The organism is Actinoallomurus iriomotensis (genome assembly GCF_030269445.1).
GTDB lineage: Bacteria > Actinomycetota > Actinomycetes > Streptosporangiales > Streptosporangiaceae > Actinoallomurus > Actinoallomurus iriomotensis.
Genome location: NZ_BSTJ01000010.1, coordinates 288,357 through 342,776, shown reverse-complemented (window position 1 = coordinate 342,776; position 54,420 = coordinate 288,357). Strand labels below are relative to the sequence as shown.

Sequence of the window (54,420 nt, the reverse complement as noted above, 5' to 3'; positions counted from 1 at the left end):
GATCGAGCGGCTGGCGGCGGGACTGCCGCTGGAGCACGCGGTGACCGCCGCGATGCTGCACCACATCGGATAAAGGAGAAATCATTGCGTTATCTACGCGTCGGCGAGCCGGGACGGGAACGACCGGTCGCCTTCGACGGCGAGCGGTACGCCGACCTGTCGGGCGTCACCGCCGACATCGACGGCGCCTTCCTCGCCCGGGGCGGGGTTCGGGACCTCGCGGGCCTGCCGGAGATCGACGTCACCGGCCTGCGCGTCGGCCCGCCGGTCGCGCGGCCGGGCGTGGTGCTGTGCGTGGGGCAGAACTACGCCGCTCACGCCGCGGAGTCGGGCGCCGAGGCGCCGTCGAGCCCGATCGTCTTCTACAAGGCCCCGAACACGGTGGTCGGGCCGTACGACGACGTCCTCATTCCGCGCGGCTCCACCATGACCGACTGGGAGGTCGAACTCGCCGTGGTGATCGGCCGGCGGGCCCGCTACCTCGACTCGCCGGACCAGGCCCTCGACCATGTCGCCGGATACGCGATCGCCAACGACGTCTCCGAGCGGCACTTCCAGCTCACCGAGTCCGGCGGCCAGTGGTCGAAGGGCAAGAGCTGTGAGACGTTCAACCCCCTGGGGCCGTGGCTGGTCACCCCCGACGAGGCGGGACACCCGCAGAGCCTCGGCCTGCGCTCGTGGGTGAACGGCGAACCCCGCCAGGACTCCACCACCGCCGACATGATCTTCAGCGTGGCGTACCTGATCTGGCACCTGTCCCAGTACACCGTCCTCGACCCGGGCGATGTGCTCAACACGGGCACGCCGCAGGGAGTCGCCCTGTCGGGCAGGTTCCCCTATCTGGCCTCCGGCGATGTGATGGAACTCGAGATCGACGGGCTCGGCCGGCAGCGGAACGCGGTGCTGTGATCGAGTTCCGGACGGCGCTTCCGGAGGACCGCGACTCCCTCTACCGCGTCTGGGCGGCCTGTTTCGACGCGCCGCACATCGTGCCGTTGTACGAGAGCGAACCCGGCCGGTACGACCGGACCTTCGTCGCGGCCGGCGACGACGGCGTCCACGCCGTCGTCTACTACGTGCCGCGCCGGATCCGCAACGCCACCGGCGGCGTGGACCTCGTCGGTGGAGTCGCCAACGTGGCGACGCGGCCGGACGCCCGCGGGAGAGGCCACATCAAGCGGCTCCTCTCCATGGCCCTCAACGCCATGGCCTCGGAGGGGTGCGCCTGGTCCCTGCTGTTCACCGGCACCCCCGGCGTCTACGCGAACGCCGGCTGGTCGACCTTTGAACTGCGCCACCCGTCCGGCACCTTGGCCGGGGCCGCGGCGCCCGGCACCCGGACGACGACCAGGCGGGTCGGCCCGGACGCGTGGCCGGCCCTCGCGCCGCTGTACGAGCGGCACAACGCCCGGCGCCCCCTGACCACCGTGCGCGGGTCCGAGGACTGGCGGCTGCGGGTCCCCGTCTGGTACGGCCCTCCGGTGGAGTTGACGGTCACCGAACGCGCCGGCAGGCCGATCGGGTACCTGGCCGCGCGCTGGCACGCCGACGCGGTCGAACTCCTGGAGGTCGCCGGGGACCAGGTGGCGGTGTTCGAGGAGGTCACGGCGCGAGCCGCCCGCCGCGGCGTCAGCCACGGCCGGGCACGCCTGCCGGCCGACGAGGCGACACTCACCGCCCTGCCGCACCTGTTCAGCGACGTGCGCTACACCGCGGACACCACCGGCATGATCCGCCCGATCACCACCGACCCCACCGAGACCGTCCGCGCGCCGACCGCCGTCCACTGGCCGGCCGACTACTTCTGAGAGTTCGAGCCCAGGGCCTGGCCCCCGTCGGCGGCGTCGGGCTCCGGGGAGGACTGCGCCGGGCGGAGCGCGGCGACGAGCACTCCGGCGAACGTCGCGCCGGACAGGCCCAGCACCTCGTCGCCGATGGTGTCGCGGTAGATGCCGATCACCTCGTTGGTGTTCATGATGAACGTCGCGTACTCGGCGAGTTCCCACAGGATCGCCGCGATCGCGCCGAAGCCGGCGCAGGCGAACGCCGCCATCCACCGTGGCAGCACCGGCCCCCGCCGCAGCGCGGTGCCGAACGCGGCGCTCACCAGGGCCCAGTTGGCGAAGTGGCAGAAGTCGTCGAACCAGGTGAGGGTGTCGTAGAGGTTCGCGGCGTTGCCCGCGACGTCGATGACGAACGGGGCGACGACCAGCGCGTCCACGTCCCACGGGTACCGGGCCGAGCCGCGCAGGCGGCGGACGATCAGCCAGATGACGGGGACGAGCACCGCCGCGAGGGGATAGGTCATCGCACGGATGCCCATGGCCTTGGCCGCGAAGCGGTCCCAGTGTGGGTGGGCCAGCGCGAACAGCAGCAGCCCCGCCAGGGCCGCCTTCATCGCGAGGGAGAGAGCGGCCCACCACGTCGTCGCACGGTTCACGGGCGCCATTATCCGGACGACGGCGGACGGCTCGCCATCGCTCAGAGAAGCTCCCCGTCATGGAGCCGGAGCGCACCCGTCCGGCCGTCGCGGGCCGCGATGGCGGCGCCCAGGGCGACCGCCTGGTCCGGGTCGATGGTCGTGTCCGCCACGCCGCCGAGTCGTCGTTCGATCATCCGGCGGACCATCGGCATCCGTGTCGAGCCGCCGACGAGCAGGATGCGGTCGATCCGGGCCCAGCTCACGCCGGCGCGGCCGAGGGCCGCGTCGGCGACGGCCGCGGCCCGCTGCAGGAGGTCCCGGGTCATCCGTTCGAACCGTTCGCGGCTGACCTCCACCGTGTAGCTCCGGTCGGCGCCGGCGATGAACAGCCGCGTCTGGAACGCGCGGCTGAGCGCGTGCTTGGCCTGTTCGCACCGTTCCCGCAGTTCCGCCTGGCGGCGGCCGCCGTCGAGCAGGTCCGGGCCGGCCAGTTTCCGCACCTCCGAGGCCACGTACGCCATGAGCCGGTCGTCGAAGTCGAAGCCGCCCAGCCGGCGGTCGCCGTCGGTGGCGAGGACATGGGATCCGTCGTCGTCGACCGTCATCACGGTCACCTCCAGCGTCCCGCCGCCGAGGTCGTACACCAGCACGGTCCCCTGGGTGACCCCGAAGGCCAGGCCGGCCGCGACGGGCTCGTCGACCAGCCCGGCAACGGTGAGGCCGGCCGCCTCCGCCGCGCTCCTCAACGCCCGCCGCGCGGCCGCTCCGGCGCGGGCGGGCGCCGTGAGCACCACCTCGCCGATCGGCTCGCCGAGCGCCGCCGCGGCGTCCTCGGCGAGCCGCCGCAGGATCAGACCCTGGATCTCCTCGGCGCCGCGTACGCCGCCCTGGGAGTCGGTGAACGTCCAGCCCGCGGCGCCCTCTCGTCGTTTGGCGAGTTCGACGCAGTCGCCGGGGACGTTCTTCGTCGCGTGCTTGGCGGTCTTGCCGATCAGCGCCTCGCCCGCGCCGGACAGGAGGACGACGGAGGGGGTGAGCAGGTCGCCGTCGTGGTTCCACAGCACCTCCGGCCGGCGGCCCGGCCGGGCCGCCGCCACGGCGGAGTACGTGGTCCCCAGGTCGATGCCGATCGCCGGTGCCATCACTCCTCCACGCCCTGGGCCGTACGGACGCCGGACGGCCTCGGGCCCGCGCTGCGCAGCCAGGCCAGTACGGCCAGGACGCGCTTGTGGTCGTCGGGCGACGCCGGGATGTCGAGGGTCTTGAACACCTCGCTGAGGTACGCCTCGACGGTCGGGACGGCCACCTTCATCCGCTCGGCGATCGCCTTGTTCGTACGGCCCTGGGCGAGGAGTTCCAGCGCCTCCCGCTGCCGCGCCGTGAGCAGGGCGATCGGGTCCTGGACGCGGCGGGTCCGCAGCATCTGCTCGGCCAGCGCGCCGTCGATGACCGTCTCCCCCGCGGTGACGCGTGCGAGCGCGTCGACGATCGTCCGCGCGTCCTTGATGCGTTCCTTGCCGAGGTAGCCGATGTGGGTGCCGTCGCCGATGGCGGTGATGCGCCGCAGGTACGCGGGCGTCATGTGCACCGAGAACATCACGATGCCGAGCCGCGGATGGTCCGCGCGCAGCCGTTCGGCGGCGCGCAGGCCGTCGTCGTCCTGCGGCCGGCCGAGGTGGCCGCCGAAGTTGATGTCCACCAGCACCGCGTCGGGCCGGTGGCCGCGGACGTGGACCAGCAGCTCGGCGGTCGTGGCGGCCTCGGCCACCACGTCGACGCCGAGGGCCTGGATGCTCTGCCGGTACAGGTCGCGGAGCATCGGGACGTCGTCCGCGACGATCACACGCATGGGATCCTCGCGACCACGTGAGTGCCCTCGCCGTGCGGGCTGCGGACGTGCAGGCGGCCGCCGTACGCCTCGATGCGGTCGCGCAGCCGTGCCAGCCCGGGCCCCTCGGTGTCGGCCCCGCCGACACCGTCATCCCTGACCTCGGCGATGATGACGCCCCCGGACTGCCGGACGTCCACCTGGAGATGGACGGTGCCGGCGTACTTGTGCGCGTTCGTCAGCGCCTCGCTGACGAAGAAGTAGACGGTCTTCTCCACGGTCGCCGGCAGGCGGTGCTCCGGCGCGGTGAGGTGCACGATCAGGCCGAGGCCGTCGGCGGTCTCCTCGATCGCCGCCGCCAGGCCCGCGTGCGTCAGCGTGTGCGGGTAGACGCCGTGGGCCAGGTCGCGCAGCTCCCGCAGGGCGTTCGCCACGAGCCGGTCGGCGGTCTCCACGAGCGCCGGCACCCGCTCGGGCTCGGCGTGCTCGATCTTGGACAGTGCCACGCGCAGCGCGCACAGGTCCTTTTGCGCCCCGTCGTGCAGGTCGGCCACGATGAGCTGGCGCGCGTCGTAGTCGGCGGTCAGCAGCCGCCGCGACAGCATGAGGTTCTCCATCGCCAGCTTGCTGATGGCCACCGCGGCACCGGCCAGTTCGCCGTCGCCGGCCATGGCGGCGTCGACGACCAGTAAGGCCAGCCGCCGGTCCCCGCGGCCGTGGACCGGGATGGTGCGGCGGTCGCGCGAGGAGGTCGCGACGTCGGCCGGTTCGCCGTCCACCGTCAGGTAGCCGCGGTCGGCCTCGGACCAGATGAGCAGGTCAAGGCCGGGATCGCGCAGATTGTGCCGCAGCAGCTCCCGCAGCAGATGTGTGGTCGGGTACGTGGTGTCGAAGACGGCCATCAGAGACGACAGCCGGGTCAGCCGCCGCTGCGCGAGCGACACCAGGAACGCGATGGGCACGCCCAGCTGGGCCATGCCCTCGATGGCGAACACCTCTTCGTGCGGGCCGGCGAGCGCGGTGATGACGACCACCGGGCCGGAGGCCATCGCCGCGAGGATGCCCGCGGCGGCCACCGGCAGGCGTTCGGCGCGGTGACGCCGGCCGCCGACGCGCAGCCCCCGCAGCATGAACACCAGGAAACCGAGGGCGAGTAGCGCGCAGCCGGCCATCAGCGTGTACTCGAGAGTGTCGTAGAGCCGCCGGTCCGCCCACAGGTTCGGCCACCAGGTCGCGGGCGTGGCATTGGGGATGCCGACCCACGCCGGCCGCGCGACACAGGCCTCGATCGCCGGGAGCCCGATCACCCATACGGCCATGATCACCATGAAGCCGCGCCGGTGCCGTCCCAGTGACGCCGACGGATAGCGCAGCAGGGCCCACGCGGTGAGGGTGATCGGCAGGTACTCGAAGACCTGCGCGTACAACGGGCCCGGGCCCGACGCCCACTCGTCCGCCCATTCCAGTGGTCGCGCGACCCCCGACGCGATCAGGACGTACCCCGTGACCCGCTGTTCCGCATCCCCTGCCAGGAGCGCCCCCGCTCCGATGGCCCCAGCGGATACCAGCAGGTTGACCACGGTCGTGAGTGGGTGCCGGACCCAGAGCCCCCCCTCGGCCACCGCGGGGACGAGCACGGCTGACACCAGCGCCGCCTGGACCGTCACCGATCTCCACCGCGGCGAGCCCGCCGTCCGGACCGACGGGCGAGACCGTGCGGCCGGAGTGGAGGGAGCCGCGGCTGTCATGACACTCCCCTCTGCCAATCCGCCGGCTGACGGTCCCCGGTTGCCAGGCATCAGCTTGCCGTCGGATCCGACCATTAGATACCGGGCTACCCCGGTAGAAGTACCGAGAACTATGCGCTAGCCCCACATAGCACTGCTATTACCCCTGTTCTGGCCGGTTCTCCGCGATCCAGGCGTCGATGGTCTCCCACCAGTCATAGAGCCAGCGCTCCCGATCCTCCTCCGGGATCTCCTCGTGGGAAATCCTCCACCAGCGGGCGCGCAGAGGTTGCTCCATCGGGATGTTCCGCCAGATGTCGCGCGGGGAGAGCAGATCGTCCGCGCCCGTGTGCGCGACGAAGACGACGTCGGCGTGCGGCGCGGCGGCGAGCGCGGCGAGCGTGCCGGTCCCCCGGGGCGGCAGGACGTTCGTCATGCCGCGCGCGCGTTCCGCCGCGGCCCGGCGGCCCCGGCGGCGCAGGCTGCGGATCGCGCGTACGCGGCGGCGTGGGGTGAAGTTGCCGCCCTCGGGGAAGATCAGCAACGCGTCGCGGCCCGCCAGCGCTGCGGCCTGCCGCCCGATCTCGGCCGCCACCCGCCCGCCCGGTTCCTCACGCCCGGTGACGAAGACGTTGGGCAATCGCCCCAGCACCACGTCGACCGCCGGGTCCAGCCGCAGGGCCGCCTTCATGACGATCCGTGGCCGGCGCCCGTACACGTTGAGGAGGAAGTGCACGATCAGGAAGGAGTCGCCCGGCCCGGCGTGCCGGCTCAGCACGATCACCGGCCGGTCCGAGGAGGCGTTCAGCGGTTCCTGGATCTCGATCACCAGGCCCAGCGCGCGCGTCGCGACGCCGTACATCCGGCCGAGGAACCAGCCGCACAGCGCGTAGTGCCGCTCGCGCGCGGTCTCCGGGTCGCCGCCGGCCGGCCACAGCGCGAGGGCGGCGCAGAGCACGACGCACTCCATCGCCAGCCACGACACCGCGATGACCGTCACCCGCGCGACGCGCCGGCGGCCGCGCGAGACGACCAGCCCGAGGAGGAGGAGCGGCGCCCCCACGACGACGGCGACGGCCGTGACCACCACCAGCAGCGGGATGAGGGCCACTCGCCGGACGAACCGCGGGGGGATCACGAGTCCGCGCTCCGCCGCTCAGTCGCCCGCGAGGTACGCGCTGGTCGCGCGGTACGCCCGCTCGATGTTCGCCTCGACCCGCGAGGCGTCGCGGTAACGCAGCTGCGACAGGCCGCCGCCCGCCCCGGTCGTCCCGGTGGGGAGCACGTGGACGGTCACGTCGTCGGGCAGCTCCGCCATCTCCTCGGCGAACCGGTGCCGCCGCGCGATCTCGAAGGCGACCAGGCCCACCTGCCAGGGACGGGCCGGCTTGGTGAGCGGGGTCTCGATGCGGCCGACCTGCAGGACATAGATCGTCCGGGCGCCCTCCCGCAGCGCGCGGCCGATCGGGATGCTGTGCACGAGCCCGCCGTCGTAGAAGTGCTCGTCCCCGATCCGTACCGGCGGAAGGATGCCGGGCACCGCGCACGACGCGAGCACCGCCGGGATCAGCGGCCCGCGGGTGAACCACCGGGCCTCGGCCCGCTCGATGTTGGCCGCCACGCAGTGGAACGGCACCGCCAGGTCCTCGATCCGGTCGGCCGGGATGAGCGCGTCGATCGCGGTGGCCAGGAGGCTGGTGGAGTGCAGGTGAGTGCCGGACCGGATGAGCGTGGACATGCGGCTGATGAACGACCCGGAGAAGACCGAGCCCGCGCCGTCCCCCTGCCACGCCGTGGTCAGCAGGTCGGCCGCGCCCGCCGGGTCGGCGGCCACGAACGCGCCGTTGAACGCGCCCACCGACGTGCCGACGACGAGGTCGGGCCGGATCTCCGCCTCGGCGAGCGCGCGCAGCATGCCCACCTCGTTGGCGCCCAGCAGACCACCGCCACCCAGTACGAACGCGGTTTTGGGATGTTCCACCATCGTCTCCCGTCGAACGACCACGGCTTGCTCCCCTTACCCAATCGGGACGTTCACTCACGGCCTCGCCCGACCCGGCTCGGGCTCACCTGCGCCGGGCCAGTTCGGAGTGGTACTCGCGGCCGATCCGGTCGGCGTTGTCGCGCAGGTGGTCCGTCAGCCGCGTCGGGCAGGTGGCCTCGCCCTCGACCATGACGAGCTCGGTCATCAGCCCGTCGATCTCGTCGCGGGTCAGCACGACGTCCCTGGTCAGCAGCGACAGCCCGCGCACGATCAGGGAGACGACCGCCGGCGGGAGGTGAACGGGACGGAACCGCCGGCCGATCGCGCCGGCGACGGCGGCGACCAGGTCCTCGAAGGCGAACCACTCGGGCCCGACCGCGTCCACCACCGTGTCGGTCTCCTCGGCCCCGAGCCGGACGCACAGCTCCGCGAGGTCCTCGACGTGCACCGGGCGCAGCCGGTACCGCCCGTCGCCCGGGATGCCGAACACGTCGAACCGGCGCAGCAGCCACGCGATGTTGTTGAGCAGGATGTCCGGCCCGCCGAAGATGACGCCGGGCCGGACGATGGCGTACGTCAGGCCGCTCTCCGCGACGAGGTCCTCCACCTCGGCCTTGCCGCGGTAGTAGGCGTAGAACGAGTCGGCGTCCGGGTTGGTGATGCTGAGGTGGACGACGCGCTCGACGCCCGCCCGCGCGGCGGCCCGCAGCAGCGCGGCGGTGTTGGCGACGGCCTCCCGGTGGCTGGTGCCGCCCGGCGCGTACCGCGCCCAGTAGGTGTTGTAGAAGGTGGTGACGCCCGCGAACGCCTCGTCGAGCGCGGCGGGGTCGTCGAAGCGGTAGGGGAACACCGGGATGTCCGCGTCGGGGGGCGCGTGCCCGGTCAGCGTACGGACCGTGTGGCCCGCGCTCTCCAGGCGCCGCCTGAGATAGGTTCCGGTGTATCCGTACGCCCCGGTCACCAGGTCCGTCGGCAGATCCGTCGGCATGAGATCACGCTCTCCTCGCGGTAGGAGCCACACCGATGAAAATCATACATTCGTATGAGTGAACGCCAAGAGGTCACGCGTGCCCGCCTGCTGCGGGCGACGCTGGAGGTGCTCGGCCGCCACGGCGTCGCGCGGACGACCTCACGGGAGATCGCCGCCGCGGCCGGGGTGAACCTCCAGGCGATCACGTACCACTTCGGCTCCAAGGACGCCCTCGTCGCACAGGCCCTGGTCGACGCCGTACGGACGTGGATCGAGCCCGCGCGCACGGCGCTGACCGGTATCGCGGGCGATCCGCTGGGCGGCCTGTTCGCCACGGTCGCGGCGCTGCGGGCGGCGCTCGACGAGGCGCACGAGCACGCGCCCGCCTACCTGGAGGCGCTGGCGACGGCGGCGCGCGACGAGGCGGTCCGCGCCCCGATCGTGGCGATGCTGGCCGAACTGCGGGAGGCGCTCGCCGCGAGCATCCGCGAGCTGCGCGACGCCGGGCTCATCGCCTCCTGGGTGGAGCCGGAGCCGATGGCCGCCCTCATCGTCGCGGCCGGCGACGGCTTCGTGCTGCACACGACACTGGACCCGGACGCACACTCCCCCGGCGCGACGCTGGACCAGGTCACCCGACTGCTGCTGGCCGCGTCGATGCGGTACGAGCCGGAGTGAGGACCCGCCGTGCCGCCACCGTCGAGGCCCGTCGAACGGACCGGCCCGCTCCCCCGTCGACCGGAGAAGCGGGCCCAGTGGTTCGGTCCGATCCGTCCCCCACGGACGCCTTCAGTGGTCGCAGGCGGACCTGATCCGATCGCCGGCGCTCATCAGACTGGTGCCGGTCGTGGGGTACTGCGGTCCGCCCCGGTCGCCGCGGTCCATCGCCGTCAGCTGCTGGCTGAGCTGCTCGAGCGAGGAGGCGGCGTCGTTGGCCGCGCTCTCGACATCGCTGTCGCCGGAGTCCCGCCCTTCCTGCCTTATCGCGGTGGCACTGTTGTAGTAAGTGCGAGCCAGCCCGTTCGGATCATTGTTCTGGGAAATGCCACTCTGGCTCACCTGCGAAATCGTGTCCTGAAGCTTGTCGCAGGCGGCTTTCTTGTCATCGTTGCCGCACGCGGCCGCGGACGTTGCCAGTGTCGCGGCGAGAGCACACGCTCCGGCGATTCGTATCGGTGTTCTTCGCATCGAACTCGACTCCCTTCGGGGGCTGGCGACGAGCTACCGACGCCCGTCGTGATGCCGTGTCAAGATCTTTCGTTCACCTCCTTCGATCTGGAAACATCATGCATCACTCTGCGTGTTCGGCCCATCACTTTCGGGTTAGGTCTCAGAACCGCCGATCCCACGTCCTTCAGAAAGGCCTGACCTGCGGAAATGCGAAATCAACCGAGACGAATACCGCCCGGTCCGGCCTAATGGATCACTCCGCGGCCGCGCGAACACCCCCGGACGCCGGCGGCGGCGCGAGGGGAATAGCGCCGCCGGGCAGGTAGTTTAAGGTTCAACCATCGAGGATAGGAGCGACATGAAGGTGCGGCCAGGAATCGAGGTCCGGCGAGCGGACGAGCGGTTCGCGACGAAGATCTCGTGGCTCGACTCCAAGCACTCGTTCTCCTTCGGACACCACCACGACCCCGCCAACACCCACCACGGGCTGCTGCTGGTCAACAACGACGACATCGTCAAGCCGGGCACCGGGTTCGAGACCCATCCCCACCGCGACATGGAGATCGTCACGTGGGTGCTGCGCGGCGCGCTCGTCCACCAGGACTCCGAGGGGCACAACGGCGTCATCTACCCCGGCCTGGCGCAGCGGATGAGCGCCGGCACGGGCATCCTGCACTCGGAGAAGAACGACCGGCCCGCCGGGCGGCCCGAGCCCACCGAGCCGGTGCACTTCGTCCAGATGTGGGTGGTCCCGGACGAGGCCGGCATCACGCCGGGGTACGAGCAGCTCGAGATCGAGGACGAGCTCCTGCGCGGCGGCCTCGTCACGGTCGCCTCCGGCATGCCCCGCCACGAGGACCGGTCCGCGATCCGCATCAAGAACAAGTACGCGGCGCTGCACGTGGCCCGGCTGGAGGCGGGGCAGAGCGTGGAGGTGCCCGAGGCGCCGTTCGTCCACCTGTTCGTCCCTCGCGGCGGGGTCGCCCTGGAAGGCGCCGGCGACCTGAACGCGGGCGACGCCGCCCGGCTCACCGCGGCCGGCGGCCGGCGCGTCACCGCCACCGAGCCGTCCGAGGTGCTGGTCTGGGAGATGCACGCCACCATCGCCGCCTGACCGGAGCGGCGAGCCGACGAGCGAGCGGAGCGGCCGGTGAGGTACGAGCCGTCCGTGTAGCGAGTGAGGAGGCGAGCGCGACCAGAGAACCCGCGGCGAGCCGACGAGCGAGCGGAGCGGCCGGTGAGGTACGAGCCGTCCGTGTAGCGAGTGAGGAGGCGAGCGCGACCGGCGAATTCGTGCGGCGAGCCGACGAGCGAGCGGAGCGGCCGGTGAGGTACGAGCCGTCCGTGTAGTGAGTGAGGAGGCGAGCGCGACCATCGAGCGCGCGACCGAGCCGGACCCCGCGAGAGGCCCGGCTCCCGTGTGCGTACCGTAGGCGATCACTCACCGTTCGCCTGGGTACGGTGGAACCCTATGGACATCGATCTGAGTGGACGCACCGCCCTTGTCAGTGGATCGACCAAGGGGATCGGCCGGGCCATCGCCGCCCGGCTGGGCCGCGCCGGCGCCGCCGTGGTGGTCAACGGACGGAACGCCGACCAGGTGGCCGCGACCGTACGCGACCTCGCCGGCGACTCGGGCCCGGTGAGGGGCATGGCGGCGGACCTGGCGTCCGCCGAGGGCGCGGCCCGGCTGTTCGACGAGCTGCCCGAGATCGACATCCTCGTCAACAACCTCGGCGTCTTCGCGCCCCGGCCCGTACTGGAGATCGACGACGACGAGTGGCGCCGCTACTTCGAGGTCAACGTCCTGTCCGGCGTACGGCTCACGCGGCACTACCTGCCGAAGATGATCGAGCGCGGCTGGGGGCGCGTGCAGTTCATCGCGAGCGACTCGGCGGTCGTCATCCCGGAGGAGATGGTGCACTACGGCATGACGAAGACGGCGCTGCTGGCGGTGTCACGCGGGTACGCGAAGGCCGCCAAGGGCACGGGCGTCACCGTCAACACCGTCATCGCCGGGCCGACGCACACGGAGGGCGTGGAGGACTTCGTCGCCGAGCTCGTGGGCGCCGACCTGCCGTGGGACGAGGCACAGCGGCGCTTCATGGCCGAGCACCGGCCGAACTCCCTGATCCAGCGCCTCATCGAGCCGGAGGAGATCGCCGACATGGTGGTCTACCTCAGCTCGGAGAACGCCTCGGCGACGACCGGCGGCGCGCTCCGCGTGGACGGCGGCTACGTGGACAGCATCTTGCCCTGACGGCTCACGGCTTGATCTGGGCGCGGTTTTGATCGTCACCAGCGGTGGCAAAAACGCGGGTCCGGGGCTCCACGCGGGCCGGGCGTGCGTGATGACGTCTCTCCGAACACCAGAACTCGGAGGACTCTTCCATGATCAAGAATCTGGCCGGATACGCGTTGACCGGCGCCACGCTCGTGACCGGTGGCGGGCTCGCTCTCGTCGCCGCGCAGGCGCCCGCGTACGCCGATCGCTTCTCCACGGTCTACTCCTGCGACGTCCCGATGCTGGGATCCGGGGCCGTCGTCCTCGACGGCCGGCTCTCCTCGCCGGGCCAGACGGCCGTGACCCGGCCGACCGGCGTCCGCCTGCACCTGTCGCGGCTGGGCGCGGGGGCACCGGTGCCCATCGACGCCTGGAGCGCCTCGGCGTGGATCAACGTCGGCGGCGCGGAGAACAGCGCGTTCCGCGTGACCGGCTCCGGCGGCTACGTGCCGGTGGGCCAGCCGATCCGCGGGGACCTCACCGGCGACTGGACGCCTGCCGTCAGCGGCACCCACGTGCTCACCGTCGGCCGCCTCAAGATCACCGTGACCGGCCCGGCCATCGGCACGGTGACGGCGCGCTGCGTGCCGAACGACCGCCCGGTGGCCGAGACCCTCGCGGTCCTGCCGTCGTACTACCCCGGCTGGAGCGGCCCGATCGTACCGCCGTACGCGGGCTCGGCCCGTCCCGTCGCACCGTACCGGCCCGGCTGGGTCGGTCCGATGGCGTGACGCCGCGCCGGGGTCCGTCTCACGGCTCACGTCCGTAGGACAGGTCCTGGTCGTCCGCGAGGCCGGTGAGCATCCGGTCGATCTCGATGAGGAGCGGTCCGTGGATCAGCCATCCGTCGAGCCGGAACTCATCGGCCCGCAGACGTCCGTGCAGGTGACCGCTGTGTTCGCGCGCCGCGTCCAGGACGGCCGGCAGGTCCGGGGCGCCCGTGTCGAGGCGCCGGCGCCGGTAGGCGCGGACGACCGTGGCGCCGTGGCACAGCATCTCGGCGTACACGGCGAGGAACCCGGGGTCGGGGTCGGGCATGCCCTCCTCGGCGGCGTCGACGAGGGTCCGGCAGATGCCCTGCGTCTGCTTGGCCACGACCTCCAGCGGCAGCAGCACCGCGGACAGGTCCTCGCCCCGCCGGCCGGGCCGCGAACGCGGGTTCATCCGCATGCTCTCCCGGCCCCGCCGGATCGCGGACCACGCGTCCTCCGTACGGGCCCTCAGGTCGTCCGACCGGCGCAGCCAGTCGCGCGCGTCGTTGACGTCCCACTCTCCGGCGAGACCGTCGCCGAGCCGGTCGAGCTGACCGGCGATCTCCTCGGCCACGCCCGTGACCGCCTCGTGGGCGTCGCGCAGGTGCGTCGGAGGCAGGATGAGGGCGTTGACCAGCACCCCGACGGCCATCCCCAGCCCGGTCTCGAGGAGACGCCAGCCCATGGCGTGCGCGCTGGGCTGACCCGAGGTGACCACGAGCACCGCGGTGAGCGGGCCGTAGATCCCCTGGTCGCCGAAGGTCCGCAGGTTGACCAGCGGCATCGTCACGAGCAGCACGACGATGAGGGCCACCGTACGGTCGCCGGCCAGCGCGAATCCGGCGGTCGCCACGACCACCCCGAAGACCACCGCGAACCCCTGTTGCAGGCCCTTGACCACCGAGCGGTACACCGTGGTGTGCACCATGACGAGGGCGACCCACGGGGCGAGGGACGCCAGCGGCGCGTGCAGCACCTCGTACGCGACGAGCCACGCGAGGGCCGCCGCGACCGCGGACTTGGCCGACTGGACGAGCAGGTCGCGCTCACGACTCGGCCCGCGAAGAGCGCGCCGCAGCGACCGGAGCGCGTATCCGGCGTGCCAGCGCAGCCACGCGACCGGGCGTACCACCATGGGGCACGCCTGCCCCGCAAATCGGTCGGCTAACACGCGATCGGTTGATACGCGATGCCTTTCCGGCCGTCGCGCCGATCGTCCGGGCGGTTCCGCGCGTCGAAGAAAGACGTACCGCGGATCAGGGTTTTCCGGCATGTCCGGACGGGTCTTCGCGGAGTACGGTCATAAGTCGGCGCGAAGAGATGAGCTGCGGTGGACGGTCAACGACGTACGGGCGCGGGGACACCACTGCGGCCCGGCGATCCCGAGCAGGTGGGTCCGTACGCGCTCCAGGCGCGGCTCGGCGAGGGCGGCATGGGCGCCGTCTACCTCGGGCGCGGCCCGGACGGACGCCAGGTGGCGATCAAGGTGGTGCGCGCGGAACTGGCGCAGGACCCCGGGTTCCTCACGCGCTTCCAGGACGAGGTGACCAACGCCCGGCGGGTCGCGTCGTTCTGCACCGCCCAGGTGCTCGACCACGGCGAGTCCGGCGGCCGCGCCTACATGGTGACGGAGTACATCGAGGGCGTCTCGCTCAAGGACTACGTCAAGCAGAACGGCGAGCTGTCGCCCGGCATGCTGCACGGCGTGGCGGTCGGGGTGGCCGCCGCCCTGGTCGCCATCCACGCGGCCGGGCTGATCCACCGCGACCTCAAGCCCGCGAACGTCATGCTGTCCTTCTCCGGGCCGCGCGTCATCGACTTCGGCATCTCCCAGGCCCTCGACGCCGCCTCCGGGCTGACGATGACGGGCCAGCTCGTCGGCAGTCCCGGCTGGATGGCGCCGGAACGCATCCTGCGGCAGCAGGTGACGACCGCGGTCGACATCTTCTCGTGGGGATGCCTCGTCGCGTACGCGCGCAACGGCGTCAATCCCTTCGGCACCGGCGACTTCTCGGTCATGTCGGCCCGGCTGGTGCACGGCGACCCGGAGATCGGCGACCTGCCCGCTCCCCTGGACCGGCTCGTACGGGCGGCGCTGGACAAGGACCCGCACAACCGCCCGACCGCACGAGACCTGCTGCTCGCCCTGGTCGGCGGCGAGACCAGCGAGGCGGCGGTGCTGGGCAAGCTGACGGCCTGGCAGCCGCCGATACCGCCGGCGGGTCCCGTCCCCGGTCAGGGCTCGTTCCCGCCGGGACCGCTCTCCGGGCCGCTCCCCGGACCGCCCTCCGGGCCGCCGGAGGGGCCCGGCCACACCGTCGCGGCCGGCTCCGGCATGCCCGGCGGTCCGGGACACACCGTCGCGGTCACGCCGGAGCGTACGGCCCCGACCGCGAACCCGACCCGGCCGATGCCTCCGGACGGCGGGTCCCCGGCCCGGCGGCGTGGCCGGGGCAGGGTGCTCCTGGCCGGTGCGGCGGCGGTCGTCGTCGCGGCGGCGGTGACCGGCTGGCTGCTCACCCGGCACGACGGCGGGAAGCCCACCGGGGCCGCCGGCGGGTCGGGACCGGCGCCGTTGCCGAAGGCCGGCCTGCTCGTGCGCATCGACCGGCAGAGCGGCTGGCCGAGCCGCTGCTACGGCAGCATCGGCAGACTCGTCCCGACCACCCACGTGGCGGCCAAGGTGATCAGCGACGACGACAAGTGCGACATGCTGCCCCGCTGGTCGCCGGACCGGAAGCAGATCGCCTTCACCCGGAACGTCAGCGCCACGGTCAACGAGCTGTGGATCACGAACGCCGACGGCACCGGGACACCCCGGATGATCACGGACATCGTCGACGGCCGCACGCGCAGTGCCTGGTCACCGGACGGCAAGAAGATCGCGATCGTCGCCAAGACGCCGTCGGGACGGCAGATCGCCGTGATCACGATCGCCCACCCGGAGACGCCGCTGCGGCTCACCGGCGACGGCGCCGACAAGGACGACCCGGCCTGGTGCGGAAACCGCGTCGCGTTCTGGAGCAAGAAGAGCGGGACCCAGCAGATCTACACGGTCGACGCGGGTACGGCGGGCGGCTCGTGGACCCAGGTCACCCACGACGACCACGACGTCAACGACCCGTCGTTCTCGCCGGACTGCAGGACGATGGCCTACACCGAGCAGCCGGCCAAGGACGCGCGCCACGTCTGGCTCACCCCCTCCGACGGCACCGGCACGCCGCGCCGGCTGACCTCGACCGCGACCCGCGACATGGACCCGACCTTCTCCCCCGACGGCACCTGGATCGCGACCGCCCGCGGCGAGACGGCGCACCAGAGCATCTGGGCGATCCGCGTCGACGGCACGGGCGCGATGCCCGTCTCCGCCGGCGACCTGGGCATCGCCCACCCCGACTGGTCCTGAGCCACGGCCCGCCGTCCGGCCCGGACGCGGTCTCTACCGGCGCGAACCCCGACCGCGTCGAGGTGGCCGACGCACCGCGTACGTCGTCGACGAGTCCGGCTCCGGCCCCGCGGGCGAAGACCTGTTGACCCGCGTCGGCCCATCGGCTGACCCGCCCGCCGCCCGGAGCCGAGGCCACGCGGCTCAGCCCGTGTCGAACCAGCCCGTGTCGAATCAGTCCGCGTCGAACCAGTCGCGGCCGGCCGCCCAGTGGCGCAGCCAGCCGCCGAACCCGGGTTCGGCGGTGGTGTACCCGAAGGGCCGGCCGAACGGCTGGGCGCCGACGTCGGTGAACTGCCAGACGTGCCCGCGGTGCTCGCCGGTCACGACCAGCCGCCAGTCCATCGCGCAGCCGTCGGTGCCGAGGTGGACGGTGCCGTCCCCCTTCGCCGGCCCGGTCTCCTCGTCCCAGAACCGGGCGGAGGTCAGCGGGAACGGCCGCGCGAGCGTCGCGTCGGCCTCCGGCCCGGTCAGCGCACCGAGACCGGACAGCCCGTACGCGGGCGGGCCCGCCGGGCATCCGTCGGACACGGTGGCGAGGAAGCCGCGGAACGGCGCGGGCAGCTCGATCGCGTGCGCGGCCTCGAAGGCGCGCACCGCGGCCCAGCCCGCCGGCGGCTTCCGGTCCACGTTCGCCAGCACCGCGCGCAGGGCGTCCGGCTCGTCCCGCGGATCGTCGGCTCGCACGTCCGTACCCGACCACAGCACCGACGCCACCGCAACCGGCCGAGTGACTCCTGATGATGCGTCACAGCGCCGGAGGCGGGGGTAGCCGATGGCGGGCTTCTCCTGACAGGAGAGAATTCTCCTGCCAGGAGAACCCCTCGAGAGGAACACCCGCTCCCGCCCGGTCCGACATTTCCGGCCGCTAGTGCTCTGACCGGGAAGGTTCGCCGGGGCGGTGGTCGCTTCGTCAGTCTTGGAGCCAGCCGTGCGTTCTCCTTCTGACCGGCGGTAGCAGTCCCGAAGAAAATGGATTGCCTTGGGGACAGCGCTCACGTTGGCTGGGCAGCATGGTCGAGCTGCGTACCGATCGCCTCGTACTCCGTCGATGGCAAGACTCCGACTTCGAACCGTGGGCGGCGATGAATGCTGATCCTGAGGTCCGGGAGTACTTGGGCGACCTGCTCACCCGTGAACAGAGCGATGCCTCCGTGGCGCGGTTCCAGGCCGAGTTCGACCAGCGGGGCTACGGATGGTGGGCAGTTCAATTGCAGGCCACGGGCGAGTTCATCGGCTTCGCGGGTTTGGACCAGGTGGATGATGGCATGCCGTTCACGGGAGTAGAGATCGGTTGGAGGCTCGCTCGCTCGGCCTGGGGCCAGGGTTACGCCACCGAGGCCGCCTTGGCCGGCCTGGCCTTCGGCTTCGAGACGCTTGAACTTCCCGAGATCCTCGCAGTGACGACTGCTACCAACCTGCGTTCCCAAGCGGTGATGCGCCGGATCGGCATGACCCGAGACCCGGCTGAGGATTTCGAGGACCCCACCGCGCCCGAAGGGCCACTGCGTCCGAACGTGCTGTACCGAATCGCGCGTGGCGTGAGGGTCTGACGCTCTCGGCTCGGTCGCTGGTACCTGCGCACACGGACAGGCTCAGCCACCACACCCCCCAACGGTCGGATCGGACGTCTCAGGACATCCAACCGCTGGAACCGCCGACCCGGCGGACCTTCCCGGTCAAAGCACTAGCCGAGTGTGAGCAGGCCGATCGCGGCGGCGGCGCCGAGGAGGCCGGCGGTCTGTAGCGCGCTCAGCCGCTCGCGCAGGGCGGTGATGCCCAGCAGGACCGGGATCGCCGGGTAGAAGGAGGACAGCACGACCGCCACGACGAGCAGTTCCTCCCGCGTCGCCGCCAGGTAGAACATCAGCGCGGTGGCGGCCATGGCGCCCGTGCCCGCCGCGAGGAGCACCTGGCGTCCACCCGCGCGCCGCGCGGCGGCCCCGGCCGTCACCAGCAGCGGGAGGATGGTGAGCGCCGCGGCCAGGCGTCCCGTGACGACCGGCCAGACACCCGCGCGCGGCGCGGCCTGGGCCAGCGCGACGTACTGCAGGGCGATGCCGGTGCCGGCGAGCAGGCCGTCGAACGCGGACGCGCCCGTGCGCCGTCCGCCGGCCCCTTCGCCACGGGAGACCAGCCACAGCGCGGGCACGGCGACGGCGATGCCGAGCCAGGAGAGCGCCGAGGGGTGGTCGCCGAGCAACGCGACGCCGACCACGGCGGGCAGCGCGACGCCGCTGACCGCGCTGACCGGCACCACCACGCTCATGGCGCCACGGCTGAGGCCCCGGAACAGGAAGAGCATGCCCAGCCCGGTGCCGACTCCGGACAGCGCACCCCAGCCGAGGTCGGACACCGGCACCGCGGTCACCGGGAACGCCGGGGCCGCGGCCAGCGCGAGCACGAGGCCGCCGAGCTGCCCCGCGAGGGCGACGGCGACGAAGCCCGCACGGCGTGAGAGCAGCCCGCCGGCGAAGTCCGACAGCCCGTAACACACCGCCGACGCGAGCGCGAGGAGCGCACCCACGCCCGCTCAGCCCCGCTGGTCGCGCTCGGCCTGACCGACCGGGCACACCGCGTTGTCCGTGCAGGCGCCGCGGTCGCAGAGGCGGCAGAGCAGCTCCGCGTCACCGACCTCCCCGTACGCACGGGCCAGCAGCTTGGCCAGCAGCGCCGCCAGCGTCTCGTGCTCCTCGTCGTCGAGGGCGCCGAGCAGACCGGCGAGCGGGGCGTCGCGCGCGGCCAGCAGGTCGCGTGCCAGCCGTCGCCCGGCCGGCGTGGGCTCCACGGTGACGGCCCGGCCCGCGCCCGGCCGCCGCGTCACCAGGCCGCCGGCCTCCAGAGAGTCGACCATGCGCGCGGCGGCGGACTGGGTGAGGCCGACCCGGCGGCCCAGCTCGGTCACGCCGACGGCGGGCGACCAGAACAGGACCACGAGGGCGGACGCGCCGCTGACGCTCACCCCCGCGGTCCGCGCGGCGCCGGCCAGCGCGAGGTCGGCCACAGCCAGAGCGGTGGCGCCCAGAAGGTTCGCGGTACGCGCTCGATCATGCATGACTCATGCATATCATGCCGCGCCGGGCTCACCGCCCGTACATGAAGGCACGCAAAGCGGGTAGGCGCGATGAACGTCGAGAGGAGCACACGGCATGCCGAGTTTCACGCGGGAAGCGGCGCGTAATCCGTTCATTCTGAAGATCTCGCTGCTGGCCGCCCTCGGCGGACTGCTGTTCGGCTACGACACGGGCGTCATCTCCGGGGCGCTGCTGTACATCAAGAAGGACCTGAACGCCGGCGACCTCGCCCAGTCGTGGATCGTCGCCGGCCTGCTCGTCGGCGCGGTGTTCGGCGCGCTCGCCGGAGGACGCCTGGCGGACCTGATCAGCCGGAGATGGACGCTGCTGGTCAGCGGCGTCGTGTACGTCGGGGCCGCGCTGGCGGCGGCCTTCTCCCAGTCGTCGGGCCAGCTCGTCGCGGCGCGGATGGTGCTGGGCCTGGCCGTGGGCGCGGCGTCGGCCGTGGTGCCGCTCTACATCGCCGAGCACACGCCGCCGAAGATCCGCGGCGGCACCGTGTCGTACAACCAGCTGATGGTCACCGTCGGCATCCTCGTGGCGTACCTCGTCGACTTCGCGCTGCGCGACGTCGGCTCGAACTGGCGCTGGATGTTGGGCCTGGGCGCCCTGCCGGGCGTGTTCCTGGTCCTCGGCATGCTGTTCGTGCCCTACTCCCCGCGCTGGCTGATGCAGCGGGGCCGCCGCGACGAGGCCCGGGACGTGCTGCGCCGCACCCGCGCGGGCGAGGACTACGAGAAGGAGCTCACCGAGATCGAGTCGGTGCTGTCGGAGGAGCGCCGCGCCGGGCTCGGCACGCTGCTGCGGCCGTCGCTGCGCCCGATGCTGGTCATCGGGATCGGCCTCGCCGTCATCCAGCAGGTCGTCGGCGTCAACACGGTCGTGTACTTCTCCCCGACCATCCTCACCTACACCGGACTGCACGCCAACGACGCGATCGCCCAGGCGCTGTCGGTCGGCATCACGAACGTCGTCTTCACCGTCATCGCGGTCCTGCTGCTCGACCGGGTCGGCCGCCGCGCGCTGCTCATCGCCGGCACCATCGGGCTGACCCTCGCGCTCGCGACGCTGGCGGCGTTCTTCGCCTTCCACTGGCAGCACTCCGCGCCGTGGGTGGCGCTGGTCGCCCTCGTGGTCTTCATGGCCTCGTTCGCCGTCGGGCTCGGCCCGGGGTTCTGGCTGATGATCTCCGAGATCTTCCCGCTGGGCGTACGGGGCACGGCGATGGCGGTGTGCAGCGTGTTCAACTGGGCCGCCAACTTCGTCGTCTCCTACTACTTCCTGCAGCTCATCGACGCCATCGGCAAGGCCTGGACGTTCAGCCTGTACGCCGTGATGGGCATCGTCGGAATCGCGTTCTTCGTCACCAAGGTCCCCGAGACCAAGAACCGCACGCTGGAGGAGATCGAACGCGACCTCGGCGCACCCTCGTCGTCATCCTCCACGCGGACGAGCACCCGGCACCGCACTGCCTGAAATGACCGTCGAGCGACAAGGTGCAGCGATACGGTGCTCGACGTTTCTTCCATTCCGCCCAGGGGAGTCCCGAACAGATCAACGGTGACGGATTCCGCGGATCGGTGATGCCCGGCCCCATGGACTCATGGGACCTGTACGAAAGGCTCATAACGAGCGTGTAATTCCGGTTATCTTTGGTTCGCCCGAATACCGGCCACTAAGGATCGTCGTGAGTAACCACGCCGTACGTCTCGGCGCCAGCGTGCTGGCACTGACCTCTGTCTTCGCCATGTCCGCGTGCAAGGACAACGCGAAGACCGACGACGCCGAACCCAGCCCGAAGGCCGACTTGCCGGCGGCGAGTTCCACGCCGTCGGCGCCCGGCACGCCGTCCCCGTCACCCTCGTCGACCGCGGTGCCCAGAACCACTTAGGCCGCGATCGCGCGTTACATCACCTTTCTGCGCGCGGTGAGCCGAAGCGACGTGAAGACGATGTGCGTCATCGGCGGACCGGCCGCCAAGAAGGCCGAGGACGAGGGATTCGGGAAATGCCGGACCACCTTCGCCATCACGCTGAGCATGATCTCCGACGCGCAGTTGAAGGCGCTGCGGACCGCCACCGTCGACAAGTCGAAGGTGACGAGGCGGGCCAACGGAGACGTGGACATCCCGGCGCGCGCCGTGGTCGCCGACGTGAGGTTCACCGCACACGACCTGAGCGATATGACGCTGTCCTACCGGCACGGCAACTGGTTCATCATCGACTGAGGTCGGACAGGTGAGGGCGGGGCTGGCCGACTTTTAGAAAACCGTTCTAGAATCGGCGTCGCATCCATGAGGGGTGCCCAGGCTCCACCGGAGGGGCGACGCATGTCCGCCGACCAGTCCAAGGCGATTCCCCGACCGACACCCGAGACCCGGCCGTTCTGGGACGGCGCCGCAGCCGGTGAGCTGCGGATCCAGCGCTGCGTCGCCTGCGCGCGACACTACTTCTACCCGCGCCCGGTCTGCCCGCACTGCGGCTCGTCCGACGTCGAATGGGTGACGGCCAGCGGGCGGGCCACCCTCTACTCCTACGTCATCAGTCACCGCCCGGCGCCGGGCTTCGCCGGCGACGGTCCGTACGCGATCGCCGTCGTCGAGCTGGAGGAGGGCGTGCGGATGATGACCAACATCGTGCACACCGAGATCACTCCGGAGAACCTCGCGCTGGACATGCCGCTACGCGTGGTGTTCGAGCCGCGCGGCGACGTCCACGTCCCCCTCTTCGAGCCGGCGGGAGAGGCGTCATGACCGCGGTCATCATCGGGGCGGCCGAGACCGACGAGGTGGGGCGGCTGCCGGAGCACTCGGCGTTCCGGCTGCACCTGGAGGGCGCGCGCAACGCGCTCGCCGACGCGGGCCTGACCAAGGACGACGTCGACGGGGTCGCGACGGTCGGCACGCCCGGTCCCGTCCAGGTCGCGCACGCGCTGGGCGTCACCCCGGCCTGGCTCGACGGCACCTCGGTCGGCGGCACGTCGTTCCTGTTCCACGTACGTCACGCGATGGCGGCGATCGAGGCCGGCCTGTGTCACACCGTGCTGGTCACGCACGGCGAGTCCGGGCGGTCGCGGGTCGGCGCGCCGCCGCGCGCGTTCGGGCCCGACTCGCTGCTGGGCCAGTTCGAGCTGCCGTACGGGACGATGGGGCCGGCCACGACCTTCACCGTCACCGCCCTGCGGTACATGAAGGAGACCGGCCTCACCCACGAGCAGCTCGCCTCGGTCGCGGTGGCCCAGCGCCGGTGGTCCAGCCGCAACCCGCGTGCCGCGATGCGCGACCTGGTCACCGTCGACGACGTGCTCGCGTCACGGCTCGTCGCCTACCCCTTCCACCTGCTCGAATGCTGCCTGGTCACGGACGGCGGCGGCGCTCTGGTCGTCACCTCGCGCGAGCGCGCCGAGGCGCTCGGTACCCGCAAGCCGCCCGTGTACGTACTGGGCGCCGGCGAGTCGGCCGAATCGCCGATCATCTCCCAGATGGAGGACTTCACCACGTCGCGGTCGTTCCGCCTGTCGAGCCAGGCGGCGTTCGCCGAGGCGAAGATCACCCACGGCGACGTCGACCACCTGATGATCTACGACGCGTTCGCGCATGTGCCGATCTACGGGCTGGAGGACATGGGCTTCGTCGGGCGGGGCGAGGCGGGCGCCTTCATCGCGGAGGGGCACACCTCCCCCGGCGGCCGGCTGCCGATGAACACCAACGGCGGCGGCCTGTCGTACACCCACACCGGCATGTACGGCATGTTCGCGATGCAGGAGTCGATCCGGCAGCTCCGCGGCGAGGCCGCGGCCCAGGTGCCCGGCGTCGAGGTCGGCGTCGTCCTCGGCAATGGCGGAATGTTCATGTCCGCCGCCACACTGGCGCTCGCGAACCGCCTGCCCTGACACTGATTCCCGGCCTCCGCCCGTGCGGCGGCGGCCGTCCCCCCGGCGCCGCGCCCCGCGGCGCCCCGAGTGAGCGGAGTGGCCCGTGGCAGATCGACGACGGCACCTCGCCGTCGCCTGCGTCGCGCTGGCGACGGCGTTGCCTCTCGTACCGGCGGCGGCGAACGCGTCGCCGGCCGCGCACGCGCGCCTGACCATCACGTCCGTGTCCAACCCCCGGCCGGACCTCGTCAGCGGCGGCCAGGTGCTGATCCGGGTCGTCCCGGCGGGCACCCGGCCGACGACCGTCACCACGAACGGGCACGACGTCACCTCGGCGCTGCGCCGGGAGCCCGACGGCAGCCTCCTCGGCACGGCCGGCGGCCTCCGCGACGGCACGAACACCATCGAGGCACGGCAGGCCGGCGCCCGGGCCACGCTGCGCGTCGTGAACCACCCGATCACCGGGCCGGTCTTCTCCGGCCGGCAGCAGCTCCCGTTCTACTGCGAGACCCAGGCGTTCGGCCTGCCGGCGGCCACCCAGCCGTACTGCTCGGCGCCCACGCAGGTCGGCTACCAGTACCGGACGACCGCCGGGACGTACGCGCCGCTCGCCGATCCCTCCGCGCGGCCCGCCGACCTGGCCACCGCCACGGTCAACGGCGCGAAGGTCCCCTACATCGTGCGGGTCGAGCGCGGCACGATCGACCGCGCGGTGTACGAGATCGCGGCGCTGTACGACGGCACGCCGCCCTCGCCGACCACGCCGGACCGCGGCTGGAACGGCCGGCTCGTCTACACCTTCGGCGGCGGCTGCAACGCCGGCTACCACCAGGGCCGCTCGACCGGCGGCGTGCTGGACGACCTGTTCCTCGGGCAGGGCTACGCCGTCGCCTCCTCCACTCTGAACGTGCTGGACAACAACTGCAGCCCGATCATCTCGGCCGAGGCGGCGATGATGGTCAAGGAGCACTTCGCCGAGACGTACGGGCCGATCGCCCACACCATCGGCTGGGGTGGCTCCGGCGGCGCGATCCAGCAGTACGACATCGCCGAGAGCTACCCGGGCGTCGTGGACGGCATCATCCCCGGTGTCTCCTTCCCCGACCCGCTGACCACGCTCGGGCCGGTGACGGACTGCCGGCTGCTGGACCGCTTCTTCGGCGGTGCGGGGGCCGCGTTCACCGACGCGCAGAAGAAGGCGATCGCCGGGTTCAACGACTTCACCACCTGCCCGTCGTGGGACCAGACGTTCGCCAGCCGCGCCACCGCGACGGACAGCTGCGACTCGGCCATCCCGGTCTCCGCACGCTGGAACGCGGTGACCAACCCGTCCGGCGTCCGGTGCAACGCGGACGAGCAGTTCGCCGACCAGCTCGGCCGCGACCCGCGGACCGGGTTCGTACGCAGCACCCTCGACAACGTCGGCATCCAGTACGGCCTGGCCGCGCTGAAGGCGGGGACGATCACCCCGGCCCAGTTCACCGCGCTCAACACCTCGATCGGCGGCCTCGACCACACCGGCAAACCGGTGGCGGCCCGCACCGAGGCCGACCCGAAGGCACTCGCGGCGGCGTACGCGAACGACATCGTCAACTCCGCGGCGCAGGGCCTGCGGCAGACGCCGATCATCGACCAGCGCACCGACCTCGACCTGGCCGGACCGGGGAACGACATCCACACGACCGAGTGGTCGTTCGTCATGCGGCAGCGCCTGCTGCGGTCGAACGGCACGGCGGCCAACCAGGTCATCATCGAGAGCGACACGACCCCGGCCCAGGTCGCGGCCGCGTCGGCGTACGAGCTGGACGCCATGGACCGCTGGCTCACCGCCATCGACGCCGACCACTCGGGCCGCGACCCGCGGCACAAGGTCCTCGCGGACCGGCCCGCCGACCTGGCCGACGGCTGCTACCTGACCGCCGCGGACCGGATCCGCGAGCCCCTCACCTACCCGTCCGGCGGACAGTGCGGCGCGCGGTACCCGGTGGCCGCCGACACCCGCATGGTGGCCGGGGAACCGCTCGCCATGGACGCCACGAAGTGCGCGCTGAAGCCCCTGGACTTCCGCGACTACCCGGTCACCTTCACCGCGGACGAGCAGCGGCGGCTGCGAGCGACGTTCCGCACGGGCGTCTGCGACTACGACCGCCGGCCCCCGGGATGGCGGAAGCCCGCCGGCACCTGGCTGAGCTACCGCTGAGACCCGGTCCCCCGTGCGGTGCGGCGTTGATACGCGCGCACCGCACGGGCGTGGGCACCAGTGAGGAGTTTCCGCGCCTGCTCCGCGGTCCGCTCCCCGGGGTTGAGGATGGCGACCCACGACTGGGCCGCGTACACCGGATGCGGCATCAGTGTGTCCACGGCGGTGTGATCGACGTCCACCGACCGTGCCGGGTGGCCGAACAGCTCCTCGAACGCGGTGCGGCCGACGGCGATGTTGAGGCGGAAGACGCCGGGGCGGTTCAGGTCCGAGGCGGTGTCGAAGCCGTCGTAGTCCTTGGTGACGATCGTGGCGAAGGGCATCCGGCGGTCGGGGGGCGTGTCGCCGTCGGGGTCGTGGAAGAAGAACGTGTCGCCCCAGGCGATCTCCGGCGCTCCGGTCTCCTCACCGGCGGTCTCGGCGACGACACCGGGCAGAGCCGTCACGAACGCGATGATCTCTTGCTGTGATTCCATACATTCGAGCGTCTCATTGAAACTCCCTGTGAGACTTACGTCGAAAATCCCCAGGAAAACCGCGCCAGACCCTCAATACCGAGACGCGCCGGCGGCCAGGCCCCCGAGGACCAGCTCCAGTTTGGCCGACAGCGCGGGGCCGAGTTCGAACGGTGCCGGCCGGCCGGTGACCTGTGGCAGGGCCCAGCGACTGACGGTGTCGGCGTAGCAGGATGAGAGCACCTCGGCGACCGTGTGGGCCGGTGCCGTCGTGCTGAACTCCGCCCGGTCCTGACCCAGCTGCACGACCGCCCGGAGCGACTCGAAGGTCGGGAACGGCTCGCCGGCGTCACCGATCTCCGTCATCCGGCCCTGGACCAGCACGATCGTCAACGGGACATCGGACTCGCTGAGCCGGCCGAGCACGGCGAACTGCCGCCGGAGCAGCTCCGCCGCGGGCACCGGGGGGCCGTCCCCCTCCGCGGCCGCGTCCGGCAGGGCGGCGGCGAGCCGCTCACCCCGCTCGGCTCGCCAGGCCGCCAGGATCGCCTGCTTGGCGGGGAAGTGGTTGAACAGGGTCCGGCGGGCGATGTCCGCTCGGCCCGCGATGTCGTCCATCGTCGTGTGGGCGTACCCGCGCGCGGAGAACAGCTCCAGCGCGGCCTCCAGGATGCGGCGCCTGGTGCGCTCACGCTGCCGGGCCCTGCGGTCCGCGGCCGGGGGCGCCTGAATATCGCCGGCGACGTTGTCCATCTCCCTCATCATCCCAGGTGATGCCGACCATCGCGGCACAGACTGCACTCTAGTGCAGCAATGCACTAGAGTGCAGTTACCTCCAACGATGAAGGGAATCGCGGTGTCGGCTCACAGCTCGGTCATCGACTTCCACGCGCACTTCGTGCCTGACTTCTACCGGGACGCCGCCGTGAAAGCCGGGTACGGGAACCCGGACGGCATGGCGGGCTTCCCGCACTGGAGCGTGGACGAGGCGCTGGCCATGATGGACCGGTGCGGGGTCGCCGTGGCGGTGGCCTCGGTGTCATCGCCCGGAGTCCATTTCGGCGACGACGCCGCGGCGCGGCACCTGGCCCGCAGCGTCAACGAGTTCAGCGCGACCGTAAGGGACGAGCACCCGGACCGGTTCGCCTTCCTGGCCTCCCTGCCGCTGCCCGACGTCGAGGGCGCACTGGCCGAGATCGACCACGCCTACGACGTGTTGCACGCCGACGGCGTCACGCTGAAGACGAACGCCCGCGGACTGTACCTCGGGGATCCGGCGATGGAGCCGGTTCTGGACGCCCTCGACCAGCGGCGCGCGCTCGTCGTCCTCCACCCGACGTCGCCGCCCGGCTGGGAGGCGGTCTCGCGGGGCTGGGGGCGGCCGATGATCGAGTTCCCGTTCGACACCACGCGGGCCGTCGCCGACCTCCTCCTGCGCGGCGGGCTCATCCGCCATCCGGGCATCCGGATGGTGGTTCCGCACGGCGGCGGTGCCCTCGCGGCGTTCGCCGACCGCATCGACGAGTTCACGCGCATCTTCGCCGTCGCCGACGGCCCCGACGTGGCCGGCCAGCTCCGGAACCTGTACTACGACCTCGCCGGTTTCCCGGTCCCACGGCAACTGCCGTCGCTGCTGGCGATGACCGATCCCTCTCACCTGCTGTACGGAACGGACTGGCCGTGGACGCCCGAGCCGGTCATCGCCGCCGCCACCTCCGGGATCCAGGCGAGCCCGCTCCTCGACCAGGACCAAGTCACCGCGATGATGACGACGAACGGTCTCCCCCTGCTCGACCGATTCGGCGCCGATGAGAGCGCGTCGTCGGATCCCGCGGCATAAGACGTCCGCTCCGTACCGCGATGAGGCCGTCCGCCCGGTTCAGTGGTGGAAGAGCCGGAGCCCGGTCCGTACGAGCGCGATCCCGTGCTCGCGGCAGGCGTCGGCGACCTCGCCGGAGCGGATCGAGCCGCCCGGCTCGGCGATGTACGCCACGCCGTGGCGCCGGGCGTGGTCGACGTTGTCGCGGAAGGGCAGCGCGCCGTCGGAGGCGAACGCCACGCCGGTCAGCCGGCGCGCCCACTCCTCGCGGTCGGCCGCGGTGAGGGCGGTGACCGGCCCGGCCAGCGCCTCGGTCAGCCGTCGTTCCTCGTCGGGGGTCAGGCCGCCCTCGGCGTACCGGATCCGCCAGTTGAGGCGGTCCTGCGCCCGGGTTCCCGGCGCGAAGGCCAGGCCTCGCACCGCCGGATGCCTCCGTAGCCACCAGAGGTCGGTCTTGCGCCCGGCCAGGCGGGTGCAGTCGACGCGCGACTGCTGCCCCGCGCCGACCCCGAGAGTCATGCCGTCGCGCACGTAGCAGACCGCGTTGGACTGGGTGTACCGGAGCACCACGAGCCCGAGCAGGAGGTCCCGCACGGCCGTCTCGGGCTGCGCCGCGTCGCCGGCCGGGTCGAGCAGGTCGCGGGAGATCGGCGCCTCGTCGCGGTCCTGCGTCAGTTGGACGCCGAAGACCTCCCTGGTCTCCCGGGACGGCGGGACGAACGCCTCGGCGGCCTCGAAGACGACGAAGCGGCCCTTCTTCTTGCGGCTCAGGGCGGCCACGGTGCCGGGAGCGTAGCCGGGTGCCACGATGCCGTCGCTGAACACCGGGCCCAGCGCGTCGGCGAGTTCGGCGTCCACCGGGTGCGACACCGCCACGAAGTCGCCGTAGGAGGATCGGGGGTCGGCGTCCCGGGCCCGCAGGTAGGCACTGGTGAGCTCCCCGGGGCGGTCGAGCCCGTACGGCTCCGCGGCGACCTCGTCGAGCGGTCCGGACACGGCCGCCCCGGCCGGCGAGACGTGCTTGAAGGACGCGGCCGCCGGGCGGCCGAGCACCCGGCTCGCCTCCCGGACGAGCTGCCACCCGGACAGCGCGTCGAGCAGGTTGATGTAGGAGGGGGTGCCGTTCAGCGGCCGGAGCGGCGTGCCGCCGTCCCCTGCCGGTACCGCCCGCGCCTCCTGGTGCGGGTTGATCCCGTAACGAAGCTCCACGCCGTGGCCTCCTCAGCGGTCGATGTCGCTGATGGAGGCGCCCAGGCGGTCGGTGCCCGCATCCGTGTCCGGCCGCTCCCCGGTGGTGATCCACCTTCGCCAGTCACGGCCGCCGCCAGCGTACCGATCACGTGCGCCAGGTCACCAGGGCGTCCAGTGCCTCGATGTGGGAGCCGCGGACGAGCAGCGGGTTGATCTCCAGCGACTCCAGGTCGTCGCCCAGCGCGCCGGCGAGGTCCGCGACGCTGGTGATGACCTCGGCGAGTGCGTCCAGGTCGGCCGGTTCGGTGCCCCGCGCGCCCGTCAGGAGCTTCGCGCCGCGCAGCTCGCCGAGCGCGCGGCGGACCTCGGCCGCGTCCACCGGCAGCAGGCGCAGCACCGAGTCCTTCAACACCTCCACCCACACGCCGCCGAGCCCGACCGCCAGCACGAGGCCCCAGGCGGGGTCGCGCACGACGCCGGCCAGCAGTTCGACGCCGCCCTCGCGCTGCGGCTGGACGAGCGTGCCCAAGCCGGACGCGCCGACGGCCGCGAGGATCTCCCGGTGCGCGCGCCGCACGTCATCGGCGGAGCCGAGCCCGAGGCGTACACCGCCGACGTCGCTCTTGTGGCCCAGACCCTCCGCGGCGGCCTTGAGCACGACCGGGTAGCCGAACCGCTCGGCGGCGGCCACGGCCGTCTCCTCGTCCGGCGCGAGTTCGGACGGCACCACGGGCACGCCCGCCTCCGCCAGGAGCGCGGAGGCCCGGTGCTCGGCCCACACACCGGTCCGCTCGCCGCGCACCACGGGAGGCGGCGTCATGGCGCGCGGGCGCACGGCGGCCCGCTCGCGTACGGCCGACCAGCGGACCGCGGCGCCGATGGCCGACATGCCGTGCTCGATGCCGCCGACGACGTGCGGGTACCCGGTGCGCTCCTGGATCGTACGGGCGAAGGAGCCGACGTCGGTCAGCACGTTGCCGACGATGACGACCGGGCGCGGCGACTCCTCGATGATCCGCGTGCTCTTCTCGTACAGGCGGAACACCGGCTCCGGGTCCGGCGGCTCACCGCGCGGCAGGTCGGACAGGAGCATGACGACGTCGATGCCCGGGTCCTCGGCGACGATCCGCAGCGCGCGGGAGAGCAGGGTGCGGTCGACCACGACGTACCCGGTCACGTCGAGCGGGTTCGCCGGGCGGCCGAAGTCCGGCATGATCTCGGTCAGCCGGGCGACGGTCTCCTCCGCGAACGCGGGCAGTGCCAGCCCCTCGTCCTCGGCGCGGTCGGCGATGATCTCCGAGGCGCCGCCCGAGGGTGTGACGACGCCGAGCCGGGGCCCCGGCAGCGGCCCGGACGACGCGAGCAGCCCGGCCGTGATGATCAGGTCCTCCAGCGAGCGGACGCGTATGACGCCGAGCTGCCGGAACGCCGCGTCGATGACGGCGTCGTCGCCGACGAGCGCGCCGGTGTGCGCCTGTGCCGTACGGGAGGCGAGCCCGCTACGGCCGATCTTGAGCGCGACGATCGGCTTGCCCGCCGCCAGCGCGCGGCGCGCCACCCGGGCGAACTCCTCCGGCCGGCGGATCGACTCGAGGAAGAGCGCGATGACGCGGGTCGCCGGGTCGTCCACGAGGTGGTCGATGACGTCGGTGACCGAGACCACGGCCTCGTTGCCCATGGAGGTGAGCAGGCTGAGGCCGATGCCGCGGGCCTGGCTGAAGGCGAGCACGGAGCTGGCCAGCGCGCCGCTCTGCAATACGACGCCGACCGAGCCGCGCAGCAGCGGCGGCGGGATCGGCAGGCCGTACGGGGTGATGCCCGCCTCGGAGCGAGCGCGACCATCAGAGGTGTTGATGTAGCCGTTGCCGTTCGGCCCGAGCACCGTGAGGTTGTTCGCCCGGGAGAGCGCGGTGAGCTCCTCCTCGCGCTTGCGCCCCTCCGCCCCGGTCTCGCCGAAGCCCGCGGTGAGCACGACGTAGTGGCGGATGCCGAGCCGCGCCCCTTCCTTGAGCACGTCGAGCACGACCGAAGTCGGCACCATGACATAGACGAGGTCGACGCGTTCGGGCAGGTCGCTCAGGCTGCGGTACGCCCGCTCGCCGTGCACGACCTCGGTACGCGGGTTGACGAGGTAGACGGGACCGGGGAAGCCGTGCCGCCGCAGGTTGGCGAAGGTCGCCACCGACCAGCCCGACTTGTCGGTGGCGCCCACCATGGCGATCGAGCCGGGCGCGAACAGACCTCGTACGCCCTCGCCGGCCGTCATTCGCCGATGCCGCCGAGGCGAACGTGCCCCTTCAGGAGGTTGCGCGCGATCGTCCGGCGCTGGATCTCGTCGGTGCCCTCGTAGATGCGCAGCAGCCGCAGCTCGCGGTACCAGCGTTCGATCGGCAGCTCCTTGGTGTACCCCATGCCGCCGTGGATCTGCAGGACGCGGTCGACGACCTTGTTGGCCATCTCCGCGCCGTTGAGCTTGGCGATCGAGGAGGCGTGCCGGGCGTCGAGGCCGTTCTGGACGCGCCAGGCGGCGTACAGCGTGAGCCACTTGGTGGCCTCGATCTCCACCTGCGAGTCGGCGATCTGCCACTGGATGGCCTGGTACTCCCCGATCAGGTGGCCCATCGACTTGCGCATGCCGGCGTAGTCGATCGCCATCTGCAGGAGGCGCTCGGCCGACCCGATGGCCCGCGCCGGGATCATGAAGCGGCCGTTCCTGATCCACTGCATGGCCAGTTCGAAGCCCTTGCCCACCTCGCCGAGCACGTTGTCGTGCGGCACGCGTACGTCGTCGAAGACCAGGGAGGCCGGGCCCCACTCGCCCATCGTCGCGATCGGCTCGGACTTCCAGCCCATGTCACGGTCGACGAGGAAGCAGGTGACACCCGCGTCGGGGACGACCGCGAAGACCATGACGAAGTCGGCCTCGTTGCCGTTCGTGATGAAGGTCTTCTCGCCGTTGATGACCCAGTCGCCGCTCGCGTCCTTGACCGCGCGGGTGGTGATGTTGCGGGCGTCGGAGCCCGCGCCGGGCTCGGTGATGGCGAAGCAGGACCGCCGCTCCCCCTCGATCGTCGGGATCAGGTAGCGCTGCTTCTGCTCCTCGGTGCCGGCGTAGAGGATGTTGTCCGCGCTGCCGCCGAAGGTGAAGGGCACGAACGTACGGCCGGTCTCGATCGCGAGGATCGCCGACATGAGCGCGCCCGCGTTCAGGCCGCCGTACTCCTCGGGGGTGTTGATCCCCCAGAAGCCGGCCTTCTTGGCCTTGCGCTGCAGCTCCTTGATCACGTCGGGGGCGAGGCCGGGGCGGCCGGCGCGCTCGTTGCGCAGCACCTCGTCCTCCAGGGGCATGACCTCTTTGCTGACGAAGCTGCGGACGGTGTCGCGGATCTGCCGCTCCTCGTCGCTGAGCGAAAAGTCCACCATCGGACGCCCCTCCACCTGGAAAACATTTCTAGAACGAGACTCTAAAACCAGCCTGCCCGCCGCCCCGGAAGGTGTCAAGACCGCAGGAGAGGACCTGTTCGGGCCGATTTTGGAATACGGTTCCGTAACCTGGGAGGGACGACACGAGGTGTGTGATGGCACGCAAGACGAACAGCCGCCCGAGCGCGAACGCCTGGCGGTGGAGCCGTACCGCCGAGACCCGCCGGGGCATGCTGGCGGCGGCCCGCGAGGTGTTCACCGAACGCGGCTTCGCCGATGCGAGCGTGGCCGACGTGGTCGAGCGCGCCGGGTCCAGCGTCGGCAGCCTCTACCACCACTTCGGAGGCAAGGCCGAGCTGTTCCTCGCGCTGTGGGAGGACCACCAGGCCGCCCATGAGGCGGCCGCGTCGGCCGCCGTCGCGGCCCTGCGCGAGGCGGGCGAGACGAACCCGCTGGAGCTGTTCATCGCCGGGGCGCGGGCGTTCCTGGACGGCTCGTGGCAGCGGCGCGACCTGGTGCGCCTGCTGATGGACGGCGACGGGCCGCCGGGCTTCGAACTGATGCGCCGCACCCGCAACCGCGAGTGGGTACGGCAGAACGCCGTGCTGCTGGGCGCCGGCACCGACCCCGTGGACCGCGTCACGGTGACCGTGCTGACCACGGTCATCGGGGAGACCGCCCGCGAGGTCGCCGCCTGCGAGACCAAGGCGGAGGCCGACACGGTGGCCGCCGCCGCCATCCGCCTGATCCGCCGCCTGGACCCGCTGACGCAGGACGACTGACTCCGCGGCGGGGCGACCGCCTCGGCGCTCACTCCGGATCCGGCAGGTCCATGGCCGCGAGCCTGGCCGGGTCGACCACGATCGCGATGCCGGTGATCCGGCCGTCGGCGACGGTGAACGCGGTGACCGAGAGCGGGGTGCCGTCCTCGCGCCAGGCCACGAGGCCGGGCAGGCCGTCGACGAGTACGGCGCGCCCCCGCACGGCCGCGCCGGCGGACAGCCGCGCACCGGCGGCGACCTCGGTCGCGCCGAGGGTGACGACCGCACCGCCGGGGGTGTCGACGGTCAGCCTCACGTCGGGATCGAGCACGCGCAGCAACCCCTCGAAGTCGCCCCGGCGAGCCGCCGCCAGGAAGGCCTGGACCACCTCTCGCTGCTCCCGTCCGACGGCCGTCGGCCGCTCGGTCGCCCGCACCTTCCTGCGGGCACGGCTGGCGAGCATCTTGGTGGCGTCGGTGGACCTGCCGAGGATCCGGCCGATCTCGTCGAACGGCACCGCGAACAGGTCGTGCAGCACGAACGCCAGCCGCTCGCTCGGCCCGAGCGACTCGAGGACGACGAGGAGCGCGAGCCCGACCGAGTCGGCGAGCGCCACGTCGTCCTCTGGCGCGAGGCCGTCGTCGACCGTCACCACGAGTTCGGGCAGCCGGTCGTCGTAGGGCGCCTCGGGGTGGGCCTGGCGCGCTCGCAGGACGTCGAGGCTGATCCGGCCGACCACCGTGGTCAGCCAGCCCGCGAGGTTGTGGATGGTCTCCGAGTCCTGGCGGGACAGCCGCAGCCAGGCCTCCTGAACCACGTCATCGGCGTCGGCGTGCGAGCCGAGCAGACGGTGGGCGACCGCGTGCAGCCGGTCGCGCTGGGCCTCGAACGCCTCGGCCACCGGGTCCGCCGGGCTGATGTCGGACATGTTGTTACCTTCCTCGGAGCTGCTCCGTCATGGGTGATGACGGGCCCGGAGGGGCCGAGGTAACCGATGAAGGAGCATGACCGATGGAAGCACGCATGAAGAGCTCGCCGAATCCCGACGTGTTCACCGCGATCCAGCACCTCCACAAGGCGATCGGCGCCGGTGGCGTCGACCCGCTCGTGCTCGAGCTGGTCCACCTGCGGGCCAGCCAGATCAACGGCTGCAGCCCGTGCACGTTCGCCGGGGTCGCGTCGGCGAAGAAGCACGGAGAGACCGAGGAGCGGCTGCACAGCGTGGTCGCGTGGCGCGAGACGCCGTTCTTCACCGAGGCGGAGCGGGCGGCGCTCGCGCTGGCCGAGGCGGCGACCCGGATCCAGGACGGCGCGCCGGGCGTGACCGACGAGATCTGGGACGCCGCCGTCGCCCACTTCGACCAGAAGCAACTGTCCGCGATCATCCTGAACATCGCACTGACCAACTTCTTCAACAGGGTCAACCACACGATCCGGGAGCAGGCCGGCAAGACCTGGTGAGCCGGGCGGGTCCCGGGCGGCAGATCCGGAAAGGAGGGGACATCCGTTGAGGCGCGGGCCGGCCGCCTCACTCCCGTTGGTGGTGCGTGAGCAGTTGAGCGAGCAGGCGGGTCAAGGTCTGTCTGTCCTCGGCCGGAAGCGGTCCGAGTAGGTCGTCCTGCACCTTGTCGAGCGCTCGGTCCATACGTCGCAGTTGCCGATCACCGGCCGTGGTGAGGCTCACGATGTTGCGCCGTCGGTCATCCGGATCCGGCGTCCGCTCGACGAAGCCCTGCTCGGCCAGTTCGTTGATCGCTGCCACCACGTCGCTGCGGTCCATGCTGCACCGGCGACCGAGCTCGGCCTGGCTGGCCACTCCGAACTCGTCCAGCGCGGCCAGGATCCGGTAGTGGTACCCACGCGCGCCCACCCCGCCGAAGCCGTCGGACGCCAGCCGGTGGGCGTGCACCGCCACCTGGGTGAGCAGCCAACTCGGCTTCGCGCTCAGGCGCGCGGGTGTCGCTTCCACGACAGCCACCCTACATCGTTGGCGCCGCCAACGAATCTCTGTATAGTTGGCGACGCCAATGTTGGACCAACCAACGAAAAGAGTCGCCATGTCCACGGATACTCCGGTCGCCGACCGGATCGAGATCGCCGACCTGTTCACCCGCTTCGCGCGCCTGCTGGACGAGGGGCATTGGGAGGATCTGGACACCGTCTTCACCGACGATGTGGCGGTGCACTCGCCGCGCGGGGGCGAACTCCGCGGCATCGGCGAGGTCCTCGGCTTCATGCGACAGGCCGAGGTCGAGGGACAGCACACCCAGCACACGACCACCGACCTCTTGGTGGACGTCGACGGCGACCAGGCGGCCGCCTCGGCGAACTCGATCGTGTACTACTACCGCGACGGCCAGGCACCCCACTTCACCGGCGGCCTGCGACAGGACTACACCGCGGTACGGACGCCGGCGGGCTGGCGAATCCGCGAGGTGCGGATCATGCCCGCCTGGACACGCGAGAACTGACAGCGGTCGGACAGCGCTCGGGAATCGGTTCGGTTCAGAGCCGCGAACCCGGGAGGTAGCCGACGTGCGGGCGGAACTCGCCGGTGATCCGGGCCTCGGTCAGTGACCTCAGGAACTCCTCCGGGCCGTCGAAGTCGGGCAGCTCCGCGTACGCCGCGCCGATGCCCTGCGGGTCGTGGGCGTCCGAGCCGGCCGCCGCCGGCAGGCCGTGCTCGGCGGCGAACCTCGCGGCCCGGCGGTTGTCCTCCTCGTCGGCGGTCTTGGCGTTGAACACCTCGACCACGTCCAGCGTGCCCATCGCGTGCAGTTCGGACAGGCCTGCGGCGCCCAGGCTCGTCCGTGCCGCGTCGAACGGGTGCGGGGCGTACACGAGGCCGCCCTGCGCGCGGATCCGCCGTACCGCGTCCTCCAGCGGCAGCACGTACGGGACGCGCTCGGTGAGGAACAGGCCGATGATCTCGCCCGCGTACGTGCGGATCTCCTCGCCGACGATGACGCGGGCGCCGATCGCGCGGGACAGCGCCTCGTGCGCGCCGGCAAGGGTGTGGTGGTCGGTCACGCAGACGACGTCGAGCCGCTCCTCCCGCACGCGTTCGGCGAGGCGGTCCACGGTCGTCACGGCGTCGCCGGAGTGGACGGTGTGCAGGTGGCAGTCCACCCGCACCCGTCGTCCGCTCACCGGAAGCTCGCCCGGCCCCGGTCGATGACGACCGTTCCGTCCTCCTTCGCGGTACGGAACAGGACGGTCGTCCCCTCGGCCCAGATCGACGTGATCAGCGACTCCCCCGGCATCACCGGGCTGCTGAACCGGCCCGACATCGCGGCGAACCGCGCCGGGTCCGAGCCGGCCATGGTGTGCAGCAGCGCGCGGCCGGCGACGCCGTACGTGCACAGGCCGTGCAGGATCGGGCGGTCGAACCCGGCGCGCGCGGCGAACGCCGGGTCGGAGTGCAGGGGGTTGCGGTCGCCGGACAGCCGGTAGAGCAGGGCCTGCTCGGGCCGGGTCCGGTACGTGACCTCGTGGTCCGGCGCGCGGTCCGGGAGCCTCCACTCGTCGCGTGGGCCCCGGTCGCCGCCGAAGCCGCCCTCGCCGCGGATGAACACCGAGCCCCGCGAGGTGATCATCCGCTCGCCGGTCTCCGGGTCGACCGCGGTGGACTCCGTGACGACGAGCGCGCCCGAGCCCTTGTCGTAGATGCCGGTCACCTTGGCGGTGGCCCGCAGCGAGCCCTCGGCGGGCAGCGGCCGGTGCAGTTCGAAGGCCTGTTCGGCGTGGACGAGCATCGCGGGGTCGAAGTCGCCGATCCGGCGGGCGCCGGGCACCTGGGCGAGCAGCACCGCGTACGTCGGCAGCACCCGCTGCGGCGTGCCCGCGGTGTTCTCGGTGGTGAAGGCCAGTTCGCTCAGCGGGTCGTCGACGCCCGCGCCGACGCCCACCGCGTACAGCAGCGCGTCCTTGGAGGTCCAGGAGCGGTCGAGCGGCGCGGACTCGACGCCGATCGCGCCGTGGTCGAGCGGCACGGTCAGCTCTCCGGCGTACGGCCGTCGGGCATGACGTTCGGCGCGGCCTTCTCGACCAGGCCGGGGATGACCTCGCCCAGCTCGGCCGGATCCCAGCGCGCGCCCTTGTCGGCGCCGGGACCGGCGCGCCAGCCCTCGGCGACGCTGATCATGCCGCCGCGGACGTTGAACACCCGGCCGGTGATGCCGCGCGCCTGGTCGGAGCCGAGCCAGACCACGAGCGGGGCGATGTTGTCGGCGGCTCGCGGGTCGAAGTCCTGCGGCCCGTCGCCGCCCTGCCAGCGCACGAGGTTCTCGGTCATGCGGGTGAGCGCGGCCGGGGCGACCGCGTTCACGGTCACGCCGTAGCGGCCGAGCTCGCGGGCGGCGATCACGGTCAGCCCGGCGATGCCGGCCTTGGCCGCGCCGTAGTTGCCCTGGCCGGCGTTGCCGTAGATGCCCGAGGAGGACGTGGTGTTGATGATCGCGGCGTCGACCGGCTCGCCGGCCTTGGACCGGGCCCGCCAGTACGCGCCGGCGTGCCGCAGCGGCGCGAACGTGCCGCGCAGGTGCACCCGGATGACGTCGTCCCACTCCTCGGCCGTCATGTTGACCAGCATCCGGTCGCGCAGGATGCCGGCGTTGTTCACCAGGACGTGCAGGTCTCCGTAGGTCTCCACGGCCGTCTCGATCAGCCGCTTGGCGCCCTCGAAGTCGGCGATGTCCTCTCCGTTGACGATCGCCTCGCCGCCGGCCGCCCGGATCTCGTCCACGACCTCACCGGCCGGGCCCGCCGATGAGCCGCTCCCGTCCACCTCCGCCCCGAGGTCGTTGACGACCACCTTGGCACCCTGCCGGGCGAACTCCAGCGCGTGCCCGCGGCCGATGCCGCGCGCCGCGCCGGTCACGATGACCACGCGCCCTTCGACGATCCCCATTGGCCTGACCGCTCCACTCAACGCGTTTTTAGAATGACCTTCTAGAAAAGTCTCCGGTGGGTTAGCGTACCTGTCAACCCGTGGGAGATCCGTTCCCGGCTCCGACGAAAGGACCCGCGCATGGGCGTACTCGACGGCAAGGTCGCGATCGTCACCGGGGCGAGCCGCGGCATCGGCGCGGCCATCGCGCGGCGGTTCGCCGCGGAGGGCGCGACGGTCGCCGTCACCGCTCGTACCGTCGATCCCGCCCGGACGCGCCTGCCCGGCACGATCAACGAGACGGTGGCGCACATCGAGGCCGCGGGCGGCCGGGCCCGCGCGTACGCCGCCGACCTGTCCGACCCGGCCGCGCGCGTGTCGCTGGTCCGCGCCGTCACCGACGACCTCGGCCCGGCCGATGTCCTGGTGAACAACGCCGCCGTCACCTACTTCACGCCGGTCGCCGACTTCACCGACCGCCGGTACGCGCTGATGTTCGAGGTGCAGGTGACGGCGCCGTTCCACCTCGCGCGGCTCGTCCTGCCCGAGATGCGCGCACGAGGGCGCGGCTGGATCCTCAACATCTCCTCGCTGGCCTCGCGCCATCCCGCGCTCGAGCGGAACCATCTCCCCGGCGGGACGGTGTACGGGATGTGCAAGGCGGCGCTCGAACGGTTCACCACGGGTCTGGCCGCCGAGGTCCACGGGGACGGGATCGCGGTCAACTCCCTGGCGCCGAACCGCGTCGTGCCCACCCCGGGCACGCTGTTCCACGGCCTCACCACCGAGGACGACCCGAACGCGGAGCCGCCCAAGGTCATGGCCGAGGCCGCCCTGGCGCTGTGCGGCGGCACGGACCTGAGCGGCCGCGTCGCCCTGTCCCAGGACCTGCTCGCCGAACTCGCGGAACGGTGATGCGCGACCTCCGTTACCCACGTTGTCATTGATGTTGCAGTTTTTGGGGATGCGTCACCTTTAGGGTTGCTTTGTGGCGAGTGAACAGCACGCAGGGAACCCTCTCGCAAGCCGGGCCGCACGGCACGCGCGCCGGTCGAGCGGTCGCGGCCGGCTACGCGCGGCCGTTCACGCGCGACTGGAGGAGATGCGGTTCCGCCACGGCGTCCTCCTGATGATCACGGTCGCGGCCGTGCTCGTCGCGGCGATCGCCGGCCTCACGCTGGCACTGACCGGCGGCTCGGCCGGGAAGAGCCCGGGCGCCGGCGAGCCGCCCATGGCCGAGTCGTCCTCGACGTCGCCCGCCTCCGGCCCGGCGGGTGCGACGCCCGGGCCGCGCGGGTCGGCGCGACGCCCGCACACCTCGTCATCGACGATGCTGGGCTCCTCCAGCCCGCGGCCCGAGGTCCGCCCCAGCGTGTCCGCCGCGCCGAGCGACACGCCCGCCGGGCGGCCGACGGGCGACCCGCGGACGAGGTACCCGCACTGGAAACGCAGCAACCCGCCGCCCTGGTGGCACCGCCACTGAGCCCTCCGCCGCCCTTACCGGCGGCGCCGTTCACCCGACCAGCGACTCCACGCCGTCGAGGATGCAGCGCAGGCCGAAGTCAAACGCCCGGTCCCGGCCGTCCGGGTCGGACATGGCCGCGGCCAGCGCGGGAAACCGGTCTTCGCGGCCGGTCAGCAGCGCGCCCATGGCGTCGCCCATCGCCTGCTCGGAATCGCCGGCAGGCACCGCCGCGGCCTGTCGCGCGATCATCCGCACATGCCCGGTGAGAGTGGCGGCCACGTCGAGCATCTGTGAGCCGGCCAGTCCCGTACCGGTCAGCGCGGCGACGGCCTGTTCGAGCCGGCCGAGTTCGTTGGGGCCGATCGCGCGCGCCCCGACGGTCGCCTCGAGCGCCCAGGGGTGCGCCGAGAACCGGTCGAACATCCGCCGTGCCCACGTGTCGAGCTTCGACCGCCAGCCGCCGGTCAGTGGCGGCGGCTCGCCAGAGCCGGACGTGGACGCGGCAGTACAACGTGCCCGGGCGGATGATCAGCGTCGCCGCCGACCGGCGCGATCCGGAGCGGGCGAGCGTCTTCGCGGTCTTCGCGTCGCCGCGGCTCGACTACGACCGGCGCGACCTCGAACAGCAGAAGAAGCTCATCGCCGACGCCTTCACCGGCATGCGCTGGCACGTGCCGTACCTGCTCACCGGCCTGCGCCAGGCGCCCGAGGTGTACTTCGGCTCGATCAGCCGGGTTCGCGTCCCCGCCTGGTCGTCCGGCCGCGCGGCGCTGCTGGGCGACGCCGCCTGGGGACTGACGCTCGGCGGGATGGGCGGCGGCACCGGCATCGTCGGCGCGTACGTGCCGGCCGGCCAGCTCGCCTCCGCCGGCGGCGACCACCGGGCCGGCTTCGCCGCGTACGAGGAGCGGATGCGGCCCTACGCGGACCGCTGGCAGCGCGGCGCCGATCCGGGCCGGTTCCTCGCGCCCGCCGGCGCCCTGGGCCTCCGCTCCCGGAACGCGCTGTTCGGCACCCGCCTGTTCCAGCGGCTGCTGATCAGCAGCACCACGTCGATCGCCACGGACGCCGGCCTGCCGGAGTACGCCTCGGCGTAGGCGGCTCGCGAGGGCCTCACGGAAGACGTCTCCGTGAGGCCCGGTCGTCTCGGCCCCCGTTACCGCATGGCGGTGGCCGTACGGGTACGGCCGCCGCGTCGCATGCCCATCATCCCGACGGTCGCCAGGCCGAGGGCGGTGGCGATGAAACCGATCGCGACGTTGTTGGCGACGATGCCCGCGCGGGCGCCGTGCCCGGCGGAGACCACCCACGGCGAGATGATCATCCAGATCCCGATCGGGACGAGCAGCCAGCCGAGGCCGAGGGCCCGCTCCGGGAGCATCGCGAGGCCCAGGCCGATCACGCTGATCGCGATGCCCAGGATGAGGTTGTTCACCGTGTTGGTGTTGCCCCGGTGGAAGTGAATGACCCACGGTGAGATGGCCAGGTAAAGACCGGTCAGCATGACGAGGCCTTCGAGCATCTCCATCCGGCGGCCCTCGGTCAGCCGTGCGTAGCGTTCGCGCATCTCGGCTGCGTCGGGGTGCCCTGCCATCCCCGAAGAATGGCGAGAGATACCAGCCATTCCGATCGCCTTCTTTCGGAAAGAGGATGAGTCCCCCTGATTCATCCTCCGCCATTATCTCTCGTACTCCCTCCCCCGCATCAGTGGGGTGACCAGGTCATACGCGGCGACGCCCGGCAGGCCGGTCCCCCAGGGTCTGCTCGACCGCCGCGCGTACGACGGCGGTCAGATCGCCCGTGCTCTCGTACGTGCGGCGTTGCCGGGTCGCGCCGTTGCCGCGCTCCAGGAGCCGGCCGGTCAGGTCGAGCACCGCCCGGTGATCGCCCAGATCGGTCAGCGCCGGCGTCACGTGGTCGAGCAGCGCCCGCACCGCCTCCTCCGCCGGGACGGGGCGGAGGCTCACCGGGTGCACCAGGTGCCCCTCCAGCCCCGAGCGGCTCGCCCGCCAGGAGGCCATGTGGAGCAGTTCCGTCCGCACCGGCCGGGGCGGGTCGCCGGCCCGCCATTCGCGGGCGGCGGTCTCGACCAGCGCGCGTACGAGCGCGGCCAGCAGGACCGCGTCGTCGGCCGCCGTGCACACGTCCGCGATCCGGATCTCCACCGTCGGATAGTGCCGTGACAGCCGGGCGTCGAAGTAGACCATGCCCTCGTCCAGCAGCACGCCGCTGTCGATCATGGCCTGGACGGTCTCGTGGTAGACCTTCGGCGTGCCGAACGGCTCGGCCGGGCCCGCGGACGGCCAGCGTCCCCAGACCTGGTGCCGGTAGCTGGCGTACCCGCTGTCGCGCCCCTGCCAGAACGGGGAGTTGGCGGTCATCGCGAGCAGCACCGGCAGCCACGGGCGGATCCGGTCCAGGACCCCGACGCCCTCGTCCTCCGACTCCACCCGTACGTGGACGTGGCAGCCGCAGGTGAGCTGTTCCTGCGCGGTGAGGGCGTACTCCTCGGCCATCCGCAGGTAACGCTCCTTCGGCATGGTCGACGGGCTCACCGGCAGCGGCGAGGTGGCCAGCGCGACGACCTGGCAGTTCTCGCGCTCGGCGGCGTCCGCGGCGGCCCGGCGCCGGGCGCGCAGCTGGCCGGCCAGCGCCTCGAGCGTCTCGCAGGGGGCGGTGTCGGTCTCAACCTGCTGGCGTTGCAGTTCCGCCTCTGGCGCGTCTTCGGCCCCGCCGGTGACGGCATCGGCGAGCGCGACCGCCGCGCCGCTGCCGGGATCGACGAGCAGCATCTCCTCCTCGACACCGAAACTACGCACCGTGAACCTCCAAGCTTACGAACGTGACGACCGGGCCCTCTCCGGGATCAGCTCCCGGAGAGGCCCACCTACCCCGTTCGTGCCCTGAATATAGAGATATGGCCCACACCCCCCGCCCCGAGGACGAGCAGTGTCCGGATCCTCCGGTGTGCCCATCCGAGGATCTCCCCGCAGAGCCGCGCGTCGACCACTCGACAGAGTCGGTCCATGCCGTCGAACCGCCCGAGACCGCCCGTACGGAGCGGATGGAGGGCGCGCTCACCGGCGCGCTGCGGCCCGCCCCCGTGGTGCCGCGCTGGATCGGCTGGCTGGTCATCGGCGTCGGCCTGCTCATGCTGCCGTGGGTCGCCGGGCTCGTCTTCATCCTGCCGACGCGGCACGAGGCGGCGCACTACGGCGCGTCGTGGATCGGGTTCGACCTCGCGCTGTGCGCCATGCTCATCCGCACCGGCTGGCTGGCGCAGAAGGGACGCGAGCACATCGAGCTGAGCGCCGCGATGACCGGCACCCTGCTGCTGGTCGACGCCTGGTTCGACGTGGTGACGGCGGACAGCCACCGCGAGCTGGCGATCGCCCTGCTCCTCGCCTTCTGCGCCGAACTGCCGCTGGCGGCCTTCTGCCTGTGGATCGCCGGCCGTGTGGAGTTCCGCCGGCAACGACGCGCCGAGGCGATGTCACGCCTGGTACGGCAGTGGTCGGCGCGCCTCTCGTCCGAGCGGCGCACCCCACCGGTCGAAGAACCCGAGAGATAACCCCCCCGATCAGACCGTCGTCCGGGAGGGCTCCAGCACCTCGCGGAGGCGGGCGGCGTACGCGCTGGGGTGGGACAGGTCGCCGTTGTGGCCGCCGGGGAACTCCGCGGGTTCGGCGCCGAGCGCCTTCGCCGGTTCCTCGGCGCACCCGCGGCCGAACACGGCGCCCGGGGTGGTGCGGCCGACCGCGGGCACGACGCGCACGCCCGTTCCCAGTGCGGACCGCGGGTCGAACGTGTCGGCGAGAAGCGCGTCGAAGTCGTGCTCCACGAAGTGCCGGAAGTCGGCGGCGCGCTCGGGCGTCATCGGGTGCGGAGTGAGGCCGGGCTCGGTCTCGCGGGCGGGGTCGATGCCGAGGACGTGGGCGATCTCCGCGAGCGCCGCGGCCATGCCCTTCTCCCGCGGACCCGCTGGAGGTGGGCGAGCTCCTCCTCGTGCCGTGCGCGTTCGGCGGCCGGCAGCAGCGCGGGGGCGACGGGCTCTCGTACGCGACGAGCGCGGCCAGCCGCCCGGGATGCTCGGCGGCCCAGGTGGAGGCCGATCAGGGCGCCGAAGCCGCACCCGAGCATGAACGCGGGCTCGTCGGTGACGGCGGCGAGCAGGCGGTGGGCGTCGTCCACGTGGGCGGCCATGGTCACCGGACGGCGGGGGTCGTCGACGGTGCCGCGCGCCAGTCCCCTGCGGTCGTAGGTCACCACGGTGTAAGCGTCGGCGAGCCGCCTCGGCGACCAGGCCATCGGCACGGCGCTCGGCACGGACGACCCGGAACGCGTCGCCGAGGTCGTGAACGCGCTCCGGCTGCTCGCCGACCGCCTGTCCCCCACGGCCCACTGAGACGGAAACCGGGCGGCGAGATCGGCGTGTTCGGCGCCACCGTCGCTCGCCCCGGCCTGGTCGCCCCCGCCTTCACGCGGCGTCACCCCATCGGATGCCCTGTGTGCGGCACCGCTCACCTGGCCCCGGGCGGGGGCTACGCGGGCTCGGCCGGACGGCGGGCGGCCTCCGGGAGGGTGCGGATCACGCTGCGCAGGTGGGCGCGGGCGGCGGCCTCGGCGGCCTCCGCGTCGTGGGCGCGGATCGCGTCGATGATGGCCAGGTGCTCCGGCAGGGAGACGGTCGGACGGCCGGGGTGCATCGCCAGGCGGAACTGGTGGCGGACGTTCTGGGCGCGCAGGCGTTCGAGGACGGTCGCGGCGGTGTGCTGGCCGCTGATCTCGCGGACGCGGCGGTGGAGGCGCTCGTTCAGGCGGGAGTAGCCGAGCACGTCGCCCGACGCGACGGCCTCGCGCATGTTCTCGCCGATCCGCTCCAGCTCCTCCGACTCGGCCTCGGTGATCCGGGTGGCGGCCTTCGCGGCGCACAGGCCTTCCAGCACCATGCGCACCTCGGAGATCTCGATCGCCTCTTCGAGGCGTACGGCGCGGACGCGGGCGCCGCGGTTCTGCACCCGCTCGACCAGTCCCTCGTTGGTCAGTTCGAGCAGCGCCGCGCGGACCCTGGCGCGGCTGGCGGCGAAGCGCTCCGACAGGTCCGCCTCGACCAGGCGCTGATTCGGGACGAACTCGCCGGTGAGGATGGCCTCCCGGATGCCGGCCACCACGGCCCGATCGCTGCCGTTGCCCTCCCCCACACGGTCCCCCTGACCACCGAGATTGTCACCAATTTCGTCGGTCCAACTCTAGTCATGAGCGGACCCGCTCCGAGCGGCGGCGGCCCTCTCACTCCCCGGAACGATGCGTGTCGTCAAGTCGATTCCGCGGAAACCGCGCGCCCGCCATCGGTTTCGGCGTGGAGCGCGCCCCTGCGGCGAGGCGCCGAACCGGTGAACGCGCCGCTGACGTGGGACGAGTCGCGTCCGGTCCGCACGCCTGGCCCGTACGGGATCCGCGAACCCGTGTCCCGCCGTGCACCACGAGTTCCCGGACGGTCCCTGAGAGTTCGCCAAGTCCGGTTCGCCGGGGCGACATGAGTAGGTAAGGTCGGCGACGCCAGTTCGGTCCTGGAGCCGCCAGGACCGGTGAACCGGACCAGCGAAGTAGATCCTGATGAGCACCCCCCAGTCATCGGCGTTCCAGCCGCTCCCGCGGTCTCAGGCCGCCCTGCCGGCGCCGTCGTCACTCGCGGAGCCGGCCGCCGCGGAGCCCGCCCGCAAGCCGCGGCAGCGCGACCCGTTCTTCGACAACGCCAAGTTCTTCGCGATCCTGCTCGTCGTCGCGGGCCACATCATCCAGAACCTCCGCGACATCCACTTCGCGCACGCGCTCTACCTGTTCGTCTACACCTTCCACATGCCGGTGTTCATCGTCATCACCGGCTACTTCACGCGGCGTTTCACCTTCGCGGGCGGGAAGGCGCGCAAGCTGCTCACCAACGTGGCCGTGCCCTATTTCGTCTTCGAGACGGCGTACTCCACGTACCACTGGGCGGTCGGGCACGCGAAGTTCGAGCTCAGCCTGCTCGACCCGTACTACCTCACCTGGTTCCTGATGGCGCTGTTCGCGTGGCGGCTGTCCACGCCGGTCTGGCAGCAGATCCGCTTCCCCATCCTGGTCGCCGTCGTGATCAGCCTGCTGTCGGGGATGAGCCAGCTGCCCGGCACCCTGGAGATGAATCGCGTCTTCGGACTGGTGCCCTTCTACGTCCTGGGCCTGTTCCTCAAGCCGGAGCACTTCGAGACCCTCAAGAAGGGCTGGGCCGCCGTCCTCGGCGCGCTGACCATGGTCGGCGGGTTCGCCGTCACGTACCTGTTCGTCGACCGGCACATGGCGACCGAGTGGGTGTACTGGCGCAGCGGCAACCCGACGCTCCACGTGAACAACCTCGTCGGGACGGGCATGCGGCTCGGCCTTCTCGTGGCGGCGACCGTGCTGGTCCTGGCGTTCCTGTCGCTGGTACCGCGGCGGCAGCACTGGTTCACCTCGCTCGGGTCGGCCACGCTGTACGCCTACCTGCTCCACGGCTTCGCCACCAAGCTCGCGGACTACTACGGCTGGTACCACTTCGCCTTCCTGCACACGGTGCTGGGCGTCCTGGCGGCCGGGGCGGCGGGTGCGCTGCTCGCGACGCTGCTGTGCACGCCGCCGGTGCGCTGGCTCATGCGCTGGGCACTCGAACCCAACATGGCCTGGGCGTTCACCGCTCTGCGCCGGCCGAAGAACTACCTGTACTCCGGCCGCCGTCGGCGACGCGCGCAGGCCGAGCCGGAACACGCCGGCTGACCGCACACGCCTCGGCGTGCCATTGTCCGAATAAATCGGATGACCATTTCCGATGGGGCGTCCTATCGTTCTTCATGAGCCGCCCCGGCAGGGTCAGGAGCGAGTGGCCTTCCGGAACCGGTGCAATCGGAACAGTCATCCTTTGATAACAGGTCTCCCATCCGAAAACTCGTCCTTCACATCGGGCCTGTTACGGGGCGGCTCCTTCGCGAGAACAGTGGGAGAACGTCATGGCACGCACGCGGGAAATCGTCATCAAGTCCACTCACCGCGGCCTCCGCTACGAGGACGGCCGGCTGACCGACGTGCTCGAGGCCGGGCGCTACGAGGTGCCGGACGCCGAGCGCCGCCGCAGGAACAGCCCGGTCGTGGAGATCGTGCTGGTCGACATGCGCGAGCGTGAGCTGCTGCTCAAGGGGCAGGAGATCCTGACCTCCGACAAGGTCGCGGTCCGGGTCAGCATCATCACCCAGTATCGCGTCGTCGACCCGGCCGCCGCGCTGGAAAAGGTCGAGTCGTACGCCGACCGCCTTTACAGCGATGTGCAGCTGGCCGCCCGGCGTTCGCTCGCGTCGATGACGCTGGAGGGAATTCTCACCAATCGCAACCGGCTCAGCGAGGACATTCTCGGCGACGTCCAGGAGGCGGCTTCCGGCTACGGCATCGCCATTCTCCGAGCGGACGTCAAGGATCTCGTGTTCCCGGGGAACCTGCAGGAGATCATGAACCGCGTGCTCGCGACCGAGCGCCTCAGCGAGGCACAGCTCGTCGAGGCCCGCACCAAGGCCGAGCGGGAGGCGATCGAGGCGCGGGCGAAGGCCGAGACCGAGCGGATCACCGCCCGGTCCCGGCGCGAGACCGAGCTGGTCAAGGCGGAGGGCCGCGCGGAGACCCAGCGCCTGCAGGCCGAGTCCGACGCGGAGGCCCTGCGGCTGCACGCCGAGGCCGCCGGGGCGTACGCCGATCACCCGGTCCTGCTGCGGGTGCGGGAGCTGGAGACCCTCGCGCGTCTGGCCACCAACGCCGAGGCCCGGCTGTACATCGGCTTCGACAAGCACGCCGAGCTCCAGCGCGCGGAGTGACCGCGTGCGGCTCGCCGCTTCCCGGCGTCACGGCCCGGCCGGGGGGCTTGACCTGGCGTCCCGCCGACCGGGAAGGTGAGCGGATGAGCGGTACGGGCGAGACGCGGGACGGGGTGTCCCTGACGAACCTCGACCAGCCGCTGTTCGAGGGCGCGGACGCCACGAAGCGCGACCTGGTCGACTATCTCGACGCGGTGCGTGACCGGATCCTCCCCGCGCTGCACGGCCGGCCACTCTCGGTGGTCCGCGTGCTGCGCGGTCAGGACCCGTTCATGCAGAAGAACGTGCCCAAGTACGCGCCGCCGTGGGTCGACACGGTCACGCTGTGGGCCGAGACGTCCCGGCGCAAGGTGTCCTACGCGCTGTGCGACGACCGCCGTACGCTGCTGTGGTTCGCCAACCAGCGGGCGGTGGAGTACCACCCGGCGCTGATCCGGGCCGGCGACCGGGCGCACGCCACCCACCTGGTGCTCGACATCGACCCGCCGGACGGTGGCGCGTTCGCCGAGGCCGCCGGTGCCGCGCGGCTCGTACGCCGGGTGCTGGCGGACGTGGGCATGGCGGGCGTCGTGAAGACCAGCGGCGCGAAGGGCCTCCACGTGTTCGTGCCGATCACGGAGGCGCCGCACGAGGAGGTGGCCGCCGCGACCCGTGCGGTCGCGGCGCGGGCGGAGCGCCTCGATCCCGGCCTCGCCACCACCGCCTTCATCCGCGAGGACCGCGCGGGCAAGGTGTTCCTGGACTCGACCCGGTCCGGCGGCGCGACGACGGTGGTGGCCACCTACAGCCCGCGCGTACGGCCGGGCGTGCCGGTGTCCTGCCCCCTGTCGTGGGACGACCTGGACGCGGTGACGCCCGCCGACTTCACCATCCGTACGGTGCCGGCTCTGGTCGCGGACCGGGATCCGTGGGCGGAGGAGATGCCCGAGCCCCGGCCGCTGGACGCGGGCCTGGTCGAGGAGGGCCGTACGATCCCGGTCGCCCGTGTCCAGGCGATGCACGAGGGCAAACGCCGGGCCCGCGCCCGCCGTGCCCAGGAGGAGTCGTGACGATCTTCGATGACCTGACCGCCGAGCAGGATCGGCTGGAGGGCCTCCTCGCCGGCCTGGACGAGGCGCAGTGGACCTCGCCGTCCGGCGCCGGAGGATGGACCGTCGCGGACGTCGTGCTCCACCTCGCCCAGTCCGAGGAGGGAGTGACGGCCACGGCGGCCGGCGCGGGCGCGGCGATCCGCCCGGCGGACGGGCTGTCGGTGGACGAGTCGATGGACCGCCTCGTACGCGCGGAGCGCACGTCGCCGGAGCAGGTGTTCCGGCGGTGGCGCGAGGCGCGGCGCGCCGCGGTCGCCGCGCTGCGGTCGGCCGACCCCGGGCGGCCTCTCCTGTGGGTCGAGGCGCCGCTGAAACCGGCCACGCTGGCGACCACCCGGCTGGCCGAGCACTGGGCGCACGGCCTCGACATCGCCGGGCCGCTGGGCCTGGCCTTCCCCGACACCGAGCGGCTGCGTCACGTCGCGTGGCTGGCCCACCGCACGCTGCCGTACGCCCTGGCGCTGACCGGAGCCGGCGAGCACCCGGTGTCGTGCGCGCTGACCGCCCCGGACGGCACGACCGTGTGGCGGTACGGCCCGGACGACGCGGAGTCGGCCATCACCGGGCCCGCCGGGGCGTTCTGCCGCGTCGCGGCCCAGCGGCTGAGCCCGGCCGAGTCCGGCCTGCGCACCACCGGCCCGTACGGCGCGACGGCCCTGGAAGTCCTGCGCACCTACGCCGCGTAGCCGCACGTTCCGCTCCTGTCCTGCCGAATCGAGCGGCCATACGACGGGGCCGCTACGCTCTGGTCGATGACGGATCTTGCGCCGATGACGGATGACGAGTTGGCCGACGCGGTCCGCGACGAACTCACCGCTGCCGGGCTGACGGTGCTCGGTCCGGAGCAGGATCGCGGTGGCGTCCGCGTCGTCGTGGGTGACGGCGTGTGGGTTTCCTGGAAATGCGGTGCGGAGCTGTCGGCGGCGGCCATGGCCGTGCTCCGACGAGGCGCCTACCGCCAGGACCGCTCGCAGACGCACATCTCGCTGGCCTACCAGGGCACGGTGACGGAGGCGATGACCGGAGCGATCGCGGCGATCCTGACCGCGACGGGCTTTGAGGTCCAGGACGACGCCGACGACTATCACCACCCGATGGACCTGCTGGTCGGACCGCGCCGGGCGGTACCCCACTGGCGCGACCCCATCGACCCGGCACTCGACGGCGCCTCCGGCTTCATGCCCGGCGTCCGCGTCCGCGTGCGCTCCGGCGAGTTCGCCGGGGCCGAGTTGACGGTGAGCAGCACCGGCGTCGACCTGCGAACGCGCGCGGTCATCGGCTACCGGCTCGAGCACCCGAGCGGTGACGGCTTCCTCGACGTGCCGCCCGACGCCGTAGAGTTCGCCGCCGACGACTTTCCGGCTCCGAGATCGTCCCACGCACCGGCGTGAGGAGTGCACCGGGCGACCGGCACGCCGCTGATCAGGAAGTCCGGGTCGTTTCCGTTCACGGCGGTCGTCTCAGCCTCGACCACCGCTGGGGGCAGACGGTGCGTCCCGGAGGATCAGGGCGAGCTCGTCGGGTGCCTCCAGGGGGATGAGGTGCCCGCTGCCGGGGATCACGCTTAGGTCCGCGCGGCGCAGGTAGGGCAGCAGATTGTCGCGGAGCACCCCCGCCGGCTCCACGCGGTCGTGTTCACCGGCGACGACGAGGACGGGCACGTCGATGTCGCGGGCCTCGCGGGTGATGTCCTGGGCGATCCCGTGCAGCGGCCACTCGATGCGGGCCGCGGGAGCGCCGGCGCGAGAGTCGGCCAGGATCTGGGCCCTGAGATCGTCGCTCAGCGGTGTGGCGGTCAGGACGGTGTCACGGGCCGCGGCGGTGGTCTCGTCGGAGTCGTAGGCGTGCGACAGCGCTTCCCGGTATTCGGGGGTGACGACGGCGGCGGGCCGGGCCGGTCCGGGCCCGACGAGGACGAGCCCGGCGAGCCCCGCCGGACGCGCGGCGGCCACGAGTTGGGCCACCTTGCCGCCCATGGAGTGCCCGACGAGCACGTAATCGGTCACCCCGGCGTCGGCGATGACGGCGCGCGTGTCGCGGGCGAGCTGCTCCAGGGTGTACGGGCCGGGCAACGCGCGGGAGCGTCCCCACCCGCGGGCCTCGATGCTCAGCGTGCCGCGTCCGGGCAGCCGGTCGATCACCGGTCGCCAGGTGCGCGCCGCCCCTCCCCAATAGTGAAGAAATACCAGTGTCAGCCCCTCCCCCGGGCGGTGGTCATAGACGGGAAGGCCGGTTGCGATGGCGGCGGTCATGAGAACTCCCTGCTCATAGCGGATTGTGTCGTCATCCACTCAAGCGCGCGCCCCCGCCCGGCGCATCGTCACGGCCGGACACGGCATGGTGAAAAATGGACACGTGGCCACGATCCGGCAGCTCACCTACCAGCCTCCGCGGGAGGCTTCGGCACCCGTGGAGACGATGTCCTTCGCCCGGTTGCGGCGGCTGAACGACGGCTCGACCCAGCGCGGCGACTTCCACGTGCTCGCGGTGGTCCGCCGCGGCCGGGGACGGGTCTCGATCGACTTCTCCGCTCACCCGCTGGCGCCGAGAGACGTGGTGTGGATCCGGCCCGGCGTGGTGCACCGCTGGGACGACCTCGGGGACCTCGCCGGCGATCTGGTCCTGTTCGTGCCGACCGCGCCGGTCACGCCCGGCAGCCGGGCCCTGGCCGCCGACCCGGGCGTTTCGGCGTGCTGGGCCGCCGCCGACGCGGTGTGGCCGTTGGTCACGGCCGCGCTCGGGCATCTCCGTCTCGAGGCCGGCGCCACCGAGGACGCCCGGACCGGAGAACTCCCCGGCCTGCTCCTGTCCGCGCTGCTGCTCCGGCTCGACCCGCCCGCCGGCGCCGGCCGGCCCGGCAACGCCGTCTTCCACCGCTTCCGCGACGCCGTGGAGGAGGACTTCCGCGTTCATCATGACGTCGCCCACTACGGACGCAGACTCGGATACTCGCCGCGGACGCTGTCGCGCGGCGTCCGGGCGGCGACCGGCCGTACCGCCAAGGACTACCTGTGCGAGCGGCTCCTCCTGGAGGCCAAGCGGCTGCTGGCCCACGATCGCCTGAGCCCGGCCCGATGCGGACGGCGGCTGGGCTTCGCCGACGCCTCGAACTTCTCGGCCTTCTTCCTCCGCGAGGCCGGCGTACGTCCCGGCGCGTGGCAGTCGGCGAACCTCATCGGTCAGCGCTAGTCAGTCCGGGAGGAGAGGCACGGTCTGGCCCTCGTCGCGGCCCAGCAGCACGCCACGGGTGAGGGCCGACGAGCCGAAGCGGTCGCGGACCTCGTCGACCGTATCGTCGAGCGCCGCCGGCGCGAAGTGGTCGAGCGGCAGGGAGAGCTGGACCGCCCGGTCGTCGTACAGGTCACCCACGGCCACGCCGAGCAAGGTCAGCCCGCGCTCGGCGACGAGGTCGCCCGCGGCCGACAGGAGGGCACGGGCGGCCGACAGGACGGCGTCGGTCTCGGCGGTCGGCTGGGGCAGTGTGTGGCCGCGGGTCGCGCGGGTGAAGTCGTCGAATCTCAGCCGCAGCGTCACCGTACGGCACATCCGCTGCGCCGCGCGCAGACGGCGGCACACCCGATCGACCAGGCCGGCCAGGATCGCGGCGAGATCAGCCCGGTCGCCGCGGCCCAGGGCCCGCTGCGCACCCATCGAGCGGCGCCGGACCCCCGTACGCACCGGGCGCGGGTCGCGGCCACGGGCCAGCGCGTGCAGGTGACGGCCGGAGGAGGGGCCCAGCATGGCGACCAGAAGGCTCTCCGGCAGGGCGGCCACGTCGCCGACCGTCGTGATGCCCCGGCGGCCGAGCTTGCCCGCGGTCACCGGGCCGACACCCCACAGCCGGCGGACCGGCAGCGGATGGAGGAACTCACACTCGCCGTCCGGCGGGACCACCAGCAGCCCGTCCGGCTTGGCCACACCGCTCGCCACCTTGGCGAGGAACTTGGTGCGCGCCACCCCGACGGTGATCGGCAGACCGACCTCCTCGGCGATCTCGCGCCGCAGGCGTACGGCGATGTCGACCGGTGAGCCGGAGATCCGGCGCAGGCCGGCGACGTCGAGGAACGCCTCGTCGATCGAGAGTCCTTCCACCAGCGGCGTCGTGTGCCGGAACACCGAGAACACGGCCTCGCTCGCCGCGCTGTAGGCCCGCATCCTCGGCTCCACCACGACCGCCTGCGGGCACAGCCGCCGCGCCTGGTGTCCGCTCATCGCGGTACGGACGCCGTAGGCCTTGGCCTCGTAGCTGGCCGCGAGCACGACGCCCGTTCCGACGATCACGGGCCGGGACCGCAGGCGGGGATCGTCGCGCTGCTCGACCGACGCGTAGAAGGCGTCCAGGTCGGCGTGCAGGATCGCAGCCTCAGTCGACACGAACATATGTTCGCATACCCCACCCCCACCTGCGAAGACCGGAACACCTCACGTTCCGACGACGTTAGTTGACACGTCATATATCTGGCCCTAACTTAGTTGATTGTTGAACTACCGAGCACGGAGATCAGGAGATGACCATGGGACAGCTCGCCGGAAAGACCGTCGTCGTCACGGGCGGCACCAGCGGCATCGGGCTCGCCGCGGCCCGCCGTTTCCAGGAGGAGGGCGCCAACGTCATCATCACCGGGCGCCGGAAGGAGGCGCTGGAGGAAGCCGTCACCGCCATCGGCGGGTCGGTGACCGCGGTGCAGGCCGACAGCTCCGACCTGGCGGACCTGGACCGCCTCTACGCGACCGTCGCGGACCGGGGACTGCGCGTCGATGTCCTGTTCGCCAACGCCGGCGGCGGCGAGTTCGCCACCCTCGAACAGGTCACCGAGGAGCACTTCGACACCACGTTCGGCACCAATGTCAAGGGCGTGCTGTTCACCGTCCAGAAGGCGCTGCCGCTGCTCAACGACGGAGCTTCGGTGATCCTCACCGGCTCGACCGCGGCGACGGTCGGCGACGAGGCGTTCGGTGTCTACGGCGCCTCCAAGGCGGCCGTACGGTCCTTCTCGCGCACCTGGGCGAACGAGCTCAAGGGCCGCGGCATCCGCGTCAACACCATCGTCCCCGGGCCGATCGAGACGCCCGGCCTCAACGGGCTCGCCCCCGACGATGAGCAGGCCGCACAGCTGCGGGACCACCTGGCGAGCACCGTGCCCCTGGGCCGAATGGGCCGGGCGGAGGAAGTGGCCTCCGTCGCCGTCTCTCTCGCCTCGGCCGAGAGCAGCTTCATCACCGGCACCGAGATCTACGTCGACGGCGGCGCCAACCAGGTCTGAACCGACCCCGCACGCATCAGAGAGGACACGACCATGCACATCGGGCGAACCGGCATCTGGAGCCCTGAACTGCGCGACCCGGGTCAGGCCGAGGAGGCCGCGGCCGAGCTGGACCGGCAGGGCTGGGGCGCGCTGTGGATCCCCGGACTCGGCGGCGGTGACATCCTCGGCGACGCCGAGCGGCTACTGCGCGCCACCGACGACGCCGTCGTCGCCACCGGGGTGTTCAGCATCTGGCGGCACCCGGCCGACGAGATGGCCGCCGGACACGCGCGGCTGCGGAAGACGTACGGCCACCGGCTGCTGTTCGGCCTCGGCGTCAGCGACGCCGAGGCCGCTCGCGCGGCCGGCGGGACGTACCGGCCGCTGGCCGCGATGAACGCCTATCTCGACCGCTTCGACCAGGCCCCGGAGCCGGTCCCGCCCGGCGAGCGGATCGTCGCGGCGATGGGTCCCAAGCTGG

The 54,420-nt window shown here is 72.1% G+C and carries 60 protein-coding genes and 1 riboswitch (2 of these 61 running past the window's edge); of the genes, 31 read left to right on the top strand and 29 right to left on the bottom strand.

Annotated features, from left to right (window positions below; translation table 11 throughout):
* The 3 genes in view from QSK37_RS36605 to QSK37_RS36595 are tightly spaced (at most 11 nt apart) and all read left to right on the top strand, a layout consistent with a single transcriptional unit that may run on beyond the window.
* On the top strand, positions 1-73 hold the 3' end of the coding sequence (locus tag QSK37_RS36605) for a hydroxyacid dehydrogenase (RefSeq protein ID WP_285630104.1). The gene continues 899 nt to the left of window position 1, outside the view; 73 of the gene's 972 nt are visible here — the last part of the coding sequence; its start codon lies beyond the left edge, outside the window; the stop codon is at positions 71-73.
* An 11-nt stretch (positions 74-84) separates the two neighbouring features.
* On the top strand, positions 85-909 hold the full coding sequence (locus tag QSK37_RS36600) for a fumarylacetoacetate hydrolase family protein (protein ID WP_285630102.1): 825 nt from the start codon (positions 85-87) through the stop codon (positions 907-909).
* Complete coding sequence (locus tag QSK37_RS36595; protein WP_285630100.1) at positions 906-1,808, top strand: GNAT family N-acetyltransferase; 903 nt, start codon at positions 906-908, stop codon at positions 1,806-1,808. The genes QSK37_RS36600 and QSK37_RS36595 overlap by 4 nt, the downstream gene beginning before the upstream one ends.
* On the opposite strand, the gene QSK37_RS36590 is transcribed toward QSK37_RS36595, so the two are convergent.
* The 7 genes from QSK37_RS36590 to QSK37_RS36560 all read right to left on the bottom strand — a co-directional run bounded on the left by QSK37_RS36590 (position 1,799) and on the right by QSK37_RS36560 (position 8,949).
* Positions 1,799-2,440: a DUF2238 domain-containing protein gene (locus QSK37_RS36590; RefSeq protein WP_285630098.1), complete on the bottom strand. Its 642-nt coding sequence runs from the start codon at positions 2,438-2,440 to the stop codon at positions 1,799-1,801. The two genes, QSK37_RS36595 and QSK37_RS36590, sit on opposite strands and share 10 nt — an antisense overlap.
* A 41-nt stretch (positions 2,441-2,481) precedes the next feature.
* A complete protein-coding gene (locus tag QSK37_RS36585) occupies positions 2,482-3,564 on the bottom strand; it encodes an Hsp70 family protein (RefSeq protein WP_285630097.1) in 1,083 nt (360 codons plus the stop codon).
* A complete protein-coding gene (locus tag QSK37_RS36580; protein ID WP_285630095.1) occupies positions 3,564-4,271 on the bottom strand; it encodes a response regulator in 708 nt (235 codons plus the stop codon). Before QSK37_RS36580 ends, QSK37_RS36585 begins: the two co-directional genes overlap by 1 nt.
* Entirely contained in the window at positions 4,262-5,917 is a 1,656-nt protein-coding gene (locus QSK37_RS36575; RefSeq protein WP_285630092.1) for a sensor histidine kinase, read from the bottom strand. Before QSK37_RS36575 ends, QSK37_RS36580 begins: the two co-directional genes overlap by 10 nt.
* Positions 5,918-6,137: 220 nt before the next feature.
* Positions 6,138-7,115, bottom strand: a complete 978-nt coding sequence (locus tag QSK37_RS36570; protein WP_285630090.1) for a 1-acyl-sn-glycerol-3-phosphate acyltransferase — start codon at positions 7,113-7,115, stop codon at positions 6,138-6,140.
* Between the two features lie 18 nt (positions 7,116-7,133).
* Positions 7,134-7,982 carry a patatin-like phospholipase family protein gene (locus tag QSK37_RS36565; RefSeq protein ID WP_285630087.1) on the bottom strand — a complete coding sequence of 283 codons (849 nt, stop codon included), beginning with the start codon at positions 7,980-7,982 and terminating at the stop codon, positions 7,134-7,136.
* A 61-nt stretch (positions 7,983-8,043) separates the two neighbouring features.
* Positions 8,044-8,949, bottom strand: a complete 906-nt coding sequence (locus tag QSK37_RS36560; RefSeq protein WP_285630085.1) for an SDR family oxidoreductase — start codon at positions 8,947-8,949, stop codon at positions 8,044-8,046.
* Between the two features lie 54 nt (positions 8,950-9,003).
* Here QSK37_RS36560 and QSK37_RS36555 point away from each other — a divergent pair, with 54 nt between their 5' ends.
* The gene (locus tag QSK37_RS36555; RefSeq protein ID WP_285630083.1) at positions 9,004-9,609 is read left to right on the top strand and encodes a TetR/AcrR family transcriptional regulator; all 606 of its coding nucleotides are present in this window, start codon (positions 9,004-9,006) and stop codon (positions 9,607-9,609) included.
* 111 nt (positions 9,610-9,720) lie between these two features.
* Here QSK37_RS36555 and QSK37_RS36550 read toward each other — a convergent pair whose 3' ends face one another.
* Positions 9,721-10,119 (bottom strand): hypothetical protein, encoded by a 399-nt coding sequence (locus tag QSK37_RS36550; RefSeq protein ID WP_285572823.1) that lies wholly within the window; start codon positions 10,117-10,119, stop codon positions 9,721-9,723.
* 340 nt (positions 10,120-10,459) lie between these two features.
* On the opposite strand from QSK37_RS36550, the gene QSK37_RS36545 reads away from it, so the two are divergent.
* From QSK37_RS36545 to QSK37_RS36535, 3 genes are all read left to right on the top strand, one after another.
* Positions 10,460-11,215, top strand: a complete 756-nt coding sequence (locus QSK37_RS36545; protein WP_285630081.1) for a pirin family protein — start codon at positions 10,460-10,462, stop codon at positions 11,213-11,215.
* 357 nt (positions 11,216-11,572) lie between these two features.
* Positions 11,573-12,361, top strand: a complete 789-nt coding sequence (locus QSK37_RS36540) for an SDR family NAD(P)-dependent oxidoreductase (protein ID WP_285630079.1) — start codon at positions 11,573-11,575, stop codon at positions 12,359-12,361.
* Between the two features lie 131 nt (positions 12,362-12,492).
* Positions 12,493-13,116 (top strand): hypothetical protein, encoded by a 624-nt coding sequence (locus QSK37_RS36535; protein WP_285630077.1) that lies wholly within the window; start codon positions 12,493-12,495, stop codon positions 13,114-13,116.
* Positions 13,117-13,135: 19 nt separating this feature from the next.
* On the opposite strand, the gene QSK37_RS36530 is transcribed toward QSK37_RS36535, so the two are convergent.
* Entirely contained in the window at positions 13,136-14,272 is a 1,137-nt protein-coding gene (locus QSK37_RS36530) for an FUSC family protein (protein WP_285630076.1), read from the bottom strand.
* A 195-nt stretch (positions 14,273-14,467) separates the two neighbouring features.
* Here QSK37_RS36530 and QSK37_RS36525 point away from each other — a divergent pair, with 195 nt between their 5' ends.
* Positions 14,468-16,543, top strand: a complete 2,076-nt coding sequence (locus QSK37_RS36525) for a protein kinase domain-containing protein (RefSeq protein ID WP_285630074.1) — start codon at positions 14,468-14,470, stop codon at positions 16,541-16,543.
* Positions 16,544-16,756: 213 nt separating this feature from the next.
* On the opposite strand, the gene QSK37_RS36520 is transcribed toward QSK37_RS36525, so the two are convergent.
* Positions 16,757-17,269 carry a hypothetical protein gene (locus QSK37_RS36520; RefSeq protein WP_285630072.1) on the bottom strand — a complete coding sequence of 171 codons (513 nt, stop codon included), beginning with the start codon at positions 17,267-17,269 and terminating at the stop codon, positions 16,757-16,759.
* Between the two features lie 326 nt (positions 17,270-17,595).
* Between QSK37_RS36520 and QSK37_RS36515 the strand changes: the two genes are divergently transcribed.
* Positions 17,596-18,135, top strand: coding sequence for a GNAT family N-acetyltransferase (locus QSK37_RS36515; protein ID WP_285630070.1), 540 nt, complete (start codon positions 17,596-17,598; stop codon positions 18,133-18,135).
* A gap of 134 nt (positions 18,136-18,269) precedes the next feature.
* Here QSK37_RS36515 and QSK37_RS36510 read toward each other — a convergent pair whose 3' ends face one another.
* Positions 18,270-19,109, bottom strand: coding sequence for a DMT family transporter (locus tag QSK37_RS36510; RefSeq protein WP_285630068.1), 840 nt, complete (start codon positions 19,107-19,109; stop codon positions 18,270-18,272).
* Between the two features lie 6 nt (positions 19,110-19,115).
* Positions 19,116-19,637: a MarR family winged helix-turn-helix transcriptional regulator gene (locus tag QSK37_RS36505; protein ID WP_285630066.1), complete on the bottom strand. Its 522-nt coding sequence runs from the start codon at positions 19,635-19,637 to the stop codon at positions 19,116-19,118.
* Positions 19,638-19,731: 94 nt separating this feature from the next.
* Here QSK37_RS36505 and QSK37_RS36500 point away from each other — a divergent pair, with 94 nt between their 5' ends.
* From QSK37_RS36500 to QSK37_RS36475, 6 genes are all read left to right on the top strand, one after another.
* The gene (locus QSK37_RS36500; protein WP_285630064.1) at positions 19,732-21,132 is read left to right on the top strand and encodes a sugar porter family MFS transporter; all 1,401 of its coding nucleotides are present in this window, start codon (positions 19,732-19,734) and stop codon (positions 21,130-21,132) included.
* A gap of 211 nt (positions 21,133-21,343) precedes the next feature.
* Positions 21,344-21,547 carry a hypothetical protein gene (locus tag QSK37_RS36495; RefSeq protein WP_285630062.1) on the top strand — a complete coding sequence of 68 codons (204 nt, stop codon included), beginning with the start codon at positions 21,344-21,346 and terminating at the stop codon, positions 21,545-21,547.
* A gap of 36 nt (positions 21,548-21,583) precedes the next feature.
* A complete protein-coding gene (locus tag QSK37_RS36490; RefSeq protein WP_285630060.1) occupies positions 21,584-21,883 on the top strand; it encodes a hypothetical protein in 300 nt (99 codons plus the stop codon).
* A gap of 102 nt (positions 21,884-21,985) precedes the next feature.
* Positions 21,986-22,408, top strand: coding sequence for a Zn-ribbon domain-containing OB-fold protein (locus QSK37_RS36485; RefSeq protein ID WP_285630058.1), 423 nt, complete (start codon positions 21,986-21,988; stop codon positions 22,406-22,408).
* Entirely contained in the window at positions 22,405-23,547 is a 1,143-nt protein-coding gene (locus tag QSK37_RS36480) for a thiolase C-terminal domain-containing protein (protein WP_285630056.1), read from the top strand. The genes QSK37_RS36485 and QSK37_RS36480 overlap by 4 nt, the downstream gene beginning before the upstream one ends.
* An 85-nt stretch (positions 23,548-23,632) precedes the next feature.
* Positions 23,633-25,729 (top strand): DUF6351 family protein, encoded by a 2,097-nt coding sequence (locus QSK37_RS36475; RefSeq protein WP_285630054.1) that lies wholly within the window; start codon positions 23,633-23,635, stop codon positions 25,727-25,729.
* Here the strand turns inward: QSK37_RS36475 and QSK37_RS36470 are convergent.
* Both QSK37_RS36470 and QSK37_RS36465 read right to left on the bottom strand, forming a co-directional pair.
* Entirely contained in the window at positions 25,720-26,205 is a 486-nt protein-coding gene (locus QSK37_RS36470) for a DUF6194 family protein (protein ID WP_285630053.1), read from the bottom strand. The two genes, QSK37_RS36475 and QSK37_RS36470, sit on opposite strands and share 10 nt — an antisense overlap.
* A 72-nt stretch (positions 26,206-26,277) precedes the next feature.
* Positions 26,278-26,937 (bottom strand): TetR/AcrR family transcriptional regulator, encoded by a 660-nt coding sequence (locus QSK37_RS36465; protein WP_285630051.1) that lies wholly within the window; start codon positions 26,935-26,937, stop codon positions 26,278-26,280.
* Between the two features lie 88 nt (positions 26,938-27,025).
* Here QSK37_RS36465 and QSK37_RS36460 point away from each other — a divergent pair, with 88 nt between their 5' ends.
* Positions 27,026-28,024 carry an amidohydrolase family protein gene (locus QSK37_RS36460; protein WP_285630049.1) on the top strand — a complete coding sequence of 333 codons (999 nt, stop codon included), beginning with the start codon at positions 27,026-27,028 and terminating at the stop codon, positions 28,022-28,024.
* 39 nt (positions 28,025-28,063) lie between these two features.
* On the opposite strand, the gene QSK37_RS36455 is transcribed toward QSK37_RS36460, so the two are convergent.
* From QSK37_RS36455 to QSK37_RS36445, 3 genes are all read right to left on the bottom strand, one after another.
* Positions 28,064-29,212, bottom strand: a complete 1,149-nt coding sequence (locus QSK37_RS36455) for a phosphoribosylaminoimidazolecarboxamide formyltransferase (protein ID WP_285630047.1) — start codon at positions 29,210-29,212, stop codon at positions 28,064-28,066.
* Between the two features lie 32 nt (positions 29,213-29,244).
* Positions 29,245-29,329, bottom strand: a riboswitch (ZMP/ZTP riboswitch).
* A gap of 10 nt (positions 29,330-29,339) precedes the next feature.
* On the bottom strand, positions 29,340-31,460 hold the full coding sequence (locus QSK37_RS36450) for an acetate--CoA ligase family protein (protein WP_285630045.1): 2,121 nt from the start codon (positions 31,458-31,460) through the stop codon (positions 29,340-29,342).
* A complete protein-coding gene (locus tag QSK37_RS36445; RefSeq protein ID WP_285630043.1) occupies positions 31,457-32,617 on the bottom strand; it encodes an acyl-CoA dehydrogenase family protein in 1,161 nt (386 codons plus the stop codon). Before QSK37_RS36445 ends, QSK37_RS36450 begins: the two co-directional genes overlap by 4 nt.
* A gap of 155 nt (positions 32,618-32,772) precedes the next feature.
* Here QSK37_RS36445 and QSK37_RS36440 point away from each other — a divergent pair, with 155 nt between their 5' ends.
* The gene (locus QSK37_RS36440; protein ID WP_285585114.1) at positions 32,773-33,399 is read left to right on the top strand and encodes a TetR/AcrR family transcriptional regulator; all 627 of its coding nucleotides are present in this window, start codon (positions 32,773-32,775) and stop codon (positions 33,397-33,399) included.
* Between the two features lie 28 nt (positions 33,400-33,427).
* On the opposite strand, the gene QSK37_RS36435 is transcribed toward QSK37_RS36440, so the two are convergent.
* A complete protein-coding gene (locus QSK37_RS36435) occupies positions 33,428-34,306 on the bottom strand; it encodes a sigma-70 family RNA polymerase sigma factor (RefSeq protein WP_285630041.1) in 879 nt (292 codons plus the stop codon).
* An 83-nt stretch (positions 34,307-34,389) separates the two neighbouring features.
* Between QSK37_RS36435 and QSK37_RS36430 the strand changes: the two genes are divergently transcribed.
* Positions 34,390-34,839 carry a carboxymuconolactone decarboxylase family protein gene (locus QSK37_RS36430; protein ID WP_285630039.1) on the top strand — a complete coding sequence of 150 codons (450 nt, stop codon included), beginning with the start codon at positions 34,390-34,392 and terminating at the stop codon, positions 34,837-34,839.
* Between the two features lie 67 nt (positions 34,840-34,906).
* Here the strand turns inward: QSK37_RS36430 and QSK37_RS36425 are convergent, their stop codons facing one another.
* Positions 34,907-35,347: a MarR family winged helix-turn-helix transcriptional regulator gene (locus QSK37_RS36425; RefSeq protein WP_285630037.1), complete on the bottom strand. Its 441-nt coding sequence runs from the start codon at positions 35,345-35,347 to the stop codon at positions 34,907-34,909.
* Between the two features lie 88 nt (positions 35,348-35,435).
* Between QSK37_RS36425 and QSK37_RS36420 the strand changes: the two genes are divergently transcribed.
* Positions 35,436-35,849 (top strand): nuclear transport factor 2 family protein, encoded by a 414-nt coding sequence (locus QSK37_RS36420; protein ID WP_285630035.1) that lies wholly within the window; start codon positions 35,436-35,438, stop codon positions 35,847-35,849.
* Positions 35,850-35,883: 34 nt separating this feature from the next.
* Here QSK37_RS36420 and QSK37_RS36415 read toward each other — a convergent pair whose 3' ends face one another.
* The 3 genes from QSK37_RS36415 to QSK37_RS36405 are packed head-to-tail and all read right to left on the bottom strand — an operon-like array spanning position 35,884 to position 38,287.
* The gene (locus tag QSK37_RS36415) at positions 35,884-36,528 is read right to left on the bottom strand and encodes a PHP domain-containing protein (RefSeq protein ID WP_285630033.1); all 645 of its coding nucleotides are present in this window, start codon (positions 36,526-36,528) and stop codon (positions 35,884-35,886) included.
* Positions 36,525-37,370 (bottom strand): MaoC/PaaZ C-terminal domain-containing protein, encoded by an 846-nt coding sequence (locus QSK37_RS36410; protein ID WP_285630031.1) that lies wholly within the window; start codon positions 37,368-37,370, stop codon positions 36,525-36,527. Before QSK37_RS36410 ends, QSK37_RS36415 begins: the two co-directional genes overlap by 4 nt.
* Before the next feature lie 2 nt (positions 37,371-37,372).
* Positions 37,373-38,287 (bottom strand): SDR family oxidoreductase, encoded by a 915-nt coding sequence (locus QSK37_RS36405; RefSeq protein WP_285630029.1) that lies wholly within the window; start codon positions 38,285-38,287, stop codon positions 37,373-37,375.
* Between the two features lie 120 nt (positions 38,288-38,407).
* Between QSK37_RS36405 and QSK37_RS36400 the strand changes: the two genes are divergently transcribed.
* Together QSK37_RS36400 and QSK37_RS36395 are read left to right on the top strand one after the other, a co-directional pair.
* On the top strand, positions 38,408-39,181 hold the full coding sequence (locus QSK37_RS36400; protein WP_285630027.1) for an SDR family NAD(P)-dependent oxidoreductase: 774 nt from the start codon (positions 38,408-38,410) through the stop codon (positions 39,179-39,181).
* Between the two features lie 187 nt (positions 39,182-39,368).
* The gene (locus tag QSK37_RS36395; RefSeq protein ID WP_285630025.1) at positions 39,369-39,749 is read left to right on the top strand and encodes a hypothetical protein; all 381 of its coding nucleotides are present in this window, start codon (positions 39,369-39,371) and stop codon (positions 39,747-39,749) included.
* 30 nt (positions 39,750-39,779) lie between these two features.
* Here QSK37_RS36395 and QSK37_RS36390 read toward each other — a convergent pair whose 3' ends face one another.
* Positions 39,780-40,154: a TetR/AcrR family transcriptional regulator C-terminal domain-containing protein gene (locus QSK37_RS36390; protein ID WP_432705634.1), complete on the bottom strand. Its 375-nt coding sequence runs from the start codon at positions 40,152-40,154 to the stop codon at positions 39,780-39,782.
* A 44-nt stretch (positions 40,155-40,198) separates the two neighbouring features.
* On the opposite strand from QSK37_RS36390, the gene QSK37_RS36385 reads away from it, so the two are divergent.
* Positions 40,199-40,828, top strand: a complete 630-nt coding sequence (locus QSK37_RS36385; protein ID WP_285630023.1) for a Rossmann-fold NAD(P)-binding domain-containing protein — start codon at positions 40,199-40,201, stop codon at positions 40,826-40,828.
* A 59-nt stretch (positions 40,829-40,887) separates the two neighbouring features.
* On the opposite strand, the gene QSK37_RS36380 is transcribed toward QSK37_RS36385, so the two are convergent.
* Entirely contained in the window at positions 40,888-41,325 is a 438-nt protein-coding gene (locus QSK37_RS36380; RefSeq protein ID WP_285630021.1) for an SPW repeat protein, read from the bottom strand.
* Positions 41,326-41,452: 127 nt separating this feature from the next.
* Positions 41,453-42,550 carry a glutamate--cysteine ligase gene (locus tag QSK37_RS36375; RefSeq protein ID WP_285630019.1) on the bottom strand — a complete coding sequence of 366 codons (1,098 nt, stop codon included), beginning with the start codon at positions 42,548-42,550 and terminating at the stop codon, positions 41,453-41,455.
* A gap of 98 nt (positions 42,551-42,648) precedes the next feature.
* Between QSK37_RS36375 and QSK37_RS36370 the strand changes: the two genes are divergently transcribed.
* Positions 42,649-43,302: a hypothetical protein gene (locus QSK37_RS36370; protein WP_285630017.1), complete on the top strand. Its 654-nt coding sequence runs from the start codon at positions 42,649-42,651 to the stop codon at positions 43,300-43,302.
* Between the two features lie 9 nt (positions 43,303-43,311).
* On the opposite strand, the gene QSK37_RS36365 is transcribed toward QSK37_RS36370, so the two are convergent.
* Together QSK37_RS36365 and QSK37_RS36360 are read right to left on the bottom strand one after the other, a co-directional pair.
* Positions 43,312-43,692, bottom strand: a complete 381-nt coding sequence (locus QSK37_RS36365; protein WP_285630015.1) for a hypothetical protein — start codon at positions 43,690-43,692, stop codon at positions 43,312-43,314.
* A 580-nt stretch (positions 43,693-44,272) separates the two neighbouring features.
* Complete coding sequence (locus QSK37_RS36360) at positions 44,273-44,932, bottom strand: GntR family transcriptional regulator (protein ID WP_285630013.1); 660 nt, start codon at positions 44,930-44,932, stop codon at positions 44,273-44,275.
* Between the two features lie 415 nt (positions 44,933-45,347).
* On the opposite strand from QSK37_RS36360, the gene QSK37_RS36355 reads away from it, so the two are divergent.
* The 5 genes from QSK37_RS36355 to QSK37_RS36335 all read left to right on the top strand — a co-directional run bounded on the left by QSK37_RS36355 (position 45,348) and on the right by QSK37_RS36335 (position 50,084).
* The gene (locus QSK37_RS36355; RefSeq protein ID WP_285630010.1) at positions 45,348-46,520 is read left to right on the top strand and encodes an acyltransferase family protein; all 1,173 of its coding nucleotides are present in this window, start codon (positions 45,348-45,350) and stop codon (positions 46,518-46,520) included.
* Between the two features lie 230 nt (positions 46,521-46,750).
* Positions 46,751-47,602 carry a slipin family protein gene (locus tag QSK37_RS36350; RefSeq protein ID WP_285630008.1) on the top strand — a complete coding sequence of 284 codons (852 nt, stop codon included), beginning with the start codon at positions 46,751-46,753 and terminating at the stop codon, positions 47,600-47,602.
* Positions 47,603-47,685: 83 nt separating this feature from the next.
* Positions 47,686-48,651, top strand: a complete 966-nt coding sequence (locus QSK37_RS36345) for a DNA polymerase domain-containing protein (protein WP_285630006.1) — start codon at positions 47,686-47,688, stop codon at positions 48,649-48,651.
* Positions 48,648-49,379, top strand: coding sequence for a maleylpyruvate isomerase family mycothiol-dependent enzyme (locus tag QSK37_RS36340; RefSeq protein ID WP_285630004.1), 732 nt, complete (start codon positions 48,648-48,650; stop codon positions 49,377-49,379). Before QSK37_RS36345 ends, QSK37_RS36340 begins: the two co-directional genes overlap by 4 nt.
* 66 nt (positions 49,380-49,445) lie before the next feature.
* Entirely contained in the window at positions 49,446-50,084 is a 639-nt protein-coding gene (locus QSK37_RS36335) for a hypothetical protein (RefSeq protein WP_285630002.1), read from the top strand.
* Positions 50,085-50,153: 69 nt separating this feature from the next.
* Here the strand turns inward: QSK37_RS36335 and QSK37_RS36330 are convergent, their stop codons facing one another.
* A complete protein-coding gene (locus tag QSK37_RS36330; RefSeq protein WP_285630000.1) occupies positions 50,154-50,945 on the bottom strand; it encodes an alpha/beta fold hydrolase in 792 nt (263 codons plus the stop codon).
* 103 nt (positions 50,946-51,048) lie between these two features.
* Here QSK37_RS36330 and QSK37_RS36325 point away from each other — a divergent pair, with 103 nt between their 5' ends.
* Entirely contained in the window at positions 51,049-51,882 is an 834-nt protein-coding gene (locus QSK37_RS36325; RefSeq protein ID WP_285629998.1) for a helix-turn-helix domain-containing protein, read from the top strand.
* Here QSK37_RS36325 and dinB read toward each other — a convergent pair whose 3' ends face one another.
* Entirely contained in the window at positions 51,883-53,067 is a 1,185-nt protein-coding gene (gene dinB, locus QSK37_RS36320; protein WP_285629996.1) for a DNA polymerase IV, read from the bottom strand.
* 134 nt (positions 53,068-53,201) lie between these two features.
* Between dinB and QSK37_RS36315 the strand changes: the two genes are divergently transcribed.
* Positions 53,202-53,957, top strand: coding sequence for an SDR family oxidoreductase (locus tag QSK37_RS36315; protein WP_432705633.1), 756 nt, complete (start codon positions 53,202-53,204; stop codon positions 53,955-53,957).
* A gap of 33 nt (positions 53,958-53,990) precedes the next feature.
* Positions 53,991-54,420 carry the 5' end (the start) of a TIGR03620 family F420-dependent LLM class oxidoreductase gene (locus QSK37_RS36310; protein ID WP_285629994.1) on the top strand. It continues 449 nt past the right edge of the window, so 430 of the gene's 879 nt are visible here — the first part of the coding sequence; its start codon is at positions 53,991-53,993; its stop codon lies beyond the right edge, outside the window.

What these genes read in the sequence shown, in the direction of transcription:
- QSK37_RS36345 (WP_285630006.1), top strand. Translation starts at nt 47,686, where the DNA reads ATGAGCGGTACGGGCGAGACGCGGGACGGGGTGTCCCTGACGAACCTC.
- QSK37_RS36555 (WP_285630083.1), top strand. Translation starts at nt 9,004, where the DNA reads ATGAGTGAACGCCAAGAGGTCACGCGTGCCCGCCTGCTGCGGGCGACG.
- QSK37_RS36515 (WP_285630070.1), top strand. Translation starts at nt 17,596, where the DNA reads ATGGTCGAGCTGCGTACCGATCGCCTCGTACTCCGTCGATGGCAAGAC.
- QSK37_RS36395 (WP_285630025.1), top strand. Translation starts at nt 39,369, where the DNA reads ATGCGGTTCCGCCACGGCGTCCTCCTGATGATCACGGTCGCGGCCGTG.
- QSK37_RS36445 (WP_285630043.1), bottom strand. Translation starts at nt 32,617, where the DNA reads ATGGTGGACTTTTCGCTCAGCGACGAGGAGCGGCAGATCCGCGACACC.
- QSK37_RS36405 (WP_285630029.1), bottom strand. Translation starts at nt 38,287, where the DNA reads ATGGGGATCGTCGAAGGGCGCGTGGTCATCGTGACCGGCGCGGCGCGC.
- QSK37_RS36380 (WP_285630021.1), bottom strand. Translation starts at nt 41,325, where the DNA reads ATGGCAGGGCACCCCGACGCAGCCGAGATGCGCGAACGCTACGCACGG.
- QSK37_RS36550 (WP_285572823.1), bottom strand. Translation starts at nt 10,119, where the DNA reads ATGCGAAGAACACCGATACGAATCGCCGGAGCGTGTGCTCTCGCCGCG.
- QSK37_RS36420 (WP_285630035.1), top strand. Translation starts at nt 35,436, where the DNA reads ATGTCCACGGATACTCCGGTCGCCGACCGGATCGAGATCGCCGACCTG.
- QSK37_RS36440 (WP_285585114.1), top strand. Translation starts at nt 32,773, where the DNA reads ATGGCACGCAAGACGAACAGCCGCCCGAGCGCGAACGCCTGGCGGTGG.
- QSK37_RS36585 (WP_285630097.1), bottom strand. Translation starts at nt 3,564, where the DNA reads ATGGCACCGGCGATCGGCATCGACCTGGGGACCACGTACTCCGCCGTG.
- QSK37_RS36315 (WP_432705633.1), top strand. Translation starts at nt 53,202, where the DNA reads ATGACCATGGGACAGCTCGCCGGAAAGACCGTCGTCGTCACGGGCGGC.
- QSK37_RS36540 (WP_285630079.1), top strand. Translation starts at nt 11,573, where the DNA reads ATGGACATCGATCTGAGTGGACGCACCGCCCTTGTCAGTGGATCGACC.
- QSK37_RS36535 (WP_285630077.1), top strand. Translation starts at nt 12,493, where the DNA reads ATGATCAAGAATCTGGCCGGATACGCGTTGACCGGCGCCACGCTCGTG.
- QSK37_RS36365 (WP_285630015.1), bottom strand. Translation starts at nt 43,692, where the DNA reads ATGGCCGCGGCGCTCGCGGAGATCGCCCACGTCCTCGGCATCGACCCC.
- QSK37_RS36545 (WP_285630081.1), top strand. Translation starts at nt 10,460, where the DNA reads ATGAAGGTGCGGCCAGGAATCGAGGTCCGGCGAGCGGACGAGCGGTTC.
- QSK37_RS36485 (WP_285630058.1), top strand. Translation starts at nt 21,986, where the DNA reads ATGTCCGCCGACCAGTCCAAGGCGATTCCCCGACCGACACCCGAGACC.
- QSK37_RS36435 (WP_285630041.1), bottom strand. Translation starts at nt 34,306, where the DNA reads ATGTCCGACATCAGCCCGGCGGACCCGGTGGCCGAGGCGTTCGAGGCC.
- QSK37_RS36390 (WP_432705634.1), bottom strand. Translation starts at nt 40,154, where the DNA reads ATGTTCGACCGGTTCTCGGCGCACCCCTGGGCGCTCGAGGCGACCGTC.
- QSK37_RS36505 (WP_285630066.1), bottom strand. Translation starts at nt 19,637, where the DNA reads ATGCATGATCGAGCGCGTACCGCGAACCTTCTGGGCGCCACCGCTCTG.
- QSK37_RS36355 (WP_285630010.1), top strand. Translation starts at nt 45,348, where the DNA reads ATGAGCACCCCCCAGTCATCGGCGTTCCAGCCGCTCCCGCGGTCTCAG.
- QSK37_RS36370 (WP_285630017.1), top strand. Translation starts at nt 42,649, where the DNA reads ATGGCCCACACCCCCCGCCCCGAGGACGAGCAGTGTCCGGATCCTCCG.
- QSK37_RS36400 (WP_285630027.1), top strand. Translation starts at nt 38,408, where the DNA reads ATGGGCGTACTCGACGGCAAGGTCGCGATCGTCACCGGGGCGAGCCGC.
- QSK37_RS36530 (WP_285630076.1), bottom strand. Translation starts at nt 14,272, where the DNA reads ATGGTGGTACGCCCGGTCGCGTGGCTGCGCTGGCACGCCGGATACGCG.
- QSK37_RS36580 (WP_285630095.1), bottom strand. Translation starts at nt 4,271, where the DNA reads ATGCGTGTGATCGTCGCGGACGACGTCCCGATGCTCCGCGACCTGTAC.
- QSK37_RS36330 (WP_285630000.1), bottom strand. Translation starts at nt 50,945, where the DNA reads ATGACCGCCGCCATCGCAACCGGCCTTCCCGTCTATGACCACCGCCCG.
- QSK37_RS36560 (WP_285630085.1), bottom strand. Translation starts at nt 8,949, where the DNA reads ATGCCGACGGATCTGCCGACGGACCTGGTGACCGGGGCGTACGGATAC.
- QSK37_RS36480 (WP_285630056.1), top strand. Translation starts at nt 22,405, where the DNA reads ATGACCGCGGTCATCATCGGGGCGGCCGAGACCGACGAGGTGGGGCGG.
- QSK37_RS36350 (WP_285630008.1), top strand. Translation starts at nt 46,751, where the DNA reads ATGGCACGCACGCGGGAAATCGTCATCAAGTCCACTCACCGCGGCCTC.
- QSK37_RS36450 (WP_285630045.1), bottom strand. Translation starts at nt 31,460, where the DNA reads ATGACGGCCGGCGAGGGCGTACGAGGTCTGTTCGCGCCCGGCTCGATC.
- QSK37_RS36470 (WP_285630053.1), bottom strand. Translation starts at nt 26,205, where the DNA reads ATGGAATCACAGCAAGAGATCATCGCGTTCGTGACGGCTCTGCCCGGT.
- QSK37_RS36430 (WP_285630039.1), top strand. Translation starts at nt 34,390, where the DNA reads ATGGAAGCACGCATGAAGAGCTCGCCGAATCCCGACGTGTTCACCGCG.
- QSK37_RS36465 (WP_285630051.1), bottom strand. Translation starts at nt 26,937, where the DNA reads ATGGACAACGTCGCCGGCGATATTCAGGCGCCCCCGGCCGCGGACCGC.
- QSK37_RS36460 (WP_285630049.1), top strand. Translation starts at nt 27,026, where the DNA reads ATGAAGGGAATCGCGGTGTCGGCTCACAGCTCGGTCATCGACTTCCAC.
- QSK37_RS36500 (WP_285630064.1), top strand. Translation starts at nt 19,732, where the DNA reads ATGCCGAGTTTCACGCGGGAAGCGGCGCGTAATCCGTTCATTCTGAAG.
- QSK37_RS36335 (WP_285630002.1), top strand. Translation starts at nt 49,446, where the DNA reads ATGACGGATCTTGCGCCGATGACGGATGACGAGTTGGCCGACGCGGTC.